This is a genomic window from Klebsiella sp. BIGb0149, assembly GCF_004362605.1.
GTDB classification, from domain to species: domain Bacteria; phylum Pseudomonadota; class Gammaproteobacteria; order Enterobacterales; family Enterobacteriaceae; genus Klebsiella; species Klebsiella terrigena.
The window spans coordinates 173014-229720 of record NZ_SNYG01000006.1 but is presented as its reverse complement, the minus strand read 5'-3'; the positions used below and the strand labels follow the sequence as shown (position 1 = coordinate 229720).

At 58.2% G+C, this 56707-nt stretch carries 53 protein-coding genes (1 of these 53 cut by a window edge); 32 read left to right on the top strand and 21 right to left on the bottom strand.

Going from position 1 to position 56707, the window contains the following annotated elements:
* A protein-coding gene (gene thrC / locus EDF75_RS20500) for a threonine synthase (protein ID WP_133600710.1) crosses the window boundary here: on the top strand, window positions 1-2 show a 2-nt sliver of it. 1285 nt of this gene lie to the left of the window's left edge; a 2-nt sliver of its 1287-nt coding sequence is all that appears in the window; its start codon lies off the left edge, out of view; its stop codon straddles the left edge of the window (only 2 of its three bases are visible, at window positions 1-2).
* A 203-nt stretch (window positions 3-205) separates the two neighbouring features.
* Window positions 206-484: a DUF2502 domain-containing protein gene (locus tag EDF75_RS20495; RefSeq protein WP_133600709.1), complete on the top strand. Its 279-nt coding sequence runs from the start codon at window positions 206-208 to the stop codon at window positions 482-484.
* A gap of 40 nt (window positions 485-524) precedes the next feature.
* On the opposite strand, the gene yaaA is transcribed toward EDF75_RS20495, so the two are convergent.
* Window positions 525-1298: a peroxide stress protein YaaA gene (yaaA, locus tag EDF75_RS20490; RefSeq protein WP_133600708.1), complete on the bottom strand. Its 774-nt coding sequence runs from the start codon at window positions 1296-1298 to the stop codon at window positions 525-527.
* Window positions 1299-1384: 86 nt separating this feature from the next.
* Window positions 1385-2815 (bottom strand): alanine/glycine:cation symporter family protein, encoded by a 1431-nt coding sequence (locus EDF75_RS20485; protein WP_133600707.1) that lies wholly within the window; start codon window positions 2813-2815, stop codon window positions 1385-1387.
* Window positions 2816-3017: 202 nt separating this feature from the next.
* Here EDF75_RS20485 and tal point away from each other — a divergent pair, with 202 nt between their 5' ends.
* The 3 genes from tal (at window position 3018) to EDF75_RS20470 (ending at window position 6101) form a co-directional block, all read left to right on the top strand.
* Complete coding sequence (tal, locus tag EDF75_RS20480) at window positions 3018-3971, top strand: transaldolase (RefSeq protein WP_045860032.1); 954 nt, start codon at window positions 3018-3020, stop codon at window positions 3969-3971.
* Between the two features lie 109 nt (window positions 3972-4080).
* The gene (mog, locus tag EDF75_RS20475) at window positions 4081-4668 is read left to right on the top strand and encodes a molybdopterin adenylyltransferase (RefSeq protein ID WP_041143974.1); all 588 of its coding nucleotides are present in this window, start codon (window positions 4081-4083) and stop codon (window positions 4666-4668) included.
* Window positions 4669-4790: 122 nt separating this feature from the next.
* Entirely contained in the window at window positions 4791-6101 is a 1311-nt protein-coding gene (locus EDF75_RS20470) for an MFS transporter (RefSeq protein WP_133600706.1), read from the top strand.
* 44 nt (window positions 6102-6145) lie between these two features.
* On the opposite strand, the gene satP is transcribed toward EDF75_RS20470, so the two are convergent.
* The gene (gene satP, locus EDF75_RS20465) at window positions 6146-6712 is read right to left on the bottom strand and encodes an acetate uptake transporter (protein ID WP_041143976.1); all 567 of its coding nucleotides are present in this window, start codon (window positions 6710-6712) and stop codon (window positions 6146-6148) included.
* 524 nt (window positions 6713-7236) lie between these two features.
* Between satP and dnaK the strand changes: the two genes are divergently transcribed.
* The 4 genes from dnaK to nhaR all read left to right on the top strand — a co-directional run bounded on the left by dnaK (window position 7237) and on the right by nhaR (window position 12728).
* On the top strand, window positions 7237-9153 hold the full coding sequence (gene dnaK, locus EDF75_RS20460; protein WP_041143977.1) for a molecular chaperone DnaK: 1917 nt from the start codon (window positions 7237-7239) through the stop codon (window positions 9151-9153).
* Between the two features lie 87 nt (window positions 9154-9240).
* Window positions 9241-10377 carry a molecular chaperone DnaJ gene (dnaJ, locus tag EDF75_RS20455; protein ID WP_045860025.1) on the top strand — a complete coding sequence of 379 codons (1137 nt, stop codon included), beginning with the start codon at window positions 9241-9243 and terminating at the stop codon, window positions 10375-10377.
* A gap of 223 nt (window positions 10378-10600) precedes the next feature.
* Window positions 10601-11776 carry a Na+/H+ antiporter NhaA gene (gene nhaA / locus EDF75_RS20450; protein WP_133600705.1) on the top strand — a complete coding sequence of 392 codons (1176 nt, stop codon included), beginning with the start codon at window positions 10601-10603 and terminating at the stop codon, window positions 11774-11776.
* 52 nt (window positions 11777-11828) lie between these two features.
* Window positions 11829-12728, top strand: coding sequence for a transcriptional activator NhaR (gene nhaR / locus EDF75_RS20445; protein WP_041143980.1), 900 nt, complete (start codon window positions 11829-11831; stop codon window positions 12726-12728).
* 72 nt (window positions 12729-12800) lie between these two features.
* Here the strand turns inward: nhaR and rpsT are convergent, their stop codons facing one another.
* Window positions 12801-13064, bottom strand: coding sequence for a 30S ribosomal protein S20 (rpsT, locus tag EDF75_RS20440; protein WP_003018940.1), 264 nt, complete (start codon window positions 13062-13064; stop codon window positions 12801-12803).
* Window positions 13065-13394: 330 nt separating this feature from the next.
* On the opposite strand from rpsT, the gene ribF reads away from it, so the two are divergent.
* From ribF to rihC, 6 genes are all read left to right on the top strand, one after another.
* Window positions 13395-14333 carry a bifunctional riboflavin kinase/FAD synthetase gene (ribF, locus tag EDF75_RS20430; RefSeq protein WP_095103883.1) on the top strand — a complete coding sequence of 313 codons (939 nt, stop codon included), beginning with the start codon at window positions 13395-13397 and terminating at the stop codon, window positions 14331-14333.
* A gap of 44 nt (window positions 14334-14377) precedes the next feature.
* Window positions 14378-17194, top strand: coding sequence for an isoleucine--tRNA ligase (gene ileS / locus EDF75_RS20425; RefSeq protein ID WP_133600704.1), 2817 nt, complete (start codon window positions 14378-14380; stop codon window positions 17192-17194).
* Window positions 17194-17691 carry a signal peptidase II gene (gene lspA / locus EDF75_RS20420; protein WP_045860018.1) on the top strand — a complete coding sequence of 166 codons (498 nt, stop codon included), beginning with the start codon at window positions 17194-17196 and terminating at the stop codon, window positions 17689-17691. Before ileS ends, lspA begins: the two co-directional genes overlap by 1 nt.
* Window positions 17692-17788: 97 nt before the next feature.
* Window positions 17789-18238 (top strand): FKBP-type peptidyl-prolyl cis-trans isomerase, encoded by a 450-nt coding sequence (gene fkpB, locus EDF75_RS20415; protein WP_045860016.1) that lies wholly within the window; start codon window positions 17789-17791, stop codon window positions 18236-18238.
* Between the two features lies 1 nt (window position 18239).
* Window positions 18240-19190 carry a 4-hydroxy-3-methylbut-2-enyl diphosphate reductase gene (gene ispH / locus EDF75_RS20410; protein ID WP_133600703.1) on the top strand — a complete coding sequence of 317 codons (951 nt, stop codon included), beginning with the start codon at window positions 18240-18242 and terminating at the stop codon, window positions 19188-19190.
* Between the two features lie 65 nt (window positions 19191-19255).
* Complete coding sequence (gene rihC / locus EDF75_RS20405; RefSeq protein ID WP_095103879.1) at window positions 19256-20170, top strand: ribonucleoside hydrolase RihC; 915 nt, start codon at window positions 19256-19258, stop codon at window positions 20168-20170.
* A 5-nt stretch (window positions 20171-20175) separates the two neighbouring features.
* On the opposite strand, the gene EDF75_RS20400 is transcribed toward rihC, so the two are convergent.
* Window positions 20176-21078, bottom strand: coding sequence for a LysR family transcriptional regulator (locus EDF75_RS20400; RefSeq protein WP_133600702.1), 903 nt, complete (start codon window positions 21076-21078; stop codon window positions 20176-20178).
* 92 nt (window positions 21079-21170) lie between these two features.
* Here EDF75_RS20400 and EDF75_RS20395 point away from each other — a divergent pair, with 92 nt between their 5' ends.
* From EDF75_RS20395 to EDF75_RS20385, 3 genes are all read left to right on the top strand, one after another.
* Window positions 21171-21800 carry an alanyl-tRNA editing protein gene (locus EDF75_RS20395; protein ID WP_133600701.1) on the top strand — a complete coding sequence of 210 codons (630 nt, stop codon included), beginning with the start codon at window positions 21171-21173 and terminating at the stop codon, window positions 21798-21800.
* Between the two features lie 115 nt (window positions 21801-21915).
* Window positions 21916-22479: a glucose-6-phosphate isomerase family protein gene (locus EDF75_RS20390; RefSeq protein ID WP_133600700.1), complete on the top strand. Its 564-nt coding sequence runs from the start codon at window positions 21916-21918 to the stop codon at window positions 22477-22479.
* Window positions 22472-23254, top strand: a complete 783-nt coding sequence (locus tag EDF75_RS20385; RefSeq protein ID WP_133600699.1) for a glucose-6-phosphate isomerase family protein — start codon at window positions 22472-22474, stop codon at window positions 23252-23254. The genes EDF75_RS20390 and EDF75_RS20385 overlap by 8 nt, the downstream gene beginning before the upstream one ends.
* 80 nt (window positions 23255-23334) lie before the next feature.
* Here the strand turns inward: EDF75_RS20385 and EDF75_RS20380 are convergent, their stop codons facing one another.
* The 5 genes from EDF75_RS20380 to EDF75_RS20360 are packed head-to-tail and all read right to left on the bottom strand — an operon-like array spanning window position 23335 to window position 27646.
* Window positions 23335-24153: a PTS system mannose/fructose/sorbose family transporter subunit IID gene (locus tag EDF75_RS20380; RefSeq protein WP_133600698.1), complete on the bottom strand. Its 819-nt coding sequence runs from the start codon at window positions 24151-24153 to the stop codon at window positions 23335-23337.
* A complete protein-coding gene (locus EDF75_RS20375) occupies window positions 24153-24950 on the bottom strand; it encodes a PTS mannose/fructose/sorbose/N-acetylgalactosamine transporter subunit IIC (RefSeq protein ID WP_133600804.1) in 798 nt (265 codons plus the stop codon). The genes EDF75_RS20380 and EDF75_RS20375 overlap by 1 nt, the downstream gene beginning before the upstream one ends.
* Window positions 24951-24960: 10 nt before the next feature.
* Window positions 24961-25455 carry a PTS sugar transporter subunit IIB gene (locus EDF75_RS20370; protein WP_133600697.1) on the bottom strand — a complete coding sequence of 165 codons (495 nt, stop codon included), beginning with the start codon at window positions 25453-25455 and terminating at the stop codon, window positions 24961-24963.
* Window positions 25456-25467: 12 nt separating this feature from the next.
* Window positions 25468-25896, bottom strand: a complete 429-nt coding sequence (locus EDF75_RS20365; RefSeq protein ID WP_133600696.1) for a PTS sugar transporter subunit IIA — start codon at window positions 25894-25896, stop codon at window positions 25468-25470.
* Between the two features lie 4 nt (window positions 25897-25900).
* On the bottom strand, window positions 25901-27646 hold the full coding sequence (locus EDF75_RS20360) for a class I mannose-6-phosphate isomerase (protein ID WP_133600695.1): 1746 nt from the start codon (window positions 27644-27646) through the stop codon (window positions 25901-25903).
* A 189-nt stretch (window positions 27647-27835) separates the two neighbouring features.
* Between EDF75_RS20360 and EDF75_RS20355 the strand changes: the two genes are divergently transcribed.
* From EDF75_RS20355 to EDF75_RS20330, 5 genes are all read left to right on the top strand, one after another.
* Complete coding sequence (locus EDF75_RS20355) at window positions 27836-28870, top strand: LacI family DNA-binding transcriptional regulator (RefSeq protein ID WP_133600803.1); 1035 nt, start codon at window positions 27836-27838, stop codon at window positions 28868-28870.
* A 207-nt stretch (window positions 28871-29077) separates the two neighbouring features.
* Window positions 29078-29899, top strand: a complete 822-nt coding sequence (gene dapB, locus EDF75_RS20350; RefSeq protein ID WP_133600694.1) for a 4-hydroxy-tetrahydrodipicolinate reductase — start codon at window positions 29078-29080, stop codon at window positions 29897-29899.
* 458 nt (window positions 29900-30357) lie between these two features.
* Window positions 30358-31506: a glutamine-hydrolyzing carbamoyl-phosphate synthase small subunit gene (carA, locus tag EDF75_RS20340; protein ID WP_128879095.1), complete on the top strand. Its 1149-nt coding sequence runs from the start codon at window positions 30358-30360 to the stop codon at window positions 31504-31506.
* Between the two features lie 16 nt (window positions 31507-31522).
* On the top strand, window positions 31523-34747 hold the full coding sequence (gene carB / locus EDF75_RS20335; protein WP_045859984.1) for a carbamoyl-phosphate synthase large subunit: 3225 nt from the start codon (window positions 31523-31525) through the stop codon (window positions 34745-34747).
* Window positions 34748-34913: 166 nt separating this feature from the next.
* Window positions 34914-35147: a YgdI/YgdR family lipoprotein gene (locus EDF75_RS20330; RefSeq protein ID WP_041143999.1), complete on the top strand. Its 234-nt coding sequence runs from the start codon at window positions 34914-34916 to the stop codon at window positions 35145-35147.
* 54 nt (window positions 35148-35201) lie between these two features.
* Here the strand turns inward: EDF75_RS20330 and EDF75_RS20325 are convergent, their stop codons facing one another.
* The 3 genes from EDF75_RS20325 to idnO are packed head-to-tail and all read right to left on the bottom strand — an operon-like array spanning window position 35202 to window position 36975.
* The gene (locus tag EDF75_RS20325; protein ID WP_133600692.1) at window positions 35202-35669 is read right to left on the bottom strand and encodes a NanQ anomerase/TabA/YiaL family protein; all 468 of its coding nucleotides are present in this window, start codon (window positions 35667-35669) and stop codon (window positions 35202-35204) included.
* Window positions 35666-36196 carry a gluconokinase gene (locus EDF75_RS20320; RefSeq protein ID WP_133600691.1) on the bottom strand — a complete coding sequence of 177 codons (531 nt, stop codon included), beginning with the start codon at window positions 36194-36196 and terminating at the stop codon, window positions 35666-35668. Before EDF75_RS20320 ends, EDF75_RS20325 begins: the two co-directional genes overlap by 4 nt.
* 14 nt (window positions 36197-36210) lie before the next feature.
* Window positions 36211-36975 carry a gluconate 5-dehydrogenase gene (gene idnO, locus EDF75_RS20315; RefSeq protein ID WP_133600690.1) on the bottom strand — a complete coding sequence of 255 codons (765 nt, stop codon included), beginning with the start codon at window positions 36973-36975 and terminating at the stop codon, window positions 36211-36213.
* A 288-nt stretch (window positions 36976-37263) separates the two neighbouring features.
* Here idnO and EDF75_RS20310 point away from each other — a divergent pair, with 288 nt between their 5' ends.
* The 6 genes from EDF75_RS20310 to folA all read left to right on the top strand — a co-directional run bounded on the left by EDF75_RS20310 (window position 37264) and on the right by folA (window position 43933).
* Window positions 37264-38256, top strand: coding sequence for a LacI family DNA-binding transcriptional regulator (locus EDF75_RS20310; protein ID WP_045859976.1), 993 nt, complete (start codon window positions 37264-37266; stop codon window positions 38254-38256).
* A 210-nt stretch (window positions 38257-38466) separates the two neighbouring features.
* Entirely contained in the window at window positions 38467-39417 is a 951-nt protein-coding gene (locus EDF75_RS20305; protein ID WP_133600689.1) for a 2-hydroxyacid dehydrogenase, read from the top strand.
* Window positions 39418-39507: 90 nt separating this feature from the next.
* Window positions 39508-40812 (top strand): MFS transporter, encoded by a 1305-nt coding sequence (locus EDF75_RS20300; RefSeq protein WP_133600688.1) that lies wholly within the window; start codon window positions 39508-39510, stop codon window positions 40810-40812.
* Window positions 40813-40909: 97 nt separating this feature from the next.
* The gene (gene kefF, locus EDF75_RS20295) at window positions 40910-41440 is read left to right on the top strand and encodes a glutathione-regulated potassium-efflux system oxidoreductase KefF (protein ID WP_133600687.1); all 531 of its coding nucleotides are present in this window, start codon (window positions 40910-40912) and stop codon (window positions 41438-41440) included.
* Window positions 41433-43298, top strand: a complete 1866-nt coding sequence (gene kefC / locus EDF75_RS20290) for a glutathione-regulated potassium-efflux system protein KefC (RefSeq protein WP_133600686.1) — start codon at window positions 41433-41435, stop codon at window positions 43296-43298. Before kefF ends, kefC begins: the two co-directional genes overlap by 8 nt.
* Window positions 43299-43453: 155 nt before the next feature.
* Window positions 43454-43933: a type 3 dihydrofolate reductase gene (folA, locus tag EDF75_RS20285; protein WP_041144008.1), complete on the top strand. Its 480-nt coding sequence runs from the start codon at window positions 43454-43456 to the stop codon at window positions 43931-43933.
* A 60-nt stretch (window positions 43934-43993) separates the two neighbouring features.
* Here the strand turns inward: folA and apaH are convergent, their stop codons facing one another.
* The 6 genes from apaH to lptD form a co-directional block, all read right to left on the bottom strand.
* Window positions 43994-44842 carry a bis(5'-nucleosyl)-tetraphosphatase (symmetrical) ApaH gene (gene apaH, locus EDF75_RS20280; protein ID WP_133600685.1) on the bottom strand — a complete coding sequence of 283 codons (849 nt, stop codon included), beginning with the start codon at window positions 44840-44842 and terminating at the stop codon, window positions 43994-43996.
* Between the two features lie 4 nt (window positions 44843-44846).
* Window positions 44847-45224: a Co2+/Mg2+ efflux protein ApaG gene (gene apaG / locus EDF75_RS20275; protein WP_133600684.1), complete on the bottom strand. Its 378-nt coding sequence runs from the start codon at window positions 45222-45224 to the stop codon at window positions 44847-44849.
* Between the two features lie 2 nt (window positions 45225-45226).
* Window positions 45227-46048, bottom strand: coding sequence for a 16S rRNA (adenine(1518)-N(6)/adenine(1519)-N(6))-dimethyltransferase RsmA (rsmA, locus tag EDF75_RS20270; RefSeq protein ID WP_041144011.1), 822 nt, complete (start codon window positions 46046-46048; stop codon window positions 45227-45229).
* On the bottom strand, window positions 46045-47034 hold the full coding sequence (pdxA, locus tag EDF75_RS20265) for a 4-hydroxythreonine-4-phosphate dehydrogenase PdxA (protein WP_166646219.1): 990 nt from the start codon (window positions 47032-47034) through the stop codon (window positions 46045-46047). The genes rsmA and pdxA overlap by 4 nt, the downstream gene beginning before the upstream one ends.
* 186 nt (window positions 47035-47220) lie before the next feature.
* Entirely contained in the window at window positions 47221-48507 is a 1287-nt protein-coding gene (gene surA, locus EDF75_RS20260) for a peptidylprolyl isomerase SurA (RefSeq protein WP_128879090.1), read from the bottom strand.
* A gap of 54 nt (window positions 48508-48561) precedes the next feature.
* On the bottom strand, window positions 48562-50907 hold the full coding sequence (gene lptD, locus EDF75_RS20255) for an LPS assembly protein LptD (protein ID WP_133600682.1): 2346 nt from the start codon (window positions 50905-50907) through the stop codon (window positions 48562-48564).
* Window positions 50908-51151: 244 nt separating this feature from the next.
* Here lptD and djlA point away from each other — a divergent pair, with 244 nt between their 5' ends.
* Window positions 51152-51979 carry a co-chaperone DjlA gene (gene djlA / locus EDF75_RS20250; RefSeq protein ID WP_133600681.1) on the top strand — a complete coding sequence of 276 codons (828 nt, stop codon included), beginning with the start codon at window positions 51152-51154 and terminating at the stop codon, window positions 51977-51979.
* A 30-nt stretch (window positions 51980-52009) separates the two neighbouring features.
* Here the strand turns inward: djlA and EDF75_RS20245 are convergent, their stop codons facing one another.
* Window positions 52010-52708, bottom strand: a complete 699-nt coding sequence (locus EDF75_RS20245; protein WP_133600680.1) for a response regulator — start codon at window positions 52706-52708, stop codon at window positions 52010-52012.
* The gene (locus EDF75_RS20240; RefSeq protein ID WP_133600679.1) at window positions 52698-54323 is read right to left on the bottom strand and encodes an ATP-binding protein; all 1626 of its coding nucleotides are present in this window, start codon (window positions 54321-54323) and stop codon (window positions 52698-52700) included. Before EDF75_RS20240 ends, EDF75_RS20245 begins: the two co-directional genes overlap by 11 nt.
* A 286-nt stretch (window positions 54324-54609) precedes the next feature.
* On the opposite strand from EDF75_RS20240, the gene EDF75_RS20235 reads away from it, so the two are divergent.
* Both EDF75_RS20235 and EDF75_RS20230 read left to right on the top strand, forming a co-directional pair.
* On the top strand, window positions 54610-55977 hold the full coding sequence (locus tag EDF75_RS20235; RefSeq protein WP_133600678.1) for a 2-hydroxycarboxylate transporter family protein: 1368 nt from the start codon (window positions 54610-54612) through the stop codon (window positions 55975-55977).
* 170 nt (window positions 55978-56147) lie between these two features.
* On the top strand, window positions 56148-56636 hold the full coding sequence (locus EDF75_RS20230) for a citrate lyase holo-[acyl-carrier protein] synthase (RefSeq protein WP_133600677.1): 489 nt from the start codon (window positions 56148-56150) through the stop codon (window positions 56634-56636).
* Window positions 56637-56707: the final 71 nt, after the last annotated feature.

Here is a 56707-nt window from a genome sequence, read left to right as displayed (position 1 = left end):
AACGGCGGCTACAGACGTTGTTTATTTCTCAAACCGGGCCAGGGCGCCCGGTTTTTTTACGCCCAAAAAAGGAGAAATTATGCATGAATTATCAATAAATGCCGGGGGCTGAAGAATAGGATTGCGGAGAATAACAAGCGCCGTTGTGCAGGGTTAACCTTGGGCTATCGACCCATCACGGGCACTGTTAACAAAGGGGAAACCTATGTCAAAGCTGAAATCTGTGATCCTCGCGCTTTCGATGCTGCTGGTGGCTCCTGCGGCCGTCCACGCCGCTGAAATTACGCTGATTCCGGCCGTAAAACTGCAGATCGGCGATCGCGATAACTCCGGCAACTATTGGGACGGTGGCCACTGGCGCGATCGTGAGTGGTGGGGACGCCATTACGACTGGCGCGACGATCGCTGGCATCCGCATGACGATCGCCGTTATCACCAGCGCGAACGCGATCGCGGTCCGGATCGCGACTGGCACCACCGCTAAGCGGCATTCCCGGCCGGCAGGCTGGCGGCCGGGAAGCGGGTTAGCGCTCGTGACGTTTAAAGACCATCTCGCCTTTATCGGAAGCGTCGGCGTCAAAGAAGTACCCGTCGCTGTCGAAGCGCGTGAGCTGCTCCGGCTGGGTTAAGCGGTTCTCAATGATATAGCGGCTCATCAAGCCGCGCGCTTTCTTGGCGTAGAAGCTGATCACCTTAAACTGGCCGTTTTTCTCATCGAGGAACACCGGCTTAATAATCTGCCCCTGCAGCCGTTTCGTTTTGACCGACCGGAAGTATTCGTCGGAGGCGAGGTTAATCACCACGTCGTCGCCCTGGGCCTTCAGCGCCTGATTCAGCGTATCGGTAATCGTCTCCCCCCAGAACTGATAGAGATCCTTGCCTTTGGCGTTTTCCAGCTTAATGCCCATCTCCAGACGATAGGGCTGCATCAGATCCAGCGGGCGCAGCACGCCGTACAGGCCGGAGAGCATACGCAGGTGCTGCTGGGCGAAATCAAAATCCGCCTCGTCGAAGGTTTCCGCCTGCAGCCCGGTGTAGACGTCGCCCTTAAAGGCCAGAATGGCCTGGCGGGCGTTTTTCGGCGTGAACTCGGGATGCCAGTCGTGAAAACGGGTGGCGTTCAGATCCGCCAGCTTATCGCTGATGCCCATCAGCTTGCCTATCTGCGGCGCTGAAAGCTGGCGCGCCACGCCGATAAGCTGTTGGGAATACTCCAGCAGCTCGGGCTGGGTGTAGCGCGTCGTCGCCAGCGGGCTTTGATAATCGAGCGTCTTAGCAGGTGAAATCAGAATCAGCATATCCAGTCCTTGCAGGAGATTTTCGGCGATTTTAGCAAAAAAAGACCGCGGAGGGATCGATAGCTGCGATTGCTGCGATTGCTGTGCTATTCGCGCGACGGCCCGTCCCAGGTTCCCGGCGCCAGCTGCTGGCGAATTTCCGGATAGCGCGCGGCGTCAAAAGTGGGCTGCACGCCCAGCCGTCGCTGGTGAAGATAGTCGCTGGCAAGCAGGCGTACCGTGGGTGACAGCAGGAGGATCGCCGTCAGGTTGGTAATGGCCATCAGCGCCATAATAATATCCGCCAGCCGCCAGACGACCGGGAGGCTCATCATCGTTCCCGTTAAGACCATCAGGATGGTGATAATCCGCAGTCCCCAGATGCAGCGGGGGCTATTAAAACGCAGAAAAATAAGGTTATTTTCAGCATAAATGTAGTTTGCCACGATAGAGCTAAAGGCAAAGAGCAGCACGATGACGGCGACAAAGCCGGCGCCCCAGCCGCCGACAAGCCCGCTCATCGCATGCTGAATGGCCTGGATACCGTTAGCGGCGTCCTCTCCGCCTCCGCGCGGCGCCAGCATGATAATCACCGCGCTGGCGGTGCAGATAACAACGGTATCGATAAAAACGCCAAGCATCTGGACGATCCCCTGAGCCGCCGGGTGCGGAGGCCAGGAGGCGGCGGCCGCGGCGGCGTTAGGCGTTGAGCCCATCCCCGCTTCGTTAGAGAACATTCCGCGCTGGAAACCGCTGGTTAGCGCCTGGCTGATGGTATAGCCCACCGCGCCGGCGGCGGCTTCCTGCCAGCCGAACGCGCAGCGGAAAATGGTGTTAAAAATTGCCGGCAGGGCGGTGATGTGCCACAGGCCGATGAGCAGGCTGGCGGCAACCCACAGCACCGCCATCAGCGGGACGAACCATTGCAGGATCTTTGCCACGTTGCGCAAGCCGCGAACGATAACCAGCAGGGTGAGCGCCGCCAGCACGCCGCCGGTGATAACGCCGGGCAGATCGAAGGCATAGGTCATCGCATGCGCCACCGAGTTGGCCTGGACGGTGTTAAAAATAACGCCATAAGCGAGCAGCAGCAGGATTGAAAACAGCACGCCCATCCAGCGCATCCCTAAGCCTCGGGACATATACCACGCGGGACCGCCGCGAAATTGCCCCTGCGCATCGCGTTCTTTATAGAGCTGGGCAAGGGAGCATTCGGCGAAGCTGCTGGCCATCCCGAGCAGCGCAGAGACCCACATCCAGAAGACGGCGCCCGGACCGCCGGCGGCGATCGCCAGCGCCACGCCGGCCAGGTTGCCGCTCCCGACGCGGGCGGCCAGGCTGGTGCACAGGGCCTGAAAAGAGGTTAAGCCGTCGGGCTGGGGCAGGAGGCTTTTGCGCAAACTTTTCCCAAACTGGCTAACATAACGGAACTGAATACATTTCGTCCGCCAGGTAAACCATACGCCGGCACCCAGTAATAAATAAATCATTACCGAACCCCAGAGTATTTCATTGATAAATGAGAAAAAATCAGGCATTAAGCATCCTCTTGTCCATGTTGGTAAGCTCGTGTAAGCGTTACCATTTTAGTGACAATCCTTTAACATTCAGAGAATTAATTCGTTCAGTTTATCACACTCTGCGCTCTTGCATGGTCCGCAGTTGCGCTGACCCGGCAGCGTGTTATCATCTTGGCAGACCGGTTACATCCCCTTAACTGCTGTTTAAGAGAACACTATCATGACGGATAAATTGACTTCTCTGCGTCAGTACACCACTGTCGTAGCTGATACCGGAGATATTGCGGCAATGAAGCTGTATCAGCCTCAGGACGCCACGACTAACCCTTCTTTGATTCTTGGCGCTGCTCAGATCCCTGAGTACCGTAAGCTGATTGATGACGCTATCGTCTGGGCCCGCGCTCAGAGCAGCGATCGCGCGCAGCAGGTTATCGACGCTTCCGATAAGCTGGCGGTGAACATTGGTCTCGAAATCCTTAAGCTGATTCCAGGCCGTATTTCTACCGAAGTTGATGCCCGTCTCTCCTATGACACCACGGCATCCATCGCGAAAGCTAAACGCATCATCAAGCTGTACAACGATGCGGGCATCGGCAACGATCGCATTCTGATCAAGCTGGCTTCTACCTGGCAGGGCATCTGCGCCGCCGAGCAGCTGGAAAAAGAAGGCATCAACTGTAACCTGACCCTGCTGTTCTCCTTCGCTCAGGCACGCGCCTGTGCGGAAGCGGGCGTATTCCTGATTTCTCCGTTCGTAGGCCGTATCCTCGACTGGTACAAAGCGAACACGGATAAGAAAGAGTATGCGCCGGCGGAAGATCCGGGCGTGGTTTCCGTCAGCGAAATCTACGAGTACTACAAGCAGCACGGCTATGAAACCGTCGTAATGGGCGCAAGCTTCCGTAACGTCGGCGAAATCCTCGAGCTGGCCGGCTGTGACCGTCTGACCATCGCTCCGGCACTGCTGAAAGAGCTGGCAGAAAGCGAAGGCGCTATCGAACGCAAGCTGACCTTCAGCGGCGAAGTGAAAGCCCGTCCGGAACGCATCACCGAATCTCAGTTCCTGTGGCAGCACAACCAGGATCCGATGGCGGTAGACAAACTGGCGGAAGGCATCCGTAAGTTTGCTATCGACCAGGAAAAACTGGAAAAAATGATCGGCGATCTGCTGTAATCATTGCGCGTGGCCGGGCTTCCGGTCACGCTACTTCTTTTGAGCCCTGTCTGTATCTCCTTCCAGCGTGTATTATTCCGTCTAACTGCACTATTTGAACGGAATAACGATGAATACCTTACGAATCGGCTTAGTTTCCATCTCCGATCGCGCCTCCAGCGGCGTTTATCAGGATAAAGGCATCCCGGCACTTGAAGAGTGGCTGGCGCGTGCGCTGACGACCCCTTTTGAGCTCCAGACCCGCCTGATCCCCGATGAGCAGGTGATTATCGAGCAAACGCTGTGCGAGCTGGTTGACGAAATGGGCTGCCATCTGGTGTTAACTACCGGCGGTACCGGCCCTGCGCGACGAGACGTGACGCCGGATGCGACGCTGGCGGTTGCCGATCGCGTCATGCCGGGCTTTGGCGAGCAGATGCGTCAGGTGAGCCTGCACTTCGTCCCGACGGCCATTCTCTCCCGCCAGGTTGGGGTGATCCGTAAGCAGGCGCTGATCCTCAATCTGCCCGGTCAGCCGAAGGCGATTGAGGAAACCCTCGAAGGGGTCAAAGATGCCGATGGCCAGGTGCTGGTGCACGGCGTCTTTGCAAGTGTACCGTATTGTGTACAGCTGCTTGAGGGGCCTTATGTCGAGACTGCGCCGGAAGTGGTAGCGGCTTTTCGGCCAAAAAGCGCGAGACGCGAAAGTTTATCCTGAATTTGATGCTTTCCTGACATAACCTGCAATCCTGGTGGTGTGCTGTTTTATTTACGATATAGTGTTTTTTACTTTACACACTGCGTGATAACACCTACAAACCTCTGGATGAACAGCTCGTTATGTCACAACATACCCGACCTCTGAATCGACAAGACTATAAAACTCTGACGCTGGCCGCCCTTGGCGGGGCGCTGGAGTTTTACGACTTCATTATCTTCGTCTTCTTTGCCGCCGTTGTCGGCGAGCTCTTCTTCCCGGCCGATATTCCGGAGTGGCTGCGCCAGGTGCAGACCTTCGGCATTTTCGCCGCCGGCTATCTGGCGCGTCCTCTCGGCGGCATTATCATGGCCCACTTTGGCGATTTGGTCGGGCGCAAGAAAATGTTTACCCTGAGTATTTTACTGATGGCGCTGCCGACGCTGGCGATCGGCCTGCTGCCGACCTATGCATCGATGGGGATCGTTGCCCCGCTGCTGCTGCTGCTGATGCGCGTGCTGCAGGGCGCGGCGATTGGGGGGGAAGTCCCCGGCGCCTGGGTGTTTGTTGCGGAGCACGTGCCGGAGAAAAAAATCGGTATCGCCTGCGGCACGCTAACGGCGGGCTTAACGGTGGGGATCCTGCTGGGGTCGGTGGTGGCGACGCTGATTAATACCAGCCTGACGCCGCAGGGCATCCACGACGGCGGCTGGCGTATTCCTTTCCTGCTGGGCGGCGTGTTCGGCCTGGTGGCGATGTATTTACGCCGCTGGCTGCAGGAAACGCCGATATTCCTCGAGATGCAGCAGCGCAAAGCATTAGCCCAGGAGCTGCCGGTTAAATCGGTGGTGCTCAAGCATCAGAAGGCCGTGGTGGTTTCAATGCTGCTGACCTGGCTCCTGTCCGCTGGCGTGGTGGTGGTCATTTTGATGTCGCCGGTGTGGCTGCAAAAGCATTACGGCTTTGCCCCGGCGGTGACCCTGCAGGCGAACAGTATTGCGACGATTATGCTGTGTGTCGGCTGCCTGCTGGCAGGCCTGGCGGCCGATCGCTTTGGCGCCAGCCGGACGTTTATCGTCGGCAGCCTTCTGCTGGCGGTTTCCAGCTGGGCGTTCTATCACCTTTCCGGCACCTCGCCTGAACAGCTTTTCCTGCTGTACGGCACCGTTGGGCTGTGCGTTGGCGTGGTCGGGGCGGTGCCTTACGTGATGGTTCGCGCCTTCCCGGCGGAGGTGCGTTTTACCGGAATCTCATTCTCGTACAACGTCTCCTACGCCATTTTCGGCGGCCTGACGCCGATTGCCGTCACTATGCTGATGGGCGTATCGCCGATGGCTCCGGCGTGGTACGTGCTGGCGCTGTCGCTGATGGGGCTGGGGCTGGGGATTTGGCTGCGTCAGGGGCTGGGGGGAAATAGCGCCGCCGCGGCTGGCGAACTGCAGCGTCTGCCTTAGCGCGACTGCTCAATACCCTCGCCGTAAGGCGAGGGTATCTTCTATCAATGAGGCGCGCCGATTGGCAGAACGGTGCGACCAAACTGCTCGTTGAGTACTTCACCCATCGCCAGATAAATCGCGCTACCGCCGCAGACTAAACCAATCCAGCCCGCGATTCTAACGATGCCTTCGTTATCGACCAGGTGACCAATTGCCAGCAGGGCAAACAGGACGGTCAGGCTGAGGAAGACGAACTGCAGCATCCGTGCGGCTTTCAGGGTACCGAAGAACATAAACAGCGTGAATACTCCCCACAGTCCGAGATACATGCCCAGGAAGTGCGCGTTCGGCGCCTCTGCCAGGCCCATTTTCGGCATGAGAAGAATTGCGACCAACGTCAGCCAGAAGGCGCCGTAGGACGTAAAAGCGGTTAAACCAAAGGTGTTACCCTTTTTAAATTCCAGCAGGCCTGCGAAAATCTGCGCAATACCGCCGTAAAAAATGCCCATCGCCAGGATAGCTACATCAAACGCGAAAAGGCCGCTATTCGCCAGGTTAAGCAGAATAGTGGTCATGCCGAAGCCCATAAGGCCCAGCGGTGCCGGATTAGCCAACTTAGTGTTGCCCATAATTCCTCAAAATAATGATTAGAAAGGGAAGCATTACCCCGTCGCTCAGCGGTGGGGCGCGGCATAATAATGAGGAGTCGTCAGGCTGTCTATGATCTGGCGAGGTATTTTTCACCAATTTTACGCACTCTCTAAACGATGTCGGGCATTTGCCTGAGGTCAGGCGGGCAAAGGCGTTCGTAAGGCTATGATCCGTCGAACTTCTGGTCTTTCAACTCGGGGGCGGACTCGCCTAAGCAGACTCATCGTCCCTTTACGGGGACCCCAGCGGATGAACGCCGTGAAGCGCGCTTTTTTGCGTCATATCGGGAAAACTCCCTCGCCGACGGCCGGCTTCGTGGGGTGATGAAGATAAAAATTTTTTTGCCTCCCCCCTTGATGAAGCTGTGGACGACCCCATCTTGTAGTCAACCGCAGTGAATGAACCTGAAAAAAAAAGATGTTGGGCAGTTGAAACCGCACGTTTCGCCCTTATTACAGGTTCACAACCACATGTTGACTGAATTTTTAGTGGAGACGTTTAGATGGGTAAAATTATTGGTATCGACCTGGGTACTACCAACTCTTGTGTAGCGATTATGGATGGCACTACTGCTCGCGTGCTGGAAAACGCCGAAGGCGATCGCACCACGCCTTCTATCATTGCTTATACCCAGGATGGTGAAACTCTGGTTGGTCAGCCGGCTAAACGTCAGGCAGTGACAAACCCGCAAAACACCCTGTTTGCGATTAAACGCCTGATTGGTCGCCGCTTCCAGGATGAAGAAGTTCAGCGTGACGTTTCTATCATGCCGTACAAAATCGTTGCCGCAGACAATGGCGACGCATGGCTTGATGTGAAAGGTACCCGCACCGCACCGCCGCAGATCTCTGCTGAAGTGCTGAAGAAAATGAAGAAAACCGCGGAAGATTACCTGGGTGAGCCGGTAACTGAAGCCGTTATCACCGTACCGGCATACTTCAACGATGCTCAGCGTCAGGCGACGAAAGACGCCGGTCGTATCGCGGGTCTGGAAGTTAAGCGTATCATCAACGAACCAACCGCAGCCGCGCTGGCTTACGGTCTGGATAAAGAAGTCGGCAACCGTACTATCGCGGTTTACGACCTCGGCGGTGGTACCTTCGATATCTCTATTATCGAAATCGACGAAGTTGACGGCGAGAAAACCTTCGAAGTTCTGGCAACCAACGGTGATACTCACCTGGGTGGCGAAGACTTCGATAGCCGTATGATCAACTACCTCGTTGACGAGTTTAAGAAAGATCAGGGCATTGACCTGCGTAACGACCCGCTGGCCATGCAGCGCCTGAAAGAAGCGGCAGAAAAAGCGAAAATCGAGCTTTCTTCCGCTCAGCAGACCGACGTGAATCTGCCGTACATCACCGCAGATGCTACCGGTCCGAAACACATGAACATTAAAGTGACCCGTGCGAAGCTGGAAAGCCTGGTAGAAGACCTGGTTAACCGCTCTATCGAGCCGCTGAAAGTTGCGCTGCAGGATGCTGGTCTGTCCGTATCCGACGTTCAGGACGTTATCCTGGTCGGTGGTCAGACTCGTATGCCGATGGTGCAGAAGAAAGTTGCCGAGTTCTTTGGTAAAGAGCCGCGTAAAGACGTTAACCCGGATGAAGCTGTTGCTATCGGCGCAGCGGTTCAGGGCGGCGTACTGACTGGTGAAGTTAAAGACGTTCTGCTGCTCGACGTTACCCCGCTGTCGCTGGGTATCGAAACCATGGGCGGCGTGATGACTGCGCTGATCAACAAGAACACCACTATCCCGACCAAGCACAGCCAGGTGTTCTCGACGGCGGAAGATAACCAGTCTGCGGTAACTATCCACGTGATTCAGGGCGAGCGTAAACGCGCCTCCGATAACAAATCACTGGGTCAGTTTAACCTCGACGGCATCAACCCGGCACCGCGCGGCATGCCGCAGATCGAAGTGACCTTCGATATCGATGCCGATGGTATCCTGCACGTCTCCGCGAAAGATAAAAACAGCGGTAAAGAGCAGAAAATTACCATTAAAGCGTCTTCCGGTCTGAACGAAGAAGAAATCGCTAAAATGGTCCGTGAAGCAGAAGCGAACGCGGAATCTGACCGTAAGTTCGAAGAGCTGGTTCAGACCCGCAACCAGGGCGACCATCTGCTGCACAGCACGCGTAAGCAGGTTGAAGAAGCGGGCGACAAGCTGCCGGCTGACGACAAAACCGCTATCGAGTCTGCGCTGACCGCGCTGGAAACTTCCCTGAAAGGTGAAGACAAAGCCGATATCGAAGCGAAAATGCAGGCGCTGGCCCAGGCTTCCCAGAAGCTGATGGAGATTGCCCAGCAGCAGCATGCTCAGCAGCAGGCTGGCGGTGCTGAAGCTTCCGAAAGCAACGCGAAAGACGACGATGTCGTTGACGCTGAGTTTGAAGAAGTGAAAGACAAAAAATAATCGCCCTTTGAACGGGTAAAACACTGGCACGGGCGAAGAGGTTTCCTCTCCGCCCGTGCACGCATGTTAAGGGGCTGAAAAACACCAATGGCAAAGCAAGATTATTACGAGATTTTAGGCGTTTCCAAAACAGCGGAAGAGCGTGAAATCAAAAAGGCGTACAAGCGCCTGGCCATGAAATATCACCCGGACCGCAACCAGGGCGATAAAGAGGCCGAAGCTAAATTTAAAGAAATCAAAGAAGCCTACGAAATCCTGACGGATGATCAGAAGCGTGCGGCCTACGATCAGTACGGCCACGCCGCGTTTGAGCAGGGCGGCATGGGCGGCGGCGGCGGTGGTTTCGGCGGTGGCGCGGATTTCAGCGATATCTTTGGCGATGTTTTCGGCGACATCTTCGGCGGTGGCCGCGGTCGTCAGCGCGCGTCGCGCGGGGCTGACCTGCGCTACAACATGGATCTGACGCTGGAAGAAGCGGTTCGCGGCGTAACGAAAGAGATCCGCATCCCGACGCTGGAAGAGTGCGACGTCTGCCACGGCAGCGGCGCGAAATCGGGCAGCAAGCCGCAGACCTGTCCGACCTGTCACGGCGCAGGCCAGGTGCAGATGCGCCAGGGCTTCTTCGCCGTTCAGCAGACCTGTCCGCACTGTCAGGGACGCGGTACGCTGATCAAAGACCCGTGCAATAAATGCCACGGTCACGGTCGTGTAGAGAAAACTAAAACGCTGTCGGTTAAAATCCCGGCAGGCGTAGACACCGGCGATCGCATTCGTCTGTCTGGCGAAGGTGAAGCCGGCGAGCATGGCGCTCCGGCCGGCGATCTGTACGTTCAGGTTCAGGTGAAGCAGCACGCCATCTTTGAGCGCGAAGGCAATAACCTGTACTGCGAAGTGCCGATTAACTTCACCATGGCGGCGCTGGGCGGCGAGATTGAAGTCCCGACCCTGGACGGCCGCGTGAATCTGAAGGTGCCTGGCGAAACGCAGACCGGCAAGCTGTTCCGCATGCGTGGTAAAGGCGTCAAGTCCGTACGCGGCGGCGCGCAGGGCGATCTGCTGTGCCGCGTGGTGGTTGAGACGCCGGTTGGCCTCAACGACAAGCAGCGGCAGCTGTTGAAAGAACTTCAGGAAAGCTTCGGTGGCCCGACGGGTGAGAACAACAGCCCGCGCTCCAAAAGCTTCTTTGACGGCGTGAAGAAATTCTTCGATGATTTGACGCGCTAATCATTGTGCCGTGTAAAAAGCCACTTTATTGCGAAGTGGCTTTTTTATTTCTCGCCGTCTCTCCGTTAATGCTGCCTGAATTTCTCGTTCGGACTCTTTCTGACCCTTCTCTTCTCATTTCGTAAAAACCGAACGACAGAGCAATAATAAACTTATTTTTTCGAGCTGTTATGGCGATTAGAATAGTTTAAACGATGAATAATCCTGATAGAGAGAATAAAAAGTGAAACATCTGCAGCGTTTTTTAAGTAGCGATGCTTCCGGGGGCATCATCCTCATTTTTGCCGCCGTGCTGGCGATGCTGTTGGCGAATACCGACGCCACCAGCGGTCTGTATCACTCCTTTCTGGAAACGCCCGTTCAGCTGCGCGTTGGCGCGCTGGAAATCAACAAGAACATGCTGCTGTGGATTAACGACGCGCTGATGGCCGTCTTCTTCCTGCTGATCGGCCTCGAAGTGAAGCGCGAGATGATGCAAGGGGCGCTGGCCAGCCGTCGTCAGGCGGTGTTCCCGGTGTTGGCCGCCCTGGGCGGGATGATCGTCCCGGCGCTTATCTATCTTGCGTTTAACGCCCAGGACCCGATTGCCAGAGGGGGCTGGGCTATCCCGGCGGCAACCGATATTGCGTTCGCGCTGGGCGTGCTGGCGCTGCTCGGCAGCCGCGTGCCTGTGGCGCTGAAGATTTTCCTGATGGCGCTGGCGATCATTGATGACCTGGGCGCGATCGTGATTATCGCGCTGTTCTACACCAACGACCTTTCCGTGCTGTCGCTCGCGGTGGCTGCGGGGGCCATTGGGGTGCTGGCGCTGCTGAACCTGAGCGGGGTGCGGCGCACCGGTATCTATATTCTGGTTGGCGCCGTGCTGTGGACCGCGGTGCTGAAGTCCGGGGTTCACGCCACCTTAGCGGGGGTCATTGTCGGCTTTATGATCCCGCTGAAGGCGCAGGATGGCAAATCGCCGGCGAAGGAGCTTGAGCACGTTCTGCACCCGTGGGTTGCCTGGCTTATCCTGCCGCTCTTTGCCTTTGCTAATGCGGGCGTCTCGCTGCAAGGGGTAACGCCTGAGGGGCTGACGTCGCTGCTGCCGCTGGGGATTATTGCCGGGCTGTTTATTGGCAAGCCGCTGGGGATCGGCCTGTTCTGCTGGCTGGCGCTGAAGCTGAAGTGGGCTTCGCTGCCGGAAGGGACTCATTTCCCGCAGATTATGGCGGTCGGCGTGCTCTGCGGGATCGGCTTTACGATGTCGATTTTTATCGCCAGCCTGGCGTTTGCCAGCACTGACCCCGGCTTAATCAACTGGGCCAAGCTTGGCATTCTGACCGGCTCGGTACTATCGGCCGTCAGCGGATATCTGCTGCTGCGCAAGCGCATAACGGTTCCCGCCCACTCGGCGTAATACTTTCGGAGAGCCTGCAGAGGCTCTCCAGGACATTATCAGGGAGAGAAGCATGTCGCATATTAACTACAACCATCTGTACTACTTCTGGCACGTCTACAAGGAAGGCTCCGTGGTCGGGGCGGCGGAAGCGCTGTTTCTGACGCCGCAGACCATCACCGGACAAATTAAAGCGCTTGAAGAGCGCCTGCAGGGCAAGCTTTTTAAGCGTAAGGGCAGGGGGCTGGAGCCGAGCGAGCTGGGCGAGCTGGTGTTCCGCTACGCCGACCGCATGTTCACGCTCAGCCAGGAGATGTTGGATATCGTCAACTACCGCAAGGAGTCGAATCTGCTGTTCGACGTTGGCGTGGCGGATGCGCTGTCGAAGCGGCTGGTGAGCGGCGTGCTGGATGCGGCGGTGGTTGAGGATGAGCAGATCCACCTGCGCTGCTTTGAATCGACCCACGAGATGCTGCTGGAGCAGCTGAGCCAGCATAAGCTCGATATGATTATCTCCGATTGCCCCATCGACTCAACCCAGCAGGAGGGGCTGTTTTCGGTGCGCATCGGCGAATGCAGCGTGAGCTTCTGGTGCATGAATCCGCCGCCGGAGAAGCCGTTTCCCGCCTGCCTTGAGGAGCGTCGCCTGCTGATCCCCGGCCGGCGTTCGATGCTTGGCCGCAAGCTGCTGAACTGGTTTAATTCGCAGGGGCTCAAGGTTGAGATCCTCGGGGAGTTTGACGACGCGGCGCTGATGAAGGCGTTCGGCGCGGCGCACAACGCGATTTTTGTCGCGCCGACGCTCTACGCGCATGATTTCTACCACGACGAGTCGATTATTGAGATCGGCCGGATGGAGAACGTGATGGAGGAGTATCACGCCATCTTTGCCGAGCGCATGATCCAGCATCCGGCGGTACAGCGTATCTGCAACCGCGACTACTCGGCGCTCTTTACCTCGCCGCCGCGCTGACGGGCGGCAAATTTCAGGCATAAAAAAACCCGCTTTCGCGGGTTTTTCTACAAAGCGATAACAAGCAGGCGATTAAGCCAGTTTGTTGATCTGAGCGGTCAGGTTTGCTTTATGACGCGCAGCTTTGTTTTTGTGGATCAGACCTTTAGCAGCCTGACGGTCCACGATTGGTTGCATTTCGTTAAATGCTTTCAGTGCAGTAGCTTTGTCGCCAGCTTCGATGGCTGCGTATACTTTCTTGATGAAAGTACGCATCATAGAGCGACGGCTAGCGTTGTGCTTGCGGGCCTTTTCAGACTGAACGGCGCGCTTCTTAGCTGATTTGATATTAGCCAAGGTCCAACTCCCAAATGTGTTCTATATGGACAATTCAAAGGCCGAGGAGAATGCCCGTTTAGCCTTCTTTTGTCAATGGATTTGTGCAAATAAGCGGCGCTTAAAACAACGACGCTTTATTACGTAGTGATGGCGCAAGATTCTACCAGCTTGTTGCGGGCGAATACAGCCTTTCCACCATAAAAATCGACGGGCGCGCGTAGTTTTCCCCGCGTTCCAGCGCTGAGTTGATGAATTCTCGGGATCTTTCAACGAAGAGGTGCAATCGCTGGTTAACGTCGCCAGTTGTACAAGGTATACTCGGACGATTTTCACTGTTTTGAGCCAGACATGAAGCTGATACGCGGCATACATAATCTCAGCCAGGCCCCGCGCGGGTGCGTGCTGACCATTGGTAATTTTGACGGTGTGCACCGCGGGCATCAGGCGCTGCTGCAGCGCTTGCGCGCAGAGGGCCGCCAGCGTGGCTTACCGGTGGTAGTGATGATTTTCGAACCGCAGCCGCTGGAGCTGTTTGCCGCCGATAAGGCGCCAGCACGCCTGACGCGCCTGCGTGAAAAGCTGCGCTATTTGGCCGAAAGCGGCGTCGACTACGTGCTGTGCGTGCGGTTCGACCGACGCTTTGCCGCCCTGACCGCTCAGGACTTTATCAGCGAGCTGCTGGTCCGCCGGCTGGGCGTGCAGTTCCTCGCCGTGGGCGATGATTTCCGCTTTGGCGCTGGTCGTCAGGGGGATTTCTTGTTATTACAGAAAGCCGGGGTGGAGTTTGGGTTCGACATCACCAGCACCCAGACCTTCTGTGAAGGCGGCGTCCGCATCAGCAGTACCGCGGTGCGGCAGGCGCTGGCAGACGACGATCTTGCCCTGGCAGAAACCCTGCTAGGCCATCCGTTTACCATCTCCGGGCGCGTGGTGCACGGCGATGAGCTGGGGCGCACCATTGGCTTCCCGACGGCGAACTTACCGCTACGTCGTCAGGTTTCCCCGGTTAAAGGGGTCTATGCGGTAGAAGTAACGGGGCTTGGCGACAAACCTTTGCCGGGTGTCGCCAATATTGGCACTCGCCCAACGGTCGCCGGCGTCCGTCAACAGCTGGAAGTGCATCTGCTGGACGTTGTAATGGACCTCTACGGTCGCCATATAGATGTAATACTGCGTAAAAAAATACGTAACGAACAGCGGTTTGCGTCGCTCGATGAGCTGAAGGCGCAAATTGCACGTGATGAGTTAACGGCCCGCGAGCTTTTTGGGCTGACCAGCCAGGCATAAACCTGTTGGTGTTTATCAAACCGAAATACGGAACCGAGAATCTGATGAGTGACTATAAATCCACCCTGAATTTGCCGGAAACAGGGTTCCCGATGCGTGGCGATCTCGCCAAACGCGAACCGGGAATGCTGGCGCGTTGGACCGATGATGATCTGTACGGCATCATCCGTGCGGCGAAAAAAGGCAAAAAAACCTTCATTCTGCATGATGGCCCTCCTTATGCGAATGGCAGCATTCATATTGGTCACTCGGTTAACAAGATTCTGAAAGACATTATCGTTAAGTCCAAAGGGCTGACGGGCTATGATTCTCCCTACGTGCCGGGCTGGGACTGCCACGGTCTGCCGATCGAGCTGAAAGTGGAGCAGGAGTACGGCAAACCGGGCGAGAAGTTCACCGCGGCCGAGTTCCGCGCCAAGTGCCGTGAATACGCCGCGACCCAGGTTGACGGCCAGCGTAAAGACTTTATCCGTCTTGGCGTGCTGGGCGACTGGTCGCGTCCGTATCTGACCATGGACTTCAAAACCGAAGCCAATATCATCCGCGCGCTGGGTAAAATCATCGGCAACGGCCACCTGCACAAAGGCGCGAAGCCGGTGCACTGGTGCGTCGACTGCCGCTCCGCGCTGGCGGAAGCGGAAGTTGAGTATTACGACAAAACTTCCCCGTCTATCGACGTAGCGTTCCACGCGGTCGATAAAGCGGCGGTGCTGGCGAAGTTCGGCGTTGCTGACGTCAGCGGTCCGGTCTCCCTGGTTATCTGGACCACCACCCCGTGGACCCTGCCGGCTAACCGCGCGATCTCCCTGTCGCCGGAGTTCGACTATGCGCTGGTGCAGGTTGACGGCCAGGCGCTGATCCTGGCGAAAGACCTGGTTGAAAGCGTCATGAAGCGTACGGGCGTTGCGGATTACACCATCCTTGCGGTGGTCAACGGCGCCGAGCTGGAGCTGATGCGCTTTAAGCATCCGTTCCTCGATTTCGACGTTCCGGCGATCCTCGGCGACCACGTTACCCTCGATGCGGGTACCGGCGCGGTGCATACCGCCGGCGGCCACGGCCCTGACGACTACACCATCAGCCAGAAATATGGCCTGGAAATCGCCAATCCGGTCGGCCCGGACGGCGCCTACCTGCCGGGAACCTATCCGTCGCTGGACGGCATCAACGTCTTCAAGGCCAACGACATCATCGTTGAGCTGCTGCGTGACAGCGGCGCGCTGCTGCACGTTGAAAAAATGCAGCACAGCTATCCGTGCTGCTGGCGCCACAAGTCGCCGATCATCTTCCGCGCCACGCCGCAGTGGTTCGTCAGCATGGATCAGAAAGGCCTGCGCGCGCAGTCGCTGAAAGAGATTAAAGGCGTACAGTGGATCCCGGACTGGGGCCAGGCGCGTATCGAATCAATGGTGGCCAACCGCCCTGACTGGTGTATCTCCCGTCAGCGTACCTGGGGCGTTCCGATGTCCCTGTTCGTGCACAAAGAGACCCAGGAGCTGCATCCGCGCACCCTGGAGCTGATGGAAGAAGTGGCGAAGCGCGTTGAGGTGGACGGTATTCAGGCGTGGTGGGATCTCGACTCCCGCGACATCCTCGGTGCCGATGCCGATAGCTACGAGAAAGTGCCGGATACCCTCGACGTGTGGTTCGACTCTGGCTCTACCCACTCCTCGGTGGTTGACGTGCGTCCGGAGTTTTCCGGTCACGCCGCCGATATGTATCTGGAAGGTTCCGACCAGCACCGCGGCTGGTTCATGTCCTCGCTGATGATCTCCACGGCGATGAAGGGCAAAGCGCCGTATCGCCAGGTGCTGACCCACGGCTTTACCGTTGATGGCCAGGGCCGCAAGATGTCCAAATCCATCGGTAATACCGTCTCTCCGCAGGACGTGATGAACAAGCTGGGCGCGGATATCCTGCGCCTGTGGGTGGCTTCCACCGACTATACCGGTGAAATGGCGGTCTCCGATGAGATCCTCAAACGCGCCGCCGACAGCTATCGTCGTATCCGCAACACCGCGCGCTTCCTGCTGGCGAACCTTAACGGTTTCGACCCGCTGACCGACATGGTGAAACCGGAAGAGATGGTGGTTCTGGATCGCTGGGCGGTGAGCTGCGCGAAAGCGGCGCAGGAAGATATCCTCAAAGCCTACGAGTCCTATGATTTCCACGAAGTGGTGCAGCGCCTGATGCGCTTCTGCTCCATCGAGATGGGGTCGTTCTACCTCGACATCATCAAAGACCGCCAGTACACCGCGAAAGCGGACAGCGTGGCGCGTCGCAGCTGCCAGACCGCGCTGTTCCACATCGTGGAAGCGCTGGTGCGCTGGATGGCGCCGATCATGTCCTTCACCGCCGACGAAATCTGGGGCTACCTGCCGGGTTCCCGCGAGAAATACGTCTTCACCGGCGAGTGGTATGAAGGCCTGTTTGGCCTGGCCGACGATGAAGCGATGAACGACGGCTTCTGGGACGAACTGCTGAAAGTGCGCGGCGAAGTCAACAAGGTTATCGAACAGGCGCGCGCCGACAAGCTGGTGGGCGGCTCCCTTGAGGCGGCGGTCACGCTGTATGCGGATAGCGAGCTGGCGACCAAGCTGAACGCGCTGGGCGACGAGCTGCGCTTTGTCCTGTTAACCTCCGGGGCGAAAGTGGCCGATTACGCGCAGGCGCCGGCCGATGCCTGGCAGAGCGAACTGCTGAAGGGTCTGCGGGTTGTGCTGAGCAAAGCGGAAGGCGATAAGTGCCCACGCTGCTGGCACTACACCAGCGACGTCGGCAAGGTGGCGGAACACGCGGAAATCTGCGGTCGCTGTGTCAGCAACGTCGCCGGTGACGGCGAACAACGTAAGTTTGCCTGATGAGTAAATCTGTTTGTTCAACCGGGCTACGCTGGCTGTGGGTCGTCGTCGCCGTGCTGATTATCGATCTGGGCAGCAAATTCCTGATCCTCCAGAACTTTGCTCTGGGGGATACGGTTTCGCTGTTCCCATCGCTGAACCTGCACTATGCGCGCAACTACGGCGCGGCTTTTAGCTTCCTCGCCGATAGCGGCGGCTGGCAGCGCTGGTTCTTTGCGGGGATCGCCCTCGGCATCTGCGTGATTCTGACGGTACTGATGTACCGCTCGAAGGCGACGCAGAAGCTGAATAACATCGCCTACGCGCTGATTATTGGCGGGGCGTTAGGCAACCTGTTTGACCGGCTGTGGCACGGTTTTGTCGTCGATATGATTGATTTCTACGTCGGTGAGTGGCATTTCGCCACCTTCAACCTGGCCGATACCGCCATTTGTATCGGCGCGGCGCTGATTGTGCTGGAGGGCTTTTTGCCCGGCGCTGCGAAGAAAACCGCGTAATCCCTGCCGGGTGGCGTTTTCGCCGGCCCGGCCTACATTATAAGCGTACCCCGCCGCCGCGCGGGGGAAACGCAGAACCAACTTAGAGCAAACCTGCATGTCAAACTCTGTACAGAGCAACAGCGGGGTGCTGGTGCACTTCACGCTGAAACTTGATGATGGCTCCACCGCGGAGTCTACGCGCAATAACGGCAAGCCGGCGCTGTTCCGTCTCGGCGACGCTTCGCTCTCCGAGGGGCTCGAGCAGCACCTGCTGGGGCTGAAGGCGGGGGATAAAACCAACTTCTCCCTTGAGCCTGATGCCGCGTTTGGCGTACCCAGCCCGGACCTGATTCAGTACTTCTCCCGCCGCGAATTTATCGATGCGGGCGAGCCGGAAATCGGCGCAATTATGCTCTTTACCGCAATGGATGGCAGCGAAATGCCCGGCGTGATTCGGGAAGTTAACGGCGATTCCATCACCGTTGATTTCAACCATCCGCTGGCCGGGCGCACCGTTCATTTTGATATTGAAGTGCTGGAAGTCGATCCGGCGCTGGAGGAGTAAAATGCAGATCCTGTTGGCTAACCCGCGCGGCTTCTGCGCCGGCGTTGACCGCGCTATCAGCATTGTCGAAAACGCGCTGACGCTGTACGGCGCGCCGATCTATGTTCGTCATGAGGTGGTGCATAACCGCTATGTGGTCGATAGCCTGCGCAAGCGCGGCGCTATTTTTATCGAGCAAATCAGTGAAGTGCCGGACGGCGCGATCCTGATTTTCTCCGCCCACGGCGTCTCGCAGGCGGTACGCAACGAAGCGAAAAACCGCGACCTGACGGTTTTCGATGCCACCTGTCCGCTGGTGACCAAGGTCCATATGGAAGTGGCTCGCGCCAGCCGCCGCGGCGAAGAGTCGATTCTGATTGGTCACGCCGGTCACCCGGAAGTTGAGGGGACGATGGGCCAGTACAGCAACCCGCAGGGGGGCATGTACCTGGTGGAGTCGCCGGATGACGTCTGGACGCTGGAAGTGAAAAACGACGCCAGGCTGTCGTTTATGACCCAGACTACGCTCTCCGTTGATGACACCTCCGACGTCATTGACGCCCTGCGCGAGCGCTTCCCGAAAATCGTCGGGCCGCGTAAAGACGATATTTGCTACGCCACCACCAATCGCCAGGAAGCGGTACGCGCGCTGGCGGAGCAGGCGGACGTGGTGCTGGTGGTGGGGTCGAAGAACTCCTCCAACTCCAACCGTCTGGCCGAACTCGCACAGCGCATGGGGAAAGCGGCGTATCTGATCGATGATGCGGCCGATATCCAGGAGCCGTGGGTCAAAGCGGCCAAATGCGTGGGCGTAACCGCCGGCGCATCGGCGCCGGATATTCTGGTGCAGAACGTGATTGCTCGCCTGCAGGAGCTTGGCGGCGGCGACGCGGTGCCGCTGGAAGGGCGCGAAGAGAACATCGTCTTTGAAGTGCCGAAAGAGCTGCGGGTCGATGTCCGTGAAGTAGAATAAGTTCTTTACGCCGTCAGTATGCGAAGATGCCAGACTTAACGTCTGGCATTTTTTTTGGAGAGTTTATGCGCTTACCGATCGTTCTTGATACCGATCCCGGCATTGATGATGCGGCGGCGATCGCCGCGGCGCTGTTCGCGCCCGAGCTGGATCTGCAGCTGATGACCACGGTGGCCGGCAACGTGTCGGTGGAAAAAACCACCCGCAATGCGCTGCAGCTGCTGCATTTCTGGAACGCCGACGTGCCGCTGGCCCAGGGCGCCTCAATGCCCCTGCTGCGCCCGCTGCGCGATGCGGCCTCCGTGCACGGCGAGTCGGGGATGGAAGGGTATGAGTTTGTCGAGCATCGCTGCCAGCCGCTGCCGAAACCGGCGTTTCAGGCCATTCGCGATGCGCTGATGCATGCCCCGGAGCCGATGACGCTGGTGGCGATTGGCCCGCTGACCAACATTGCGCTGCTGCTGACGCAGTATCCGGAGTGTCGGTTTAACATTCGTCGTCTGGTCATTATGGGCGGGTCCGCCGGGCGAGGTAACTTCACCCCCAATGCGGAGTTCAACATTGCCATCGACCCGGAAGCCGCGGCCAAAGTGTTTCAGAGCGGGCTGGAGATTGTGATGTGCGGGCTGGACGTCACCAATCAGGCAATGCTCGCGCCGGAGTACCTCGCCACGCTGCCGACGCTCAACAGGACCGGGAAAATGCTCCACGCGCTGTTCAGCCACTACCGCAGCGGCAGCATGGAGAGCGGGCTGCGCATGCATGACCTGTGCGCCATCGCCTGGCTGGTTCGTCCCGAGCTGTTTACCCTTAAATCGTGCTTTGTGGCGGTCGAAACGCAGGGGAGCTGGACGGCGGGCACCACGGTCGTTGATATCGAAGGCCGCCTTGGCCAGCCGGCTAACGCCAGCGTGGCGCTGGATCTGGACGTCGCAGGCTTCCAGCGCTGGGTAGCAGAAGTTCTGGCGCTGGCGCCATAGGCCGTTTAGCGGCGATAAATTTTCTCGCTGAGATAGTCAATCATGGCCCGCATTCTGGCGGGCATATGCTTATTTCCCGCCCACAGCAGCCACAGCTCGCCGGAGTAGCTGCTGATAAACTCCCACTCTGCCAGCACCTGGACGATCTCCCCGCGCTCCAGCGCTTCGCGGGCGGTAAACAGCGGCAGGCTGCCAATGCCTAAATTCTGCTTCACCGCATCCAGCCGCACGGCGGTGTGGTTGGCGGCGTAGCGTCCTCGGGTCTGAACGGTCTCTGTTTTTCCTTCACGACGAAATTTCCAGCGCGCATCGGCGGGCGTTTCGCCGAGGCTGATGCAGCTATGGTCGCGCAGATCCTGCGGATTTTGCGGCGCGCCGTGCTGGCGTAAATAGTGCGGGGTGGCGCAGATCACATGGCTGACCGGCATCAGCGGCTTGCCGTGGAGCCCCGGCGAAGGCGAATGGGTGATGCGCAGCGCCAGATCGATCCCGTCATCAATCAGGTCAAGATAGCGATCTTCGAGACGCAGGCAGACGTCAACCTGCGGAAAGCGGGTCAGAAACTCGCTCATCAGCGGATGGATAACAAACCGTCCGACGGCCTTCGGCACGCTGAGCGTCAGCTTGCCTTGCGCCACCTGCTGAGTGCTGCCGGCGGCATCCATCGCCAGGCGCGCGGCTTCCAGCATCTCCAGCGCATGGGCGTAAACCGTCTTTCCGGCATCGCTCAGGCGGAGTTTGCGCGTGGAGCGGTGTAGCAGCTTGCTGCCCATCTCCTGTTCAAGGCGCGAGACGCTGCGGCTGACCGCGGAGGGCGTGGTTCCCGCAAGCCGGGCGACCGCAGAAAAGCTGCCCTGCTCGACGATTTGCACGAAGAGGGCCAAATCGGGAAGTAAGCTTAAGTTCATTTGTGCCCTCTAAGCAAAGGTGCATTGACGCAGGACGGGATTATCGCTGTGCGTATTACCAATATACTGTGCGCAAAGAGAGGAGAACAACCATGACCGAACGTCTTTATTACACCAACGATGCCACCGAAGGGCGCGCGCGGGTGGTGAGCTGCATAGAACAGGCCGATGGCCGCTACGCAATCGAGCTGGACCAAACGCTATTTCATCCTCAGGGCGGCGGGCAGCCGGCGGATCGCGGCTGGATAGCGGAGATCGCCGTTGAAGGGGTAACGGCGTTTGGCGACAGCATTCTGCACCTTGTCCCGCAGCCGCTGGACCTGGGCGAGGTGGCGATGCGCATTGATGGCGCAGCGCGGCAGCAGCATGCCCGCCTGCACTCCGCAGGCCACCTGATTGGCCTCGCGGGAGAGCAGTGCGGCTGGCAGCCGACGAAGGCTCATCACTGGCCCGGAGAGGGGCGGATTACCTTCACTTCAGGCGCTAAAGCGGCCCTGCCGGAGGCCAGCGCGCTGCAGGCAAAAGTTTCCGGCTGGCGGGCGGAAAACCTGCCGCGCCATATCACCGTGGCCGGCGGGCTGCGCAGGGTAGGGTTTGGTTCGCTGCCTGATTATCCCTGCGGCGGGACCCACGTTGCCAGCCTCTCTGAGCTGGGCGAGGTGGTGATAACTCAGGTGAAAATGAAAAAGGGCCAGCTGATCGTGAGCTACACGCTGGCGTGAAGGTACATTTGCGGTGCCGGCTGTGACATCCGCTACAAAGTCATCCGCCCGCTCTTGGGTTAATCGATTAATCTGCTAAGCTGATTCTGCTGTTCTCCTTGGGCCGGAGACCAATATGAATCCTATCTTTTTCCAGCCACCTCAGGTGGCGTGGGCCAGTGGCCTGTTTTCGGACGGTCCGCTGCTGCGCAAGTTGACGCGTATTGCGGATCTGAACGGCGTTTTTGCCGATGAGCGAACCCGTCTGACGATGGCGGGCGACCGGGTGGTGTACGAGGTTGAAATGCTCGATACCTCCTCCGCATCGGGCGAGCTCTATACCGGCGTCACCCACCTCTATCCCGGTAAGGTCGGGGATGAGTTTTTTATGACCCGCGGGCACTTTCACGCCCGCCGCGAGCAGGGCGAAGTTTACTTCGGCCTTCGCGGCAGCGGCCTGCTGCTGCTGCAAAACGAGCGCGGGGAAACCCGTCTGGAGCAGGTTTTCACCGGCTCGGTGCACGTTATCCCCGGCTATAGCGCCCACCGCCTGATAAACACCGGGGCCGATACGCTGTCGGCGCTGGCGGTGTGGCCCGCCGCTGCGGGACATGACTATGCGACGCTGGACGGCGGCTTCAGGCTGCGGGTCGTCGAGGAGAACCGGACCATTCAGGCAAAGGAGGTGCAGAATGGCTAATTCTGCTCGCGCCTGGGGCCTGGATATGACCATTCACCAGCGCCCGCTTGGTTTCGGCTACGGCAATGATGTGACCGGACCGATGCCGGAGATCCGTCGTCTCGATCAGATCCGCGCCTCGCTGCGCGATCCGCACTGCGAAGGGCCGGACGAGGTCTACGCGATCGCCATGGACGTGGCGCGTATGCAGGATCGCGATGAGCTAAAAAAACGCATGCTGCTGTTTGGCGTTGTGACCTACGCCGCCGGAAGGCTGGGGGAAGAGCCGGTGCGCAGCCAGGGCCATATCCACCGCATCAGCCAGCACAGCGGCTGGTCGCCGCCGGAGCTGTATGAAATCTGGCAGGGGAAGGCGATTATCTATATGCAGGAGCGGGTGGAAGACGACCCCGGCCGCTGCTTTGCGGTGATTGCCGAACCCGGCGATAAGGTGCTGGTGCCGCCGGGCTGGGGGCACGCGACGATTTCCGCCGATCCCGAGGTGCCGCTCACTTTCGGCGCCTGGTGCGATCGGGAGTACGGCTTTGAATATGATGCCGTGCGGGCGTATAAGGGGCTGGCGTGGTACCCGCTGCTGCAGGATAACCACGTCGTCTGGCAGCATAATTCACGCTATCTTCCCGGCCGCCTGCAGGCGATTACGCCGCGCCGGTACGTGGAGTTTGGCCTCACCTCCGCGCCGATTTATCAGCAGTTTATCGACGATCCCGCCCGCCTGCAGTTTATCTCCAGCCCGGACAGGACGGCGGATTTGTGGCACAACTTTCATCCATAAAAAAACCGGGGCGATGCCCCGGTTGCGAGATTAACGACTAAGGTGGCGCCCCGGTTTGCGAACCGGGGTATTCTTCGCGGCTAGCCGGCAAACAGACCGCTGGCGACGCCCGCCGCGGCCAGCAGCAGCAGCATGACCATCGCCTTCACCGGCGAAACGCCGCGCTTCGCCATTAAATACCAGGTCCCCAGCACCACCACCAGCGGCAGGAGCAGCGGGAATATGCCGTCCAGCATCTGCTGCACGTGGATATTGACGCCGTCGCGGGTAATGAACTCCAGCCCGGTTCCCAGCTTCACGTAGCTCGCCGCGACGCCGCCCATCACGAAGACGCCGAGCAGCGACAGGGCTTCACGCAGGCGGGTGGAGCGGCTGCTGACCAGCATCTCCACCGAGCCGGAGCCCATTTTGTAGCCTTTTAAAAACAGGAACCACGAGCCGGGGATAATAATCGCCAGCCAGGCGACGATATAAAACAGCGGCCCGAGGACGTTGCCGCCCGCCGCCAGCGCCATGCCGATACTCAGCAGAATAGGGATCAGCATTCCCGGGATCATCGAGTCGCCGATCCCGGCGATCGGCCCCATCAGGCCAACCTTCAGGGTGTTGATGGTCTCACCGTCGATGGGCTCGCCGTTGGCCTTTTTCTCTTCCAGCCCGAGCACCATTCCGTTGACGATCGCGCCGATCTGCGGCTCGGTGTTGTAGAAAGAGGCGTGGCGGCGCAGCATTTCCGTGCGCTGGGTCGCGTCCGGATAGAGCTTTTTCGCCACCGGCAGCATGCTCAGGCAGAAGCCGAACGACTCCAGACGCTCAAAGCTCATCGACGAGAGGTTGTGCATCATCCACGCCCGCCAGCAGCGGCGCAGATCTTTACGGTTCAGGGTACGTTCTTCCATCAGAATTCATCCTCATCATCGACGGCCGGCCTGTTGCCCGCGGCCTGCTGCGGTTCCGGCTTATAGCTGTAGTGGATCAGCGCCAGCAGCGAGCCCACGATCACCAGCGCGACCATATTGAGCTTTAAAAAGACGATGCAGACGAAGCCGACGAGAAAATAGATCAGCATGCTGTAGTTCTTGATGATCTGTTTAAGCAGAATCGCGATCCCTACCGCCGGCAGAATGCCGCCCAGCACGTTCATCGTGGAGAGCACGATTCTCGGCAGGCTGTCCATAAAGCCGCTGATGTACTGGGCACCAAAATAGACCGCAATAAAGGTGGGAACAAAGCGCAGCACGAAGTTACTGACCTGCGGCCAGAGCGCGCTGTTCAGGTAAAGGCCGCGCTCATCGCCGCGATCCAGAGCCACGTCGGCGCGATGGTTCCAGAAGGAGTTCAGCACCATCATCGCGTTGAACAAAATCGTGCCGGCGATACCGATAGTCGCCGCCAGCGCCACCGCCACTTCCGGCCCTTTACCCGACAAAATACCCAGCGCAATCGCCGGATATGCGACGAAGTTAAGGTCGGCGGGCATCGAGCCGCCCGGCGTCACCATGGCGATATACACCGCCTGGACCGCAACGCCTATCAAGATCCCGGTCTTCAGGTCGCCTAAAATCAGGCCGACCAGCATGCCGGAGACCAGCGGCCGGCTAATCAGATACCAGCCGCCGGTCAGGCCTAAAAGCCAGGGGCTGCTGAGGGCCCCCAGGTAGCAAAGAATGCCAATCAGCGTCGCTTCGATAATCATCATCCGCTCCTTATTTCAGCTTCTGCCGCGCGTCCTGCCAGCTGTAGTGGCTGGCATCCGGCACCAGACGGAACTCAACGTGGTGCCCGCGCTGCACCAGCCAGTCAAAGGCGGCGATCTCGGCGGCGTTAACCGACTGATTGGGCCCAATGGTGGTGGTGTCGGCGCGGGCGCTCATCGGGCCAACGTTGATTTTACCGTTGGCATTTTTCAGGCTGATCCCCGCCGCTTCCAGGCGCTGTAAGGTGACCGGGGATTTGCCTATCACGAAATAGCGTTTCTCGCTGGCGATGACTTTGGGTAACTTTTCAATGGCCGTGGCGGTGTCGAACAGCCAGACCTTGAGGTCCTGCACGGCGCCTTTCATCACCGATGAGAGGAGCGGGTCGGCCGCGACGGCGTCGTCAATCGCCACGATACCGTCGCAGGGCAGCTCTTTGGCCCAGCGCGTCACGAGCTGCCCATGGATCACCCGGTCGTCAATACGTACAAAAGAGATACTCATAAGCGTTTTCCTCTAAAAATCATCTGGCTGAACGGCTAAAACCGGGGTGGCTTTAATCAGGGTGGGGACGGTTAACGCCAGCAGCCGTTCGGCAGCGGCGTGGACATCCGTCAGGTGGAGAATCTCTTCACACTGCAGCAGCATCGGGAAATTCACCCCCGCCAGCACGGCGACGGGGGGCGTTGTCTGCGCAGAGAAAGCGTGCAGGCAGGCGACGTTCCACGGCGTTCCGCTTTGCATATCGCACAGCACCAGTACGCCGTCGGCCTGCTGCCCGGCGCCGTCCAGCGCGCGGGCAAAATCCTGCTTAAAGCCCTCGATGCCCGCCTGCTCGTCGAGGGTGACGGTTGAGATATAGGGCAGCTCGCCGTACACCATCCGCCCGCTGGCCAGCAGGGCGTCAGCCAGCGGGCCATGAGTGGCAACAATAACGTTAATCATGACCTTATCCTCTTACCCAGGCTTTGATGGTGGCCAGCTGCTGTCCGCTGCCCTGACCCGCCGGCGAAATACGGTACTCCCCGACGGCGGCCGGAATGATAAAGGTCTCGGCGTAGCGCACGGTGAAGGGGGCAAAGGCGCCGCTTGGGCTGTCGACCACGGCTTCCGCGCCTTCCACCAGGTTCAGAACGTTAACCCCGCCGTGGGTATGGTGCGTGACCGGCGCGCTGAACCAGTGGCGGCGGGTCTCGATAAACTCGCGCTCGTGCATTCCCGTCCGCTCCTCCCGCCAGCCTTCGCCTTCGGCAATGGGCTCAATGCGGTTAACCAGGTTATCGTTGACCCACTGGGTATCGCGCTGCCAGTCAATGACCCGTTCACCGTGCTGCAGATGCACCGGGCGAGGCAGTCCGTCTAAACCTAAACGCCCCCAGTCCCAGAGCTTGAAGGTGAAAATATACGGCGTCGCGCTGATTTCGAGCACCATCGTGCCGCTTCCCGAGCAGTGCACCGTACCGGCAGGGATAAGAAAGTGATCGTGCTTACGCGCCGGGATTTGGTTAACGAAGCGCCGATCGTCGAAGGCCTTTTCGCCGCGGCCGGCGGCCTGCAGATCGGCGAGCATCTCCTGCGGTTCGATCCCCGTTTTCGTCCCCAGGTAGACGACGGCTTCCGGTTCTGCCTCAAGGATGTAGTAGCTCTCATCCTGGGTGTAGTGCATGCCAAACTGCTGCTGGATATATTCGGTTACCGGATGAACCTGGAAACTCAGGTTTTGCCCGCCGATAGTGTCGAGAAAATCGAAACGGATCGGGAACTCGGCGCCGAAGCGGGCGTGTACCTTTTCACCCAGCAGCGCGCGGGGGTGCAGCAGCACCAGGTCCTGAGAGGGGATCTCGATCCGTACGTCACCAAAACGCAGTAACAGGCTGTTTTCCTCGGGCACGCAATCAAAACACCACGCGTAGTTGGCGGCCGTAGGATCGAGATCGAATCGTTGCTTCATCCACTGCCCGCCCCAGACGCCGGGATCGAAGAAGGGGGCGACGCGGAACGGTTGAGCGGTGGTCTGCTGCAGCCCGGCGCGCAGCGCTTCGCCGCTGACCAGGGCCGGAGCCTCTTTTACCGTGGTATCGAGTAAAAAATCGGCGCGCTTGAGCAGCGGCACCTTATGGCGATCGAAGACGCGCCACTCAATGAAAAAGGCGCGCTTGTAGCGGCGGAGGATATCTTCATCCTGGTTATCCGCGCCCCAGTTCCCCAGCCCGCTGTGGCGCATGCGCTGCTGGATCTCCCAGCGCGGCATGTCGGCGTACACCAGCAGATCGCCGGGATGAACCAGCGCCGCGCCGGGCCCGTAGATGACCACCACGCCCTCGGCTTCGGCGGTAACCTGCTGGCGCAGCTGCTCCAGCTTATTGGGATCAAAAAACTCCTCAAGATGGTGGCAGGAGAGCACGCCAAACACGCGGTCGTCGGTAAGATTGCGCGCCAGCAGAGTGTGGATGGCCTGCTCGTCGCGGCGGGCGGATTCGACGTTAAGGGTCAGCGCGGCGCCGAGCGCCGGCAGCAGATGCTGTTCCAGCTCTTCCAGCCGCACGCCCGGATAGCAGTCGATAACCAGCACGGTTTTCGCGGCCGTCGAGGCTCTGGCGCTAAGCGCGGTACGGATGGACTCCCAGCCCCGGCAGGCGTGGTCGTCATAGCCCCGAACCGCAACCTCAGGGTATTTGTTATAGGTGGTGTGCATTTTCATTCTCCATATTGGCTAAATGAAGATTAATCGATTAACCTTGTTTTGACAGCGTGGTTAACGCGATTAACCCGCCATAATCGATAAGTCAGGGGGTGAAATGGCCTTTAATGTGAAGGCAGTCACAGGGAAAAAACCAAAATTTAGGTTATTCGATTAACCTGAGGCGAATAAACGGGAGGGATGATGACGACAGTGACGTTGGCGCAGGTGGCAGAGAGAGCAGGGGTATCAACGGCGACCGTCTCGATGGTGCTGCGTAACCGGGGACGGATTTCACAGGCCACGCGCGAAAGGGTACTGAAGGCGCTGGATGACGCGGGCTATGTCTACAACCAGACCGCCGCCAATCTGCGCAACCGCAGCAGCAATCAGGTCGGGCTGCTGCTGCACGATATTACCAACCCCTTTTACGGCGAGATGACGGCGGGGCTGAGCCATGAGATGGAGCGGCACGATCTGCTGCTGTTTCTGGCTAACAGCGAAGAGTCCGGCGAACGCCAGCAAAAATTTGTCGACTCGCTGATGCGCAACAATGCCTGCGGCATGGTGCTGTGCGCCGCGCGGGAGACGCCGGCCTCATTTTTTGAAGCCCTGAAGCGGCGCAATATTCCGGCCATTATGGTGGTTCGCCCGCTCAGCGATCCGGATTTTGATTTCGTCGGCACCGACAACTTCCTTGGCACCCAGATGGCGACGCGGCATTTGCTGAAAATGGGCCACCAGAATATTGCCTTTATCGGCGGTAGCCCGAGCTCAGGCACCCGGGCGCAGCGTATCGGCGGCTTTACCAGCACGCTGCTGGAAAGCGGGATCTCGCCCAATCCGCAGTGGATTGTTACCGCGCAGGCCAGCCAGATTGACGGTGCAAAGGTGGCGGAGGATCTGCTGTCCCGCTATCCGGAGATTACTGCGGCGGTCTGCTATCAGGATATCGTGGCGCTGGGAGTGATGCAGGCGCTGCGCAAAACGGGCCGAGAGCCGGGGCGGGATTTTGCGCTGGTGGGCTTCGATGATATTACCGAAGCGGCGCTGGTCCAGCCGGCGCTGACCACCGTATCGGTGGCGGCGAAAGAGATCGGCCGTAAAGCGGGGGAGCTGCTGTATAGCCGTATTCAGGGTAACGATGAGCCGCCGAAACGGATAATCCTGCCGCCGGCGCTGGTCATCCGTGAATCATGCGGATTTCGCCGGGAAGAATCAGCGATATCAGGCCGTTAGCGGCGTGTTTCGCGCGCTATCTGCTGGGGGAACGGCGCTTTCGCCAGACGATATCGTTGCATTGGGCGATGACAAACATATAGTTTTTACTGATATCGACCGCGGTTTGTCATAAATTTCTAATTATCGGCGTTTTTGAGTAGCGGCCCATCGATGGGCTGGTTACTCTGAAAACAATTTACGTAAAGTTAACAAAAGAGAATAGCTATGCATGATGCACAAATCCGCGTGGCCATCGCCGGCGCGGGCGGCCGGATGGGACGCCAGTTAATCCAGGCGGTACAGCAGATGGACGGCGTGGCGCTTGGCGCGGCGCTGGAGCGCGATGGCTCCTCCCTGATCGGCAGCGACGCCGGCGAACTGGCGGGCGCAGGCAACATGGGCGTCACGGTGCAAAGCAGCCTGACGGCGGTCAAAGATGATTTTGATGTGCTGATCGATTTCACCCGCCCGGAAGGGACGCTGACCCACCTCGCATTCTGCCGCGAGCACGGTAAAGGGATGGTGATCGGCACCACCGGTTTTGATGACGCGGGGAAACAGGCCATTCGCGATGCGGCGCAGGAGATTGCTATCGTCTTTGCGGCCAATTTCAGCGTCGGCGTCAACGTCATGCTCAAGCTGCTGGAAAAGGCGGCGCAGGTGATGGGCGACTACACTGATATTGAAATTATTGAAGCGCACCATCGGCATAAAGTGGATGCCCCGTCGGGGACTGCGCTGGCGATGGGCGAGGCGATTGCCGGTGCGCTGAACAAAGATCTGAAAGATTGCGCGGTCTACAGTCGCGAAGGCTACACCGGCGAACGCGTTCCGGGAACGATCGGCTTTGCCACGGTGCGCGCGGGGGATATCGTCGGCGAACATACGGCGATGTTCGCCGATATTGGTGAACGTATTGAGATCAGCCATAAGGCATCAAGCCGGATGACCTTTGCCAACGGCGCGGTTCGCTCGGCATTATGGCTGAAAGGCAAGAAAAGCGGTCTCTTTGATATGCGTGACGTCCTTGATTTGAACGCTTTATAAGATTTATTACCCATCGTGATGTGGTTATGGCATTCAATAAGTAATTGATTGCAGAGGGCAATGTTTTATTGCCCTTTTTATTTTCAGCCTTTTTTTATCTTTTTTTAATTAAGATCGCTATAATCGACGCTTATCCTCCCTGTTACTGTTATTTTTATGTAAATTTTGACCATCTGGTCTACTTTTTCACATTAATAAGCCATGTTTTACAATCCCGACGCTGCGCAAGCGTTTTCTAACGCTACTTTGTTGATCTTTTTAGCTGTTAAAGCAGCGCTGATAGGCCAGTGGCGCAAAATGATATTAAAAATATGCGCTTTAAGTTGACTTTTCCCCGACATCTCTCCAGAATGCCGCCGTTTGCCAGAAATCCATAGGTAAGCAAATTTGCATTGATTCATGCTACGCGAATGCATTAATATGCAAATAAAGTGAGTGAATATTCTCTGGAGGGTGTTTTGATTAAGTCAGCGCTATTGGTTCTGGAAGACGGAACCCAGTTTCACGGTCGGGCCATCGGGGCAACGGGCACGGCGGTTGGGGAAGTCGTTTTCAATACTTCAATGACCGGTTATCAAGAAATCCTCACTGATCCTTCCTATTCTCGCCAAATTGTCACCCTTACTTATCCCCATATCGGTAATGTCGGCACCAACGCCGCCGACGAAGAGTCTTCCCAGGTACATGCTCAGGGTCTGGTTATTCGCGACCTGCCGCTGATTGCCAGCAACTTCCGTAATACCGAAGACCTCTCTTCTTACCTCAAGCGCCATAACATCGTGGCGATTGCCGATATCGATACCCGTAAGCTGACCCGCTTGCTGCGTGAAAAAGGCGCGCAGAACGGCTGCATCATCGTTGGCGATAGCCTCGATGCGCAGCTGGCGCTGGAAAAGGCAAAAGCATTCCCGGGCCTCAACGGGATGGACCTGGCGAAGGAAGTCACCACCTCAGAAACCTACGGCTGGACGCAGGGGAGCTGGACTCTGGAGGGCGACCTGCCGGAAGCGAAGGCGGAAAGCGAGCTGCCGTTCCACGTGGTGGCCTACGATTTCGGCGCTAAGCGCAACATCCTGCGCATGCTGGTGGACCGCGGCTGCCGCCTGACGGTGGTGCCGGCAAAAACCTCTGCGGAAGAGGTGCTGAAAATGAATCCGGACGGCATCTTCCTCTCCAACGGCCCAGGTGACCCGGCGCCGTGCGACTATGCGATTGAGGCCATTGAGCAATTCCTCACCACCGATATTCCGGTATTCGGCATCTGCCTCGGCCATCAGCTGCTGGCGCTGGCGAGCGGAGCGAAGACCGTTAAGATGAAGTTCGGCCACCACGGCGGCAACCACCCGGTTAAAGATCTTGATAATAACGTGGTGATGATTACCGCGCAGAACCACGGTTTTGCGGTAGACGAAGCCTCCATGCCGGCTAACCTGCGGGTGACCCACAAGTCCCTGTTCGACGGTACGCTGCAGGGCATTCACCGCACCGATAAGCCGGCCTTCAGCTTCCAGGGACACCCGGAGGCGAGCCCAGGCCCGCACGATGCCGCGCCGTTGTTCGACCATTTCATCGAGTTAATTGAGCAGTACCGCCAGTCCGCGAAATAATCAGGAGAAAAAAGCCATGCCAAAACGTACAGACATAAAAAGCATCCTGATTCTTGGCGCTGGCCCGATCGTTATCGGCCAGGCTTGTGAATTTGACTACTCTGGCGCCCAGGCCTGTAAAGCCCTGCGCGAAGAGGGTTACCGCGTCATTCTGGTGAACTCTAACCCAGCCACCATCATGACCGACCCGGAAATGGCCGATGCCACCTATATTGAGCCGATCCACTGGGAAGTGGTACGCAAAATCATCGAAAAAGAGCGTCCGGACGCCGTGCTGCCGACCATGGGCGGCCAGACGGCGCTGAACTGCGCGCTGGAGCTGGAACGTCAGGGCGTGCTGGAAGAGTTTGGCGTCACCATGATTGGCGCCACCGCCGACGCGATTGATAAAGCGGAAGACCGTCGTCGCTTCGACGTGGCGATGAAGAAAATTGGCCTCGACACCGCACGTTCCGGTATCGCGCACACGATGGAAGAAGCGCTGGCGGTTGCCGCTGACGTGGGCTATCCGTGCATCATCCGTCCCTCCTTCACCATGGGCGGAACCGGCGGCGGTATCGCCTATAACCGCGAAGAGTTTGAAGAAATTTGTACCCGCGGCCTCGATCTCTCTCCGACCAACGAACTGCTGATCGATGAATCGCTGATCGGCTGGAAAGAGTACGAGATGGAAGTGGTGCGCGATAAGAACGATAACTGCATCATCGTCTGCTCCATCGAAAACTTCGACGCGATGGGCATCCATACCGGCGACTCCATCACCGTGGCTCCGGCGCAGACCCTGACCGATAAAGAGTACCAGGTGATGCGTAACGCCTCGATGGCGGTGCTGCGCGAAATCGGCGTTGAAACCGGCGGTTCCAACGTCCAGTTCTCGGTGAACCCGAAAGACGGTCGCCTGATTGTTATCGAAATGAACCCGCGCGTATCACGCTCTTCGGCGCTGGCTTCGAAAGCGACCGGCTTCCCGATTGCCAAAGTGGCGGCGAAGCTGGCGGTGGGCTACACCCTTGACGAGCTGATGAACGACATTACCGGCGGCCGTACCCCGGCATCGTTCGAACCCTCTATCGACTACGTCGTCACCAAGATCCCGCGCTTCAACTTCGAGAAGTTCGTCGGCGCTAACGACCGCCTGACCACGCAGATGAAATCGGTCGGCGAAGTGATGGCGATTGGCCGCACCCAGCAGGAGTCGCTGCAGAAAGCGCTGCGCGGCCTGGAAGTGGGCGCAACCGGCTTTGACCCTAAAGTGAGCCTCGACGACCCGGAAGCGCTGACCAAAATTCGCCGCGAGCTGAAAGACGCCGGCGCCGAGCGTATCTGGTACATCGCCGACGCCTTCCGCGCGGGCCTGTCCGTTGACGGCGTTTTCAACCTGACCAATATCGATCGCTGGTTCCTGGTGCAGATTGAAGAGCTGGTGCGCCTGGAAGAGAAAGTGGAAGAGGCCGGCATCAACGGCCTTGACGCTGACTTCCTGCGGATGCTGAAGCGCAAAGGCTTTGCCGACGCGCGTCTGGCTAAGCTGGCGGGCGTGCGCGAAGCGGAAATCCGCAAGCTGCGCGACCAGTACAACCTGCACCCGGTCTATAAGCGCGTGGATACCTGCGCGGCGGAGTTCGCAACGGATACCGCCTACATGTACTCCACCTATGAAGACGAGTGTGAAGCGAACCCGTCGGTTGACCGCGATAAAATTATGGTGCTTGGCGGCGGCCCGAACCGTATCGGCCAGGGTATTGAGTTCGATTACTGCTGCGTGCACGCCTCGCTGGCGCTGCGCGAAGATGGTTACGAAACCATTATGGTTAACTGTAACCCGGAAACCGTCTCCACCGACTACGACACCTCTGACCGCCTGTACTTTGAGCCGGTGACCCTCGAAGACGTGCTGGAAATCGTGCGTATCGAGAAGCCGAAGGGCGTTATCGTCCAGTACGGCGGCCAGACTCCGCTGAAGCTGGCGCGCGCGCTGGAAGCGGCCGGCGTACCGGTTATCGGCACCAGCCCGGACGCGATTGACCGTGCGGAAGACCGCGAGCGTTTCCAGCAGGCGGTTGACCGTCTGAAGCTGAAACAGCCGGCGAACGCCACCGTGACCGCGATTGAGATGGCCGTTGAGAAGGCCAAAGAGATTGGCTACCCGCTGGTGGTGCGTCCGTCCTACGTTCTTGGCGGTCGGGCGATGGAAATCGTTTACGACGAAGTCGACCTGCGTCGCTACTTCCAGACCGCGGTAAGCGTCTCTAACGACGCGCCGGTGCTGCTGGACCGTTTCCTTGACGATGCGGTAGAAGTCGACGTTGACGCTATCTGCGACGGCGAGATGGTGCTGATTGGCGGCATTATGGAGCACATCGAGCAGGCCGGCGTTCACTCCGGCGACTCCGCGTGCTCGCTGCCGGCCTACACCCTGAGCCAGGACATCCAGAACGTGATGCGCGAGCAGGTGCAGAAGCTGGCCTTCGAGCTGCAGGTACGCGGGTTGATGAACGTGCAGTTCGCGGTCAAAAACAACGAAGTGTATTTGATTGAAGTGAACCCGCGCGCCGCGCGTACCGTACCCTTTGTCTCCAAAGCCACCGGCGTTCCGCTGGCTAAAGTGGCGGCACGCGTCATGGCCGGCCAAACGCTGGCGCAGCAGGGCGTGACCAAAGAGATTATCCCGCCGTATTACTCGGTAAAAGAAGTGGTGCTGCCGTTCAACAAGTTCCCGGGCGTTGACCCGCTGTTAGGGCCTGAAATGCGCTCTACCGGGGAAGTGATGGGCGTCGGCCGCACCTTTGCGGAAGCGTTCGCCAAGGCGCAGCTGGGCAGCAGCTCGACGATGAAAAAGCAGGGCCGCGCGCTGCTCTCCGTGCGTGAAGGCGACAAAGAGCGCGTGGTGGACCTCGCGGCTAAGCTGCTGAAGTTTGGTTTCGAACTGGATGCTACCCACGGGACCGCGATTGTCCTCGGTGAAGCCGGGATCAACCCGCGCCTGGTGAACAAGGTGCATGAAGGTCGTCCGCATATTCAGGACCGCATCAAGAATGGCGAATACACCTACATCATCAACACCACCGAAGGCCGCCAGGCGATTGAAGACTCCAAGCTGATTCGCCGCAGCGCCCTGCAGTACAAGGTGCATTACGACACTACCCTGAACGGCGGCTTCGCCACGGCGATGGCGCTGAACGCCAACGCCATGGAGAAGGTGACCTCGGTTCAGGAAATGCACGCACAAATCAAAAAATAAGCCGTGCCGGCGCTGCCGGCTGCGAACCAAACGGGCTGACGTTATCGTCGGCCCGTTTTTTTATGTCGGCCATCTTCGGAGAGTTCTGCTTTTAACTTCCTCCCGGCTCGGGCTAACTATAATTAGCACGATAACAATACTCATTGACGGAAAACAGGAGGATACAATGCGGAACAAAATTCTGGTGGCATCCGCGCTGGCAGCGACGGCGGTGTTGTTTGTGGCGGGGTGTTCCTCAAATCAGTCGCTGAAAACCACCGATGGCAGAACCATCGTCACCGACGGTAAGCCGCAGGTGGATAGCGATACCGGCATGGTCTCGTACAAAAATGCCGCAACCGGCCGCACCGAGCAGATCAATCGCGATCAGGTGAAATCGATGGACGAGCTGGATAACTAATTGTTATCCATGGCCCCGCGAGGGTGAGTGCGGGGCCGGTTATCGCGACCGGTTTTACAGCAGGGCGTGGTCTATTTTGACGATAATTTTACGCAGCGGCGCGCCGGCATCCGTGGCGCCCATCGGCCGATGAAGCTCGCCGGGAAACAGAATCGCCAGCTCCTCAGGATGTAAATGAATCAGCGTTTCGCTGCTAATTTCTGTGCAAAAGCCAATATCATGGGCGTCCTTAAACGGCCCGTCCGCGGTGATGGTCAGCCCTTTATTTCCCGCCCCAATAATCTCAACGCCTGCCAGCACGATATGAATATCGATGTACTGACGATGGTATTCCGGGCGCTGTTCCGCCAGCGGGCGCGTCTGGCCTTCGACGACGGTGAAAAACAGGTTATCGCCATCGACCGTATATTTCCCCGGCGGCAGGGAGTGCGGGTCCTGCTGGGCGACGGCCTGCAGCGCCTGGCGAATAACCGACGGATAGAACGTATTTTTGGCCGCGGCGGCTAAGGTATCAATAATCATGCCGGCATTCCCTGTAGTGATTGAGGCTCAAGTAAATTTAACGACTGCGCCACGATGCTGGCGACGTCGGGGGCAATATCAACGGCTAAAATATCGCGCTCGCTGGCGTCCGGCGCCTCCAGGGCGGCAAACTGGCTGCGCAGCAGCGCCTCCGGCATAAAGTGCCCCTTACGCTGCTGCATCCGCTGCAGAATGCATTCGTACTCGCCGGTCAGCCACAGAAAGCGCAGGTTGCCGCTGCCTTCGCGCAGCCGATCGCGGTAGCGCTTCTTCAGCGCCGAGCACACCAGCACGCCCGACTCATTCTTCTGCTCAAGGCTAAAAATCACGTCCGCGATCCGCTCCAGCCACGGCCCCCGGTCTTCGTCATTGAGCGGCTGGCTGGCGGCCATTTTGACGATGTTCTGCCGCGGGTGAAGATCGTCTCCGTCGATAAATTTTGCGCCGAGCGCCTGGGCTAACGCCTGGCCGACGGTGGTCTTTCCGGTGCCTGAGACACCCATCAAAATAATGCATTGCCCTGCCATAATGTGCTCCTTACTTAGACAGCAACCAGCATGCCGCCGTCGACGAACAGCAGATGACCGTTGACGAAATCAGAGGCTTTAGAGGACAGGAACACCGCGGCGCCAACCAGCTCCTGCGGATCGCCCCAGCGGGCGGCCGGCGTGCGCTTGCACAGCCAGTCGGTGAAGGCTTTATCATCAACCAGCGCCTGGGTCATGGCGGTTTTAAAGTAGCCCGGCGCGATGCCGTTGACCTGGACGTTATAGCGCGCCAGTTCGACGCACATGCCGCGGGTCAGCATTTTTACCGCACCTTTGGCGGCGGCGTACGGCGTGATGGTGTCGCGACCAAGCTCGCTCTGCATTGAGCAGATATTGACGATTTTCCCGCGCTGGCGAGCGACCATCCGCTTAGCCACCGCCTGGGAGACGAGAAATACCGCGGTTTGGTTCACGGAAATAACATCGTTCCATTCCTGCAGCGGAAATTCGGTAAACGGATGGCGCCGCTGAATGCCCGCATTATTAAATAACACGTCGATAGCGCCAATTTCCTCTTCGATTTTACCAATCGCCTGCTCGACGGAATCAGCATCGGTAACATTAAATATCGCCGCGTGAGCGATGGCGCCTTCATCACGTAATTTCATGACCGCATCATCTGCACGGGGGGCAGAAATATCGTTGATAATAATTTCTGCGCCATATTGTGCAAGGCCCTGGGCCATGACAAAACCAATACCTTGCCCGGCGCCAGTAATTAAAATTCGTTTGCCCTGTAAGCTGAAAAGATCTTTCATCTTGATATCCTGATTAACGGCTGAATATAAATGACGGTGTGCGCTTTTATTCCTGATTCACGAAAAGGTAAAGCGGAAGAACCTGTGCTCTATCTCACGGATTTTTGCCGGGTAAAACCGTGATCGAGATCACTCAAAACGGTGTTACGAAAAGGGGTTACATTAAACGTGAAGCCGGGTGTAAATTACCGTTACTCAAAGGGTTAACGAGAGTGAGGTTCGATTCTCTTTTTGTTCATCGGCAGGCATAATAACCTGATGCAGTGGACGTATTTGACGGGCAGGTAGATGAAAGCACAACGCATAACGCTCAATGATATTGCAGCGCTGGCTGGCGTAACCAAAATGACCGTCAGCCGCTATTTACGTACGCCGGATAAAGTTAAACCGGAGACGGCAGAGCGCATCGCCAGCGTGATTGCGGAAATTGGCTACGAGCCCGACCCCGACAACCCGGCGATGATCGGCGTCGTCGTGCCGCGCATTGGCGTACTGATCCCCTCCTTTCATAACCAAATCTTTGCCGACCTGCTGGCCGGTATTGAATCGGTTACCGCTGCGCACGGCTATCAGACGCTGGTGGTGAACTATGATTATGACCGCCAGCGCGAAGAGGAGCAGATAGCCGCCGTGCTGGCCTTTAACGTCAAGGGCCTGCTGCTGACCGAATCGGCTCACACCCTGCGGGCCGATAAGTACCTCAATGCGGCGAAAATTCCCGTTGCGGAAGTGATGGGCCTGACGGACAACCCGGGGCGTATCAACGTGGGCTTTGACAACTTCAAGGCCGGTTTCGATATGACCAATATGCTGCTGGCGAGCGGTAAACGGCAGATCGTCTATTTTGGCGCGATGTCCGACGTGCGCGACGAGCAGCGCTACGCCGGCTACTGCCAGGCGATGGAAAATGCCGGGCTGACGGTGGGACGCATCGCGCCGAACAAGGTGTCGTCGGTATCGATCGGTACCGGGATGATGACCCTGGCGCGTCAGATGTATGCCCGCATGGACGGTATTCTGTGCACCAATGACGATCTGGCGGTTGGCGTGTTACAGGAGTGCCTGGCATCAGGTATCAACGTGCCGGAAGAGCTGGCGATAGCCGGTTTTCATGGCCTGGAAATCGGCCAGATTATCTCCCCGCGTCTGGCGAGCGTCCTGACGCCGCGCTTTGAAATGGGCAAGGTAGCAACCGAAATATTAATCAAAAAAATCAAAGGGCTGCCGACCATTGAGAAGGTCGATCTGCACTATCGCCTGTCGATGGGGGAGACCATATAGCGCCTGCGGCGTGGCGATGGCGCCGTGTTAGCAGAAAGTTAACGTACGATCCGCTCGAGGCCCGCAATCCGCGGGTTTTGTCTTATCGATCACGGACGGTGTAACAGCTATTTTTAACACGATTCAGCGTGATGCAGATCGCAAAACGCTGCGACAAAAACCCGTTTGATAGTGGCTACAGTCGTTATGAAACTTCAAACAGGTGATCCGATGAATAGTGCTATTACCCGATCCGTCCTTTTAGTCGCCCCCGTTATTGAGACCTTACAGGAGCAGCTGGCCGCCGAATTCCCGCTATTGCGCCTGTACGAGCAGGACGATCCGATCGCCTTTTTGCGCGAGCAGGGAGAGAACGTGGCGGCCGTGGTGACCCGCGGGGACGTCGGCGTGCAGAACAGCGTGCTTGAGCTGCTGCCGCACGCTGGCCTGATCGCTATCTTCGGCGTCGGCACCGACGCGGTGGATTTAGAGTACGTCCGCTCCCGGCAGATTGCCGTCTCCATTACCTCCGGCGTGCTGACCAACGATGTCGCCGATCTGGCGATGGGGCTGCTGCTGGCCGGCTCGCGCCAGCTCTGTCAGGGCGACCGTTTTGTGCGTGAAGGCCGCTGGCTGAACGGCGGCCTGCCGCTGGCAACTCAGGTCAGCGGCAAGCGTATCGGCATTCTGGGAATGGGCAATATCGGCCAGGCCATTGCCCGCCGCGCCCGCGGTTTTGATATGCAGGTGCTCTATACCGACCGTAAGCAGGTGGCCGGACTCGATTATCAGTGGTGCGCCGATCTGCATACCCTGGCCCATGAAAGCGACTTTTTGGTGATCGCCGCCTCCGGCGGTGAGGCCAACCGCGGGATTATCGATGCCTCGGTCTTTAACGTGATGCCGAAACGGGCGTGGCTTATCAACATCGCCCGCGGATCGCTGGTCGATGAAAAGGCGCTGATTCAGGCGTTACAGGACGGTGTTATCGCCGGGGCCGCTCTCGACGTTTTTGAGGATGAACCGCGGGTTCCCGCCGAGCTGATTGCGCTCGACAACGTGGTCCTGCAACCGCACGTGGCCAGCGCAACCCATGAAACCCGCCAGAAAATGAGCGATGTGGTTTTTGCTAACGTCGCCGCTTATTTTTCCGGCAAGCCGCTGCCTAACGCTATTAATTAGCGCTCTTATTTTTGTATCCAGCGCCAATAAGAACCTGGTGGGACAGGTTCTTAAATGACAACGATAACCTCTGCATAGAGAGTGCGAAATATGAATGATAAAATTCCCAGCACCCGCTGGCTGCGTATTATTACGCCGGTGTTGATCGCCTGTATTATTTCGTTTATGGATCGGGTTAATATTAGTTTTGCTTTGCCCGGCGGCATGGAAGAGGATTTAGGTATTACCAGCCAGATGGCCGGCGTTGCCAGCGGTATATTTTTTATTGGCTATTTATTCCTGCAAATACCCGGCGGGCGGATTGCGGTTAACGGCAGCGGAAAACGTTTTATTGCCTGGTCGCTGGTGGCCTGGGCGATCGTGTCGGTGGCGACCGGCTTTGTGACCCACGAATATCAGCTGCTGGTTCTGCGCTTTATTCTCGGCGTTTCCGAGGGCGGGATGCTGCCGGTGGTCCTGACGATGGTCAGCAACTGGTTCCCGGAAAAAGAGCTGGGCCGGGCCAACGCCTTCGTCATGATGTTTGCCCCGCTGGGCGGCATGCTGACCGCTCCGGTCTCCGGCGCCATTATTGCCGCGCTCGACTGGCGCTGGCTGTTTATTATCGAAGGGCTGCTGTCGCTGGTGGTGCTGGCGGTGTGGTGGTTCATGATTAGCGACCGTCCGGAAGAGGCCCGCTGGCTGCCGGAGAAGGAGCGCGACTATCTGGTCACCACCCTCGCCGCCGAGCGGGCGGCAAAACTTGCTGAAGATGCGGTGAGCAACGCGCCGGTAAAAGACGTGTTCCGCAATTCCGGGCTGATGAAGCTGGTGATCCTCAACTTCTTCTACCAGACCGGCGATTACGGCTACACCCTGTGGCTGCCGACCATTCTTAAAGGGCTGACCGGCGGCAACATGGCCAGCGTCGGCCTGCTGGCGGTGCTGCCGTTCGTCGCCACCCTCGCCGGGATCTACGTGATTTCACTGTTTAGCGATCGCAGCGGCAAGCGCCGGCTGTGGGTTCGCTTCTCGCTCTACAGCTTTGCCGCTGCGCTGGTGGCGTCGGTGGTGCTGCGCGACCACGTGGTCGCCGCCTATATCGCGCTGGTTATCTGCGGCTTCTTCCTGAAATCGGCCACCAGTCCGTTCTGGTCGATGCCGGGGCGGATTGCCTCAGCGGAAGTGGCCGGCAGCGCGCGCGGGGTGATTAACGGCCTCGGGAATCTCGGCGGCTTCTGCGGTCCCTACCTGGTGGGCGTGATGATCTATTTCTACGGGCAAAACGTGGCGGTCTGCGCGCTTGCCGGATCGTTACTCATTGCCGGAACCATGACCTTCCTGCTGCCGAAACGCTGCGACCTTGTCGTCAGCGAGCCTGAGGTCAGCGTCGGCAAGCAGCCGCGGAACGCGTAAGAGCTAAGGCGACATAAATCACAGTTATCATTGTAAGCGCTTCGATTAACTGACTACACTCTTGCAGATTACAACAAGAGTTAACGCAGGCTAATCAATGATTCTGATAATTTACGCCCATCCCTATCCGCATCACTCGCATGCGAATAAGCGGATGCTTGAGCAGGCAGGGACGCTGGACGGCGTAGAAATACGCTCTCTTTATCAACTTTACCCCGACTTTAATATCGACGTCGCCGCCGAACAGGCGGCGCTGGCCCGCGCGGATCTGGTTATCTGGCAGCACCCCTTACAGTGGTACAGCGTCCCGCCGCTGCTGAAGCTGTGGATGGATAAGGTGCTGTCGCACGGCTGGGCCTACGGCCACAACGGCATCGCGCTGCACGGTAAATCGCTGATGTGGGCGGTCACCACCGGCGGCGGCGAAAGCCACTTCGATATTGGCTCCTTCCCCGGTTTTGACGTGCTGGCCCAGCCGCTGCAGGCCACCGGCCTGTATTGCGGGATGAAGTGGCTACCGCCGTTTGCGATGCACTGCACTTTTATCTGCGACGATGAAACCCTCCAGGCGCAGGCGCACCACTATCGACAACGCTTAATCGAATGGCAGGAGGCGCACAATGGATAGCCATACGCTGATACAGGCGCTGATCTATCTCGGCTCTGCCGCGCTTATCGTACCGATTGCCGTCCGCCTTGGCCTCGGATCGGTGCTGGGATATTTGATCGCCGGCTGTATTATCGGCCCGTGGGGCCTGAAGCTGGTGACCGACGCCGAGACGATCCTCCACTTCGCCGAAATCGGCGTGGTTCTGATGCTGTTCGTTATCGGCCTCGAGCTTGATCCGCAGCGCCTGTGGAAGCTGCGGGCCTCGGTATTTGGCGGCGGGGCGCTGCAGATGGTGGCCTGCGGGGCGCTGATTGGCCTGTTCTGCATGCTGCTGGGAATGCGCTGGCAGGTGGCGGAGCTTATCGGCATGACGCTGGCGCTGTCGTCCACGGCGATCGCGATGCAGGCCATGAATGAACGTAACCTGACGGTTTCGCAAATGGGGCGTAGCGCCTTTGCGGTGCTGCTGTTTCAGGATATCGCGGCCATCCCGCTGGTGGCGATGATCCCGCTGCTCGCCAGCAGCGGCGGCTCAACCACGCTGTGGGCGTTCGCCCTGTCGGCGCTGAAGGTGGCGGGCGCGCTGGCGCTGGTGGTGGTGCTGGGTCGCTACCTGACCCGACCGGTGCTGCGCTTCGTTGCCCGCTCCGGCCTGCGGGAGGTGTTCAGCGCCGTAGCTCTGTTCCTGGTCTTTGGTTTTGGGCTGCTGCTGGAGGAGGTCGGGCTATCGATGGCGATGGGCGCCTTCCTGGCCGGGGTGCTGCTGGCCAGCTCTGAGTACCGTCACGCGCTGGAAAGCGACATTGAACCGTTCAAAGGCCTGCTGCTGGGGCTGTTCTTTATTGGCGTCGGGATGTCGGTAGATTTTGGCACCCTGGTGAGTCATCCCCTGCGCATTTTGATTCTGCTGGTCGGCTTCCTGGTTATTAAAGGCGTCATGCTGTGGCTGATTGCGAAACCGCTCGGCGTACCGCGCGCCCAGCGCCGCTGGTTTGCGGTATTGCTGGGGCAGGGGAGCGAGTTTGCCTTCGTGGTGTTCGGCGCCGCGCAAATGGCCGAGGTGCTGGATAGCGAGTGGGCCAGGGCGCTGACCCTGGCGGTGGCGCTGTCGATGGCGGCAACGCCGATTCTGCTGGTGCTGCTGACCCGGCTGGAAAAATCATCCTCCGGCCAGGAGCGCGAGGCCGATGAGATTGATGAGGAGCAGCCGCGGGTGATTGTCGCCGGCTTTGGCCGCTACGGGCAGATTGCCGGCCGCGTGCTGCTCTCCGGCGGCGTGAAGATGGTCATCCTCGACCACGATCCTGACCACGTTGAGACGCTGCGCAAATTTGATATGAAGGTGTTCTACGGCGACGCGACGCGGGCCGATCTGCTGGAGTCGGCGGGAGCGGCAAAAGCGGAAGTGCTGATCAACGCCATCGACGATCCGCAGGCCAGCCTGCAGCTGGTTGAGCTGGCGAAAGAGCACTTCCCGCATCTGCAAATTATCTCGCGGGCCCGCGATATCGATCACTATATTCAGCTGCGCCAGGCCGGGGTCGAGGCGCCCGAACGTGAAACCTTCGAGGCGGCGCTGAAATCCGGGCGCATGGCGCTGGAGGCCCTCGGCCTCGGTGCCTACGAGGCGCGCGAGCGCGCCGATCTGTTCCGCCGCTTCAATATCAAAATGGTGGAAGAGATGGTGGAGATGGCGGAAAACGATTCGGCTTCCCGTGTGGCGGTCTTTAAGCGCACCAGCGATATGCTGACCGGCATCATCAATGAAGACCGCACCCATCTGTCGCTGGTCCAGCGCCACGGCTGGCAGGGTACGGAAGAGGGCAGGCACACGGGTGATATCGCCGATGAGCCGGAGAATAAGCCTTCAGCTTAAGGTATAGCGCGTCGTTCTAATCTGGCGGCCCACGAGGCTGACGTGGGCTCGCCAGCAAATCCGAAAATTTTCGTATTCTTTACCCTCCGTCCAGTCGACGAAGTATTATGCTTTCCGTATAGTGGCGGCAATTTTTTGTATTTGGGAAATATTCAATGATCAGTCTGATTGCGGCGTTAGCGGTGGATCGCGTCATTGGTATGGAAAACGCCATGCCATGGAACCTGCCTGCCGATCTCGCCTGGTTTAAACGTAATACGTTAAACAAGCCGGTGATTATGGGTCGTCTGACCTGGGAATCTATCGGTCGTCCGCTGCCTGGCCGTAAAAATATCGTCATCAGCAGCCAGCCCGGGAGCGACGATCGCGTGCAGTGGGTTAAATCGGTTGATGAAGCGATTGCCGCCTGCGGCGACGTTGAAGAGATGATGGTGATCGGCGGCGGCCGCGTGTACGAGCAGTTCCTGCCGAAAGCCCAGAAGCTCTATTTGACGCATATTGATGCTGAAGTGGAAGGCGATACCCACTTCCCGGATTACGATCCGGACCAGTGGGAGTCGGTATTCAGCGAATTCCACGACGCCGACGCGCAGAACTCGCACAGCTACTGTTTCGAAGTTCTGGAACGCCGCTAAGCTTCCGGGAACAGGGCTTCTCAGATTACCCGGATAGCGCGCAGCTATCCGGGATCTTTCTCAGGAGGCGACCGCCTCACCTTCACCCAGATCCTTCTGCCGGTTCGACGGCTGGATGAAGTACGCCTTGTCTTCCCAGCGCAGGCAGGTGAGATCTCCCCCCCAGCAGCAGCCGGTATCCAGGGCATAAATGCCGTCAGGCGTCCCGCGCCCCTCCAGCGAAGCCCAGTGGCCAAAGGCAATGCTGTACTCGTTCGCTACCGGTCCGGGGATGGTAAACCACGGCTTCAGGGGCGCCGGGGCGTCCTCCGGCGCTTCTTTGGCATACATATCCAGCTGCCCGTTCGGGAAGCAGTAGCGCATGCGGGTAAAGGCGTTGGAGATAAAACGCAGTCGCGCAAGGCCGCTCAGCTCGCTGCTCCAGTTGTTGGGCATGTCGCCATACATGGCGTCGAGGAAGAACGGATAGGAGTCGCTGGAGAGCACCGCTTCAACGTCGCGCGCGCACTGCAGCGCCGTTGGCAGATCCCACTGCGGCGTGATGCCGGCATGGGCCATCACCAGCTTTTTCTCTTCATCAATCTGCATCAGCGGCTGGCGGCGCAGCCAGTTGAGAAGCTCATCGGCATCCGGCGCTTCCAGCAGCGGCTTGAGGCGATCTTTCGGCTTGTTGCGGCTAATGCCGGCGAAGACCGCCAGCAGATGGAGATCGTGATTGCCGAGGACAATACGCACGCTGTCGCCCAGGGATTTTACGTAGCGTAAAACCTCCAGCGAGCCCGGGCCGCGGGCGACTAAATCGCCGGTGAGCCACAGCGTATCGCTGCCGGGAGTAAACGCAACCTGCTTTAATAATGCGATCAGTTCATCGTAGCAACCGTGAACGTCGCCAATAAGGTATGTAGACATGGTTTTAGTGAATGAGCGTTGGTACTGCGAGACGGAAAACAGGGATGTCGACGGAGAACGGCGCACCGTTCATGTCGATCATAGCGTAATGTCCCTGCATGGTGCCCAGCGGCGTTTCAATAACCGCGCCGCTGGTGTATTGAAACTCCCCGCCAGCGGGAATATGCGGCTGCTCGCCGACAACCCCTTCACCCTGAACCTCAGTCTCACGACCGTGACCGTTGGTGATAAGCCAGTAGCGGCCAAGTAGCTGAACCTGACTCCGCCCCAGGTTGCGGATGGTGACGGTATAAGCGAAGACGTAACGATCGTTTTCCGGAGAAGACTGCGATTCGATATAGACGCTCTGTACCTGTACACAAACTCGGGGCGAATTGATCATGGTTAGCTCTCCTTGGTGGGCGAGTTTTCAGTTAACCAGTTAGCTAGCTGACAATACTGCGCCACGGAAATATTCTCTGCACGCTTAGCCGGGTCGATGCCCAGCTCGGTCAGCACTTCAACGCTGAACAGATTGCCGAGGCTGTTGCGAATTGTTTTCCGGCGCTGGTTGAACGCTTCGGTGGTGATTCGGCTCAGTACGCGGACCTCTTTGACCGGATGCGGCAGAGTGCGATAGGGCACCAGGCGCACCACGGCGGAATCGACTTTAGGCGGCGGCGTAAAGGCGGTCGGCGGGACTTCAAGCACCGGGATTATCTGGCAGTAATACTGCGCCATAACGCTCAGTCGACCATACGCCTTGCTGTTCGGACCGGCAACCAGGCGATTGACGACCTCTTTTTGCAGCATAAAGTGCATGTCGGCAATGGCATCAGTATAGCTGAACAGGTGGAACATCAGCGGCGTGGAGATGTTGTAAGGCAGGTTGCCGAACACGCGCAGCGGCTGACCCATGTTCTGCGACAGCTCGCCGAAGTTCATGGTCATGGCATCCTGCTGATAAATGGTCAGCTTTGGCCCTAAGAACGGGTGCGTTTTCAGGCGGGCGGCCAGGTCGCGGTCCAGCTCGATAACGGTGAGCTCGTCCAGACGTTCGCCTACCGGCTCGGTCAGCGCGGCCAGGCCCGGGCCGATTTCGACAATCGCCTGACCTTTCTGTGGATTAATGGCCGAGACAATACTGTCGATCACAAACCGATCGTTGAGAAAGTTTTGCCCGAAGCGTTTACGGGCTAAGTGGCCCTGATGGACTCGATTATTCATTGCGTATTAACAATCATTTTAATGGCGAGATTAAGCGCCGTGATAAAACTGCCGACATCCGCTTTTCCCAGGCCCGCCAGTTCCAGCGCGGTACCGTGGTCAACGGAGGTTCGAATAAAGGGTAAACCGAGCGTAATGTTAACGCCGCGGCCGAAGCCCTGGTATTTTAGCACGGGAAGACCCTGATCGTGGTACATCGCGAGCACCGCATCGGCGTGGTCGAGATATTTAGGCTGAAAAAGGGTATCAGCCGGCAGCGGCCCGCTGAGATTCATCCCCAGGGCGCGCATCTCTTCCAGCACCGGAATGATGGTGTCGATCTCTTCTGTGCCCATGTGGCCGCCTTCTCCCGCGTGCGGGTTCAGGCCGCAGACCAGCACGTGCGGATGGGCAATACCAAACTTGTGCCGCAGATCGTGGTCAAGGATGGTGATGACTTCACGCAGCAGGTCGGGGGTAATGGCGTCACTGATCGCTTTCAGCGGCAGATGGGTGGTCGCCAGCGCGACGCGAAGCTCCTCCGTTGCCAGCATCATCACCACTTTACTGGCCTGCGCCCGCTCTTCGAAGAACTCAGTATGTCCGGTGAAGGCGATCCCGGCGTCGTTGATATTGCCTTTATGGACCGGCCCGGTAATTAAGGCCGCAAACTCGCCGTTAAGGCAGCCGTCGCAGGCGCGCGCCAGGGTTTCCACCACGTAGCTACCGTTGCGCACGTCCAGCACGCCGGGCGTTACCGGGGCGTTCAGCGTGACGGGAAGCAGGGTCAGGGTGCCGGCGCGCTGCGGGGCGGCGGGGCGGGACGGGTCCCAGGGCTGAAGCAATAAAGGAAGACCGAGCCGCTGGGCTCGGTCAGATAACAGTGCGCCATCGGCGCAAACCACCAGTTCAACCGGCCAGTCGCGCTGCGCAAGCTGCGCGACGAGGTCAGGGCCAATCCCGGCAGGTTCCCCGGGAGTGATGACAACACGATTCATACACTTCATCCTTCAGGCTATTTCCTGGTTGGCTACGCCGTTGGCGGTTCATCCATGAGCCTCGCCCGTTTTGGGCCGTCGCAGGCAACGTTAGGGTCAGCGGCATCGCCCCGCGGGCTCATCATCGGTGGGCCTGGGAGCGCTATGCGCTTGCCGCCCGATACGCGCGGAACGTCTGGCGTATCGGGCGGTAAATTAGTTACTCAGAACTTTGACGTAAGCGCTGGCGCGCTGTTCCTGCATCCAGGTCGCCGCTTCTTCCGAGAACTTACGGTTCATCAGCATCCGGTAGGCGCGATCTTTCTGCGCCGCGTCGGTTCTGTCAACCTGGCGGGTGTCCAGCAGCTCAATCAGGTGCCAGCCGAAGGAGGAGTGCACCGGAGCGCTGGTCTGGCCTTTGCTCATGTGCATCAGCGCATCGCGGAACGCCGGGTCGAAGATATCGGTGGTTGCCCAGCCCAAATCGCCGCCCTGGTTAGCAGAGCCCGGATCTTCAGAAAACTCTTTCGCTGCTTTAGCGAAGGTGGTTTTCCCGCTCTTAATGTCCGCTGCAATCTGCTCCAGCTTGGCCTTCGCCTGGGCATCGTTCATGATCGGCGACGACTTCAGTAGAATGTGGCGAGCGTGGACTTCGGTAACGGAGATATTTTTGCTTTCGCCGCGCATATCGTTGATTTTCAGGATATGGAAGCCAACGCCGGAGCGGATCGGGCCGACGATGTCGCCTTTCTTCGCGGTGCTCAGCGCCTGGGCGAAGATCCCCGGCAGCTCCTGAATACGACCCCAGCCCATCTGGCCGCCTTTCAGCGCCTGCTGGTCGGCAGAGTAGCTGATCGCCAGCTTGCCGAAGTCCGCGCCGCTGCGCGCCTGCTCAACGATAGAGTTCGCCTGCTCCTGAGCGGCAGCAACCTGGTCAGAGGTTGGGTTTTCCGACAGCGGAACCAGGATGTGGCTCAGGTTCAGCTCGGTGCTGGCATCGTTCTGATCGCCAATCTGTTTTGCCAGAGATTCAACTTCCTGCGGCAGCACGGTAATGCGGCGACGCACTTCGTTATTACGCACTTCTGAAATCAGCATCTCTTTGCGGATCTGATTACGGTAGGTGGCGTAGTTCAGACCGTCATAGGCCAGACGGCTGCGCATCTGATCCATGGTCATATTGTTCTGCTTCGCGATGTTGGCAATCGCCTGATCGACCTGGTCGTCAGAGATTTTCACGCCCATCTTCTGGCCCATCTGCAAAACAATCTGGTCCATAATCAGTCTTTCGAGGATCTGATGACGTAGGGTGGCATCATCCGGCAGCTGCTGGCCGGCCTGGCCGGCGTTAAGCTTAACCGATTGCATCAGGCCATTGACGTCGCTTTCAAGAACAACGCCATTATTGACGACAGCCGCTACTTTATCGACAACCTGTGGGGCAGCGAAACTGGTATTCGCGATCATGGCGATACCGAGAAGCAGCGTTTTCCAGTTCTTCATACTTTTTCCATTTCAATTAACCGCAAATGCGGATTACGTTTTAAACCAGCCACATCACAGGGAGTTCTGGTACGGTAGAATGTTCGAACGCAGCATCTGCTGGGTGCCGAGACCGTAATTGGAGCTCAGACCGCGTAGCTCAATGTTGATGCCAAAGGTATTGTCGTATTTGCTCTCGCCGTTACCGTTGTTATCCCAGCCGTTGATCTTACGTTCATAGCCGAGACGAATCGCGTAGCAGCAGGAGTTATACTGCACCCCTAACATCTGGTTGGCGCTCTTTTTGGTATTGGTATCAAAGTAGTATGCGCCGACGACGGACCAGCGATCGACTACCGGCCAGCTGGCGGTCATACCCACCTGAGAAATACCGTTTTTGTACTGCTCAGCGGTTGAATACGAAGGCAGCGTGGCCTGAATGTATTCCGGGCTGGCGTAACGATAGTTAAGTTGGACTAAGCGGTTTTCGTCGCGACGGTATTCAACGGTGCCGTTACCGGTTGCGACGTTATCCAGACGCGTATCGTACTGAATTCCCCCGCGTAAACCCCAGTCATCGGCGATGCGCCAGTAAGTATCTCCGGCCCAAACCAGTGAACCCCTTGTGTCGTTATTCTCCCAGTTGATGTTGTCATCACCGGTACGTGACTCGGTGAAATAATAGATTTGACCAACGGAAATATTAAAACGTTCAACGGCGGCTGCATCATATACGCGAGACGTGACGCCGGTAGATACCTGGTTTGCGGATGCAATACGGTCCAGGCCGCTGTAGGAGCGGTCGCGGAACAGGCCGCTGTAGTCCGATTGCAGCAGGGTGGAGTCGTAAGAACCGATGTGGCTCTGGTCGCGATACGGGATGTACAGGTACTGCACGCGCGGTTCCAGAGTCTGGGTAAAGCTCTCCTGCATATCGCGCTCGAAGACCATTTTGCCGTCGATTTTAAACTGCGGCATCACGCGGTTAACGGACTCTTTGTAGTCCGCGTTATTCGCCGCGTTGTAGTCGTCGAGGTTGCTCTGCTGGTAGTGGGTCGCCAGCAGCTTGGCTTCGGTATTGATGCTGCCCCAGCCGTTAGACAGCGGCAGATTGATCGTCGGCTCAAAGTGGACGCGGGTCGCTTCCGGCATGTTGGCGTTAGTATTAACGAAGTGCACCGCCTGACCGTAAAGATGGGTATCAAACGGACCGACGTCGTTCTGGTAGTAGTTAACGTCCAGCTGCGGCTGAGCGGCATAGGAGTTGCTCGAATCGCGGTTAAAGACCTGGAACTGTTTGGTCGACACGGTGGCGTCGAAGTTCTGGTTAACGTAGCCGGCGCTGAATTTCTGCGTGGCGTAGCCGTCGGTGCTGGAACCGTATTTCGAGCTGAAATCGTTAAAGTAGTCCGGATCGCTGACCTTGGTGTAGTCGGCGTTAAGGCGCCACACCTGGTCGATGACCCCGGAATGGTTCCAGTAAAACAGCCAGCGGCGGCTGTTGCTGTCGCTGGAGTGATCGTCCTGGTAGACCTTGTCGGACGGCAGGTAGTCAAACTCGAACAGGCCCGTGCCGGCTTTGGTCAGATAGCGGAATTCGTTTTCCCACATCACGCCGCCGCGCTTGTTCATATAGTGCGGCGTCAGGGTGGCGTCGAAGTTAGGCGCGATATTCCAGTAGTAGGGGAGCGAGAACTCCACGCCATTTTTGGTGCTGTATTTGGCGTTAGGGATCAGGAAGCCGGAACGACGCTTATCCCCGACCGGCAGCTGCAGGTAAGGGCTGTAGAAAATAGGCACGGAGCCGAGCTTAAAACGCGCGTTCCAGATCTCCGCCACCTGCTCTTCGCGGTCGTGGATAACTTCGCTGCCGACGACGCTCCAGGTGTCAGAACCCGGCAGACAGGAGGTAAAGCTGCCGTTTTCCAGAATGGTGTAGCGGTTTTCACCGCGCTGCTTCATCAGATCGGCCTTGCCGCGGCCCTGGCGGCCGACCATCTGGTAATCACCTTCCCAGATATTGGTATCTTTGGTATTCAGGTTTGACCAGCCTTTCGGGCCTTTCAGGATCACCTGATTATCGTCATAGTGAACGTTGCCCAAGGCATCGACGGTGCGCACGGGCTGAGGCTGGCCCGCTGCCTGCTGCTGATGAAGCTGAACCTCATCCGCCTGAAGACGGCTATTCCCCTGGTTAATATCGACGTTACCGGTGAATGTGGCATTATCCGGGTAGTTGCCCTTCGCATGATCGGCATCGATCGTCACCGGCAGCTCGTTAGTTTTACCTTCAACGAGGGGTCGATTATAGCTTGGGACGCCAAGCATACACTGCGTGGCGAGATCGGCAGCGAGGCCCTGTTGGCTATACAAGGCGCTGGCAATCATGGTGGCCAGGAGGCTGGGAATACGTTTTTTCATACGTTGTATTTGTTGTTCCGTCATCTTGTGGCAGCGGCTTGCAAACGGTCAGAGCCTAACGTACTCATCTTCATCGCGCTAGTGTTAATCCTGCCCGTTTCAATCCCGAGCGTTAGGCACCGTGTAGAATGACGAGTATGATAAAGCAAATTATAGGCTATGTCCCACAATTGACCGAAGCGTCAGTGCTTTGTAACGTGCGGTCATATATAGCTTAACTGGCGGCATAAAGATTGGGGAGTCTATGCAGTATTTGGGAAAAATAATTGGGGTTGCGGTTGCGCTGATGATGGGCGCGGGCTTCTGGGGTGTGGTGCTGGGCTTACTGGTCGGTCATATATTCGATCGCGCGCGCCGTCGGCGAATTAACGTTTTTGCTAACCAGCAGGAGCGGCAGTCGCTGTTCTTTTCCACCACCTTTGAGGTGATGGGCCATCTGACAAAATCGAAAGGACGCGTGACCGAAGCCGATATTCATGTTGCCAGCATCCTGATGGATCGCATGAATTTGCATGGCGAGTCGCGTACGGCGGCACAGCAGGCGTTTCGCGTAGGGAAATCAGACGATTACCCGCTGCGCGAGAAAATGCGTCAGCTGCGCAGCGTCTGTTTCGGCCGCTTTGATTTGATTCGGATGTTTCTGGAAATTCAGCTGCAGGCGGCCTTCGCCGACGGCGAATTACACCCTAATGAACGCGAGGTTCTGTTCGTTATTGCCGACGAGCTGGGGATCTCTCGCGCCCAGTTTGAGCAGTTCCTGCGCATGATGCAGGGCGGGGCCCAGTTCGGCGGCGGTTCGCAGCAGCACTCCGGGTACCAGGGCCGCGGCCAGGGCGGCTGGCAGCAGGCGCAGCGCGGGCCGACCCTTGAGGACGCCTGCAACGTGCTTGGCGTGAAGCCGACCGACGACGCGGCAACCGTCAAGCGCGCCTACCGCAAGCTGATGAGCGAGCACCATCCGGATAAGCTGGTGGCGAAGGGCCTGCCGCCGGAAATGATGGAGATGGCGAAGCAGAAGGCTCAGGATATTCAGAAGGCCTGGGAGCTGGTCAAAGAGCAGCGCGGCTTCTGATTTGCCGGCCTCTCCCGCCGGGGAGAGGTTTCAGGACGGGCTCCTGGCGCGGCGGTACATCCGCCGCGGATGGCCAATTTTACCGTACAGCATTTCCACTTCCAGAAAGCCCGTTTCCACGCAGTGCTCCAGGTAGCGGCGAGCGGTCGTTTTACTCAGGCCGGCGTCGTTCACCACCTCATCGACCGAAAAGCAGTGTTCTTCCCGCCCGCTAAACAGGTTTTGCACCAGCGCCAGCGTTTTTTCCTCAATCCCTTTGCTGCCGCTATCGGCGCGAAAGTTTTTCGCCTGCAGCTGGTACAGCGAATCGACGTTTTGCTGATCGACAATCTTCCACTCCCGCTGCTGGTCGTAAAACTGAACGAAGCGCTCGAGAGACTGGCTCAGCCGTTTCCAGGAGACCGGCTTCAGGATGTAGTCGAAGGCCCCGTTGCGAATGGCCAGGCTGCAGGTTTCCATGTCGCTGGCGGCGGTAATAAAGATAACCGAGCAGTTGGCGCTTGCCAGCAGCGGGTCGGTCATCAGCGTCACCCCCTTACCGTCGGGTAAATAGTTGTCGAGCAGCACCAGCTGCGGCGGGCTGGCGTTGAGCATCTGCCGCGCCTGGGTGAGCGAGGCGGCCATGCCTGCCAGCCGCATGCGCGGGTGTTTTTGAATCAGCTCGGCGTGCAGACGCGCCAGCTCGCTCTCATCTTCGACGATCAGTACATCGACCAGGTCATGATGCATAGTGTGCCCCTTGTGGCGGGTGGGCCGGACCGTCGGCGGGAATAAATAGCGTAAAGATGGCCCCGCGCGGCGAGTTATCGGCAACCTCGATGGTGCCGCCAGCCTGAGTGACATAGTGTTCAATAAGATACAGGCCGATGCCGTGATCGCCGCGGGTTTTAGTGGTGACGCCGCGTTCAAAGATTCGATCGCGGATCTCCGGGCGAATGCCGACGCCGCGATCGGCCACTTCAATCATCAGCTCCCGGGCGTTGAGCTGGATCAGCACTTCAACCGGCTCGTGCGGCAGTTCGGCGCGCTGGGTGGCTTCGATGGCGTTATCCAGCAGGTTGCCGATGATAGAGATGAGCTCCGATTCGATTAACGACGGCAGCGGCCGGTCGATGTGGCAGGCGGGGTCGAAGCTCAGCTCGACGCCTTTCTCCCGCGCCCTGGCGGCCTTACCCAGCAGCAGGCCGCAGAGCGTCGGCGAGCTAAAGCGGGATGAAATAAAGTCCAGCAGCTCCTGGGCATGCTCCGACTGCGCCTGAATATAGCGAATGGCCTCGTCGTAGTGGCCCATGTGCAGCAGGCCGGAAAGCGTCGTCATGCGGTTCAGCTGCTCATGGCGCATGATGCGCAGGTTATCCACATAGCGTTTCACCTGGCTGAGCTGGGCGCTAAGGGAGTTGATTTCGTCCCGGTCGCGGAAGGTGATCACCCAGCCCTGCAGCGAGTTCTCCAGCATGATGCGCACCCGGCTGGCGAGGACGGTGAGCTGGTTGAAGCGGCATAGCTCGTCGTGCGTGTCGCTTTCCAGCATCTCGCCGCTGGCGAAAAACGGCTGCGGCACGATGACGCTATCGATCGACTGCCCGCGCAGCTGGTGCGCGGGCTGGGTCAGGCCGAGCAGGCTGCGGGCGGCGTGGTTAATGACCTTGATGCGGCGGGTGTGGTCGATAACGATAACCCCTTCATAGATCGATTCCATCATCGCCTTTTGCTGGCGCACCAGCAGGCCGATTTCCCGCGGCTCGAGGGAGAAGATCTGCTTCTTGATGCTGCGGGTGAAGTACCAGGAGAAGATAAACAGCGCAACCAGCAGCAGCACGGCGGCGACGAAGATATTGATGACTTTTTGCAGCGTGATGCTGTCGAGGTAGCTGGTCAGATAGCCGACGGAAACAATCCCCACCACCCGACCCGCGTCGTCACGCACCGGCGCCTTGCTGCGCAGCGAAATCCCGAGCCCGCCTTTGCGGATGGTGGTAATGGTTTTCCCATCCAGCACCGCCTGATTATCGCCGCCAACCAGCCGGGTGCCGACCCACTCCGGGTGCACGGAGTGGAACAGATGCACGCCCCGCGCGTCGCCAACAACAATAAAGCTGGCGTCGCTGTGGGCGGCGATTTCCTGCATAAAGGCGTTTATCGCCTGCGGATCCCTGCGGGCAACCTGCTGGCGTAAATTGGGCATCAGGGCAATCTCTTCGGCCTGTATTTTGGCGCGGGTGCTCATTTCCTGATAAAGCTGATGGCTGGCATCGAAATAGTAATACACGCCCAGCAGGGCAAAGAGGATCGAGAAAAATGCCACCAGGGAAATAAACAGCTTAAATTGAAAGGAAACTTTCATAGGCCTCGTACAGAGTCTCAGTAAGGCGGGCAAGTCACGAGCGGCCGCTTACGCCGGGGTCAGGGAACAGAATCGATCCGCGAAGCCTATTTATAAATGATCTCCAGGGCTGCGACAAAAAACCATAAAAACCACGCTAATAAATCAGAGATATATCACGCCGGGAATAGAAACCATAAAAACCATAGTGCCCATTAAAACTTCATTTTTAATCTGGCAACCCTCACATTAAGTCGGCTTATTCCCCCCTAGTCTGAAGATGAATAATAACTAAAGGGCTAAACCTATGAGCACCACTGACGATGCATTCTCTGCGACCCTCGACCCCATCGATACCCCAAAGGCCACGCTGAAGCAGCGCTGGTGGCACGTTATGGACAACCGCAAAGTCGGGATTATCCCGCTGCCGCTGTTCCTGCTGGCCGGGGGCTTAATTGCCCTGGACTGTCTGGGCGGCAAGCTGCCGAGCGACATTGTGGTGATGGTGGCGACGCTGGCCTTTTTTGGCTTCGCCTGCGGTGAGTTTGGCAAGCGCCTGCCGGTTCTCGGCAAGCTCGGCGCGGCGGCGATCTGCGCGACCTTTATTCCCTCGGCGCTGGTTCATTACGGCCTGCTGCCGGACGTGGTGGTGGAATCCACCACCAAATTCTACAAGTCGACCAATATTCTCTATCTCTACATCTGCTGCATTATCGTCGGCAGCATTATGAGCATGAACCGCACCACGCTGATTCAGGGGTTCCTGCGCATTTTCTTCCCGATGCTGTGCGGTGAAGTTGTCGGCATGCTGGTTGGCGTTGGCGTCGGGACCGCGCTGGGCCTGGAGCCGTTCCAGGTCTTCTTCTTTATCGTCCTGCCGATTATGGCCGGCGGCGTAGGGGAAGGGGCGATACCGCTGTCGATTGGCTACGCCGCGCTGATGCATATGGATCAGGGCGTTGCGCTGGGCCGCGTCCTGCCGATGGTCATGCTGGGCAGCCTGACGGCGATTGTCATCTCCGGCAGCCTGAACCAGCTGGGCAAGCGCTTCCCGCATCTGACCGGCGAAGGCCAGCTGATGCCGAACCGCAGCAACGAAACGCATCGTGAAAGCGTCGGCGACGAAAGCTCTGACGGCAAAACGGACGTGGCGACGCTGGCGTCCGGAGCGCTGCTGGCGGTACTGCTCTATATGCTGGGGATGCTGGGGCAAAAGATGATTGGCCTGCCGGCGCCGGTGGGGATGCTGTTCCTGGCGGTGCTGCTGAAGCTGGCTAACGGCGTATCGCCGCGCCTGCAGGAGGGCTCACAGGTGGTGTATAAGTTCTTCCGCACGGCGGTGACCTATCCGATTCTGTTTGCCGTTGGCGTCGCGATTACGCCGTGGCAGGAGCTGGTTAACGCCTTTACTATCACCAATCTGCTGGTGATTATCAGCACCGTCTCCGCGCTGGTGGCGACCGGATTCTTTGTCGGTAAAAAAATCGGCATGCATCCGATCGACGTGGCGATCGTCTCCTGCTGCCAGAGCGGCCAGGGTGGGACCGGCGACGTGGCGATCCTCACCTCCGGCAACCGAATGAACCTGATGCCGTTCGCCCAAATCGCCACCCGCATCGGTGGAGCGATCAATGTCTCTCTGGGCCTGCTGTTTCTGAGTCACTTTATGGCGTGATTTAGTTCTGTGCTAACAGGAAAAACTGCTATTTCCCTCCACAGGACGAAGAAAATTTCTTTGTCCTGTATCCTAAATTCTGTTCATTTAGCGATACAATCAGCAGCGAAATCCGTTATCGCGACGGCAGCCCTGCCGCCGTTATTTTATTCAGTGAAGGAGAGGAATTAATGTCCGTGGATACTCCCGCCCGTGCGGGCGCCAGCGTAGAAACCCAGCTGGCGGTGAAAGCGCAGCGTGAAGCTCGTCAGAGCGAGTTGTTAACCCATTATCAGCAGCCGGTTATTTCGCTCACCCTGGTGACGCCGGGCGCGGAGAAAGACAGCATCCGCTATCGCAATATGATGGGCGTGGCGCTGCAGGCTTTCGATCAGCTGCTGTGGAAACACCGCTGGCAAACGCTGGACCGCCAGGTGCAGTGGCTGCCAACCGGGCCGGAAGCGCTGTGGTGCGTTGAGCACTCTGCCAGTGAAATTAACGCGCTTTGCACGGAGCTGACGCAATCCCATCCGCTGGGGCGTTTATGGAATATCGAAGTGATTTGCCCGGCGGACGGCCTGCAGGGCCGCCCGTCCGCCGCTGAGAGCAACGATCGCCAGCCGCAGCCGTCGGCCGCTCACGTAGAGCAGATGATTGACGCGTGGTTTGCCCGCGACTAACGGATGATAGCGTGAGGAGCCCCGTTCCTGCTGCGCTTAGCGCAGGGGCGGGGCGGGGTTTCCCGGGCAAG

Bases quoted from the DNA above. Each gene is read 5' to 3' on its own strand.
- EDF75_RS20495 (WP_133600709.1), top strand. From the start codon at position 206: ATGTCAAAGCTGAAATCTGTGATCCTCGCGCTTTCGATGCTGCTGGTG.
- yaaA (WP_133600708.1), bottom strand. From the start codon at position 1,298: ATGCTGATTCTGATTTCACCTGCTAAGACGCTCGATTATCAAAGCCCG.
- EDF75_RS20485 (WP_133600707.1), bottom strand. From the start codon at position 2,815: ATGCCTGATTTTTTCTCATTTATCAATGAAATACTCTGGGGTTCGGTA.
- tal (WP_045860032.1), top strand. From the start codon at position 3,018: ATGACGGATAAATTGACTTCTCTGCGTCAGTACACCACTGTCGTAGCT.
- mog (WP_041143974.1), top strand. From the start codon at position 4,081: ATGAATACCTTACGAATCGGCTTAGTTTCCATCTCCGATCGCGCCTCC.
- EDF75_RS20470 (WP_133600706.1), top strand. From the start codon at position 4,791: ATGTCACAACATACCCGACCTCTGAATCGACAAGACTATAAAACTCTG.
- satP (WP_041143976.1), bottom strand. From the start codon at position 6,712: ATGGGCAACACTAAGTTGGCTAATCCGGCACCGCTGGGCCTTATGGGC.
- dnaK (WP_041143977.1), top strand. From the start codon at position 7,237: ATGGGTAAAATTATTGGTATCGACCTGGGTACTACCAACTCTTGTGTA.
- dnaJ (WP_045860025.1), top strand. From the start codon at position 9,241: ATGGCAAAGCAAGATTATTACGAGATTTTAGGCGTTTCCAAAACAGCG.
- nhaR (WP_041143980.1), top strand. From the start codon at position 11,829: ATGTCGCATATTAACTACAACCATCTGTACTACTTCTGGCACGTCTAC.
- ribF (WP_095103883.1), top strand. From the start codon at position 13,395: ATGAAGCTGATACGCGGCATACATAATCTCAGCCAGGCCCCGCGCGGG.
- ileS (WP_133600704.1), top strand. From the start codon at position 14,378: ATGAGTGACTATAAATCCACCCTGAATTTGCCGGAAACAGGGTTCCCG.
- lspA (WP_045860018.1), top strand. From the start codon at position 17,194: ATGAGTAAATCTGTTTGTTCAACCGGGCTACGCTGGCTGTGGGTCGTC.
- fkpB (WP_045860016.1), top strand. From the start codon at position 17,789: ATGTCAAACTCTGTACAGAGCAACAGCGGGGTGCTGGTGCACTTCACG.
- ispH (WP_133600703.1), top strand. From the start codon at position 18,240: ATGCAGATCCTGTTGGCTAACCCGCGCGGCTTCTGCGCCGGCGTTGAC.
- rihC (WP_095103879.1), top strand. From the start codon at position 19,256: ATGCGCTTACCGATCGTTCTTGATACCGATCCCGGCATTGATGATGCG.
- EDF75_RS20400 (WP_133600702.1), bottom strand. From the start codon at position 21,078: ATGAACTTAAGCTTACTTCCCGATTTGGCCCTCTTCGTGCAAATCGTC.
- EDF75_RS20395 (WP_133600701.1), top strand. From the start codon at position 21,171: ATGACCGAACGTCTTTATTACACCAACGATGCCACCGAAGGGCGCGCG.
- EDF75_RS20390 (WP_133600700.1), top strand. From the start codon at position 21,916: ATGAATCCTATCTTTTTCCAGCCACCTCAGGTGGCGTGGGCCAGTGGC.
- EDF75_RS20385 (WP_133600699.1), top strand. From the start codon at position 22,472: ATGGCTAATTCTGCTCGCGCCTGGGGCCTGGATATGACCATTCACCAG.
- EDF75_RS20380 (WP_133600698.1), bottom strand. From the start codon at position 24,153: ATGGAAGAACGTACCCTGAACCGTAAAGATCTGCGCCGCTGCTGGCGG.
- EDF75_RS20375 (WP_133600804.1), bottom strand. From the start codon at position 24,950: ATGATTATCGAAGCGACGCTGATTGGCATTCTTTGCTACCTGGGGGCC.
- EDF75_RS20370 (WP_133600697.1), bottom strand. From the start codon at position 25,455: ATGAGTATCTCTTTTGTACGTATTGACGACCGGGTGATCCATGGGCAG.
- EDF75_RS20365 (WP_133600696.1), bottom strand. From the start codon at position 25,896: ATGATTAACGTTATTGTTGCCACTCATGGCCCGCTGGCTGACGCCCTG.
- EDF75_RS20360 (WP_133600695.1), bottom strand. From the start codon at position 27,646: ATGCACACCACCTATAACAAATACCCTGAGGTTGCGGTTCGGGGCTAT.
- EDF75_RS20355 (WP_133600803.1), top strand. From the start codon at position 27,836: ATGACGACAGTGACGTTGGCGCAGGTGGCAGAGAGAGCAGGGGTATCA.
- dapB (WP_133600694.1), top strand. From the start codon at position 29,078: ATGCATGATGCACAAATCCGCGTGGCCATCGCCGGCGCGGGCGGCCGG.
- carB (WP_045859984.1), top strand. From the start codon at position 31,523: ATGCCAAAACGTACAGACATAAAAAGCATCCTGATTCTTGGCGCTGGC.
- EDF75_RS20330 (WP_041143999.1), top strand. From the start codon at position 34,914: ATGCGGAACAAAATTCTGGTGGCATCCGCGCTGGCAGCGACGGCGGTG.
- EDF75_RS20325 (WP_133600692.1), bottom strand. From the start codon at position 35,669: ATGATTATTGATACCTTAGCCGCCGCGGCCAAAAATACGTTCTATCCG.
- EDF75_RS20320 (WP_133600691.1), bottom strand. From the start codon at position 36,196: ATGGCAGGGCAATGCATTATTTTGATGGGTGTCTCAGGCACCGGAAAG.
- idnO (WP_133600690.1), bottom strand. From the start codon at position 36,975: ATGAAAGATCTTTTCAGCTTACAGGGCAAACGAATTTTAATTACTGGC.
- EDF75_RS20310 (WP_045859976.1), top strand. From the start codon at position 37,264: ATGAAAGCACAACGCATAACGCTCAATGATATTGCAGCGCTGGCTGGC.
- EDF75_RS20305 (WP_133600689.1), top strand. From the start codon at position 38,467: ATGAATAGTGCTATTACCCGATCCGTCCTTTTAGTCGCCCCCGTTATT.
- EDF75_RS20300 (WP_133600688.1), top strand. From the start codon at position 39,508: ATGAATGATAAAATTCCCAGCACCCGCTGGCTGCGTATTATTACGCCG.
- kefF (WP_133600687.1), top strand. From the start codon at position 40,910: ATGATTCTGATAATTTACGCCCATCCCTATCCGCATCACTCGCATGCG.
- kefC (WP_133600686.1), top strand. From the start codon at position 41,433: ATGGATAGCCATACGCTGATACAGGCGCTGATCTATCTCGGCTCTGCC.
- folA (WP_041144008.1), top strand. From the start codon at position 43,454: ATGATCAGTCTGATTGCGGCGTTAGCGGTGGATCGCGTCATTGGTATG.
- apaH (WP_133600685.1), bottom strand. From the start codon at position 44,842: ATGTCTACATACCTTATTGGCGACGTTCACGGTTGCTACGATGAACTG.
- apaG (WP_133600684.1), bottom strand. From the start codon at position 45,224: ATGATCAATTCGCCCCGAGTTTGTGTACAGGTACAGAGCGTCTATATC.
- rsmA (WP_041144011.1), bottom strand. From the start codon at position 46,048: ATGAATAATCGAGTCCATCAGGGCCACTTAGCCCGTAAACGCTTCGGG.
- pdxA (WP_166646219.1), bottom strand. From the start codon at position 47,034: ATGAAGTGTATGAATCGTGTTGTCATCACTCCCGGGGAACCTGCCGGG.
- surA (WP_128879090.1), bottom strand. From the start codon at position 48,507: ATGAAGAACTGGAAAACGCTGCTTCTCGGTATCGCCATGATCGCGAAT.
- lptD (WP_133600682.1), bottom strand. From the start codon at position 50,907: ATGAAAAAACGTATTCCCAGCCTCCTGGCCACCATGATTGCCAGCGCC.
- djlA (WP_133600681.1), top strand. From the start codon at position 51,152: ATGCAGTATTTGGGAAAAATAATTGGGGTTGCGGTTGCGCTGATGATG.
- EDF75_RS20245 (WP_133600680.1), bottom strand. From the start codon at position 52,708: ATGCATCATGACCTGGTCGATGTACTGATCGTCGAAGATGAGAGCGAG.
- EDF75_RS20240 (WP_133600679.1), bottom strand. From the start codon at position 54,323: ATGAAAGTTTCCTTTCAATTTAAGCTGTTTATTTCCCTGGTGGCATTT.
- EDF75_RS20235 (WP_133600678.1), top strand. From the start codon at position 54,610: ATGAGCACCACTGACGATGCATTCTCTGCGACCCTCGACCCCATCGAT.
- EDF75_RS20230 (WP_133600677.1), top strand. From the start codon at position 56,148: ATGTCCGTGGATACTCCCGCCCGTGCGGGCGCCAGCGTAGAAACCCAG.